Annotated in this window: 57 protein-coding genes (2 of these 57 only partly in view); 25 read left to right on the top strand and 32 right to left on the bottom strand. The window is 64.4% G+C overall.

Features of this window, described 5'->3' with window-relative positions:
- From cysC to I6F09_RS09205, 3 genes are all read left to right on the top strand, one after another.
- Positions 1-1,239, top strand: partial view of an adenylyl-sulfate kinase gene (gene cysC / locus I6F09_RS09215; protein WP_225187915.1) — the 3' portion only. The gene continues 678 nt to the left of window position 1, outside the view; only the last 1,239 of its 1,917 coding nucleotides appear in the window; its start codon lies beyond the left edge, outside the window; the stop codon is at positions 1,237-1,239.
- Between the two features lie 289 nt (positions 1,240-1,528).
- The gene (locus tag I6F09_RS09210; protein ID WP_225134634.1) at positions 1,529-3,694 is read left to right on the top strand and encodes a malate synthase G; all 2,166 of its coding nucleotides are present in this window, start codon (positions 1,529-1,531) and stop codon (positions 3,692-3,694) included.
- A 178-nt stretch (positions 3,695-3,872) separates the two neighbouring features.
- Entirely contained in the window at positions 3,873-4,073 is a 201-nt protein-coding gene (locus tag I6F09_RS09205) for a CsbD family protein (protein ID WP_008546815.1), read from the top strand.
- A 129-nt stretch (positions 4,074-4,202) separates the two neighbouring features.
- On the opposite strand, the gene I6F09_RS09200 is transcribed toward I6F09_RS09205, so the two are convergent.
- From I6F09_RS09200 to I6F09_RS09190, 3 genes are all read right to left on the bottom strand, one after another.
- Positions 4,203-4,358, bottom strand: coding sequence for a Thivi_2564 family membrane protein (locus I6F09_RS09200; protein WP_008546817.1), 156 nt, complete (start codon positions 4,356-4,358; stop codon positions 4,203-4,205).
- A 155-nt stretch (positions 4,359-4,513) separates the two neighbouring features.
- Positions 4,514-5,164 carry a DUF2865 domain-containing protein gene (locus tag I6F09_RS09195; RefSeq protein WP_225134632.1) on the bottom strand — a complete coding sequence of 217 codons (651 nt, stop codon included), beginning with the start codon at positions 5,162-5,164 and terminating at the stop codon, positions 4,514-4,516.
- 13 nt (positions 5,165-5,177) lie between these two features.
- Entirely contained in the window at positions 5,178-5,993 is an 816-nt protein-coding gene (locus I6F09_RS09190; protein WP_109142437.1) for a L,D-transpeptidase, read from the bottom strand.
- A gap of 208 nt (positions 5,994-6,201) precedes the next feature.
- Here I6F09_RS09190 and I6F09_RS09185 point away from each other — a divergent pair, with 208 nt between their 5' ends.
- The 5 genes from I6F09_RS09185 (at position 6,202) to I6F09_RS09165 (ending at position 10,324) form a co-directional block, all read left to right on the top strand.
- Positions 6,202-7,314: an AI-2E family transporter gene (locus I6F09_RS09185; protein WP_035998174.1), complete on the top strand. Its 1,113-nt coding sequence runs from the start codon at positions 6,202-6,204 to the stop codon at positions 7,312-7,314.
- Positions 7,315-7,392: 78 nt separating this feature from the next.
- Positions 7,393-7,764: a DUF883 family protein gene (locus I6F09_RS09180; RefSeq protein WP_225187914.1), complete on the top strand. Its 372-nt coding sequence runs from the start codon at positions 7,393-7,395 to the stop codon at positions 7,762-7,764.
- Positions 7,765-7,852: 88 nt separating this feature from the next.
- The gene (locus I6F09_RS09175; RefSeq protein ID WP_057028148.1) at positions 7,853-8,308 is read left to right on the top strand and encodes a hypothetical protein; all 456 of its coding nucleotides are present in this window, start codon (positions 7,853-7,855) and stop codon (positions 8,306-8,308) included.
- A 168-nt stretch (positions 8,309-8,476) separates the two neighbouring features.
- Complete coding sequence (locus I6F09_RS09170) at positions 8,477-9,625, top strand: OpgC domain-containing protein (protein ID WP_225187913.1); 1,149 nt, start codon at positions 8,477-8,479, stop codon at positions 9,623-9,625.
- A 90-nt stretch (positions 9,626-9,715) separates the two neighbouring features.
- The gene (locus tag I6F09_RS09165) at positions 9,716-10,324 is read left to right on the top strand and encodes a TetR/AcrR family transcriptional regulator (protein WP_198399745.1); all 609 of its coding nucleotides are present in this window, start codon (positions 9,716-9,718) and stop codon (positions 10,322-10,324) included.
- Here I6F09_RS09165 and I6F09_RS09160 read toward each other — a convergent pair.
- From I6F09_RS09160 to urtA, 15 genes are all read right to left on the bottom strand, one after another.
- A complete protein-coding gene (locus tag I6F09_RS09160; RefSeq protein ID WP_225126407.1) occupies positions 10,321-11,979 on the bottom strand; it encodes an HWE histidine kinase domain-containing protein in 1,659 nt (552 codons plus the stop codon). The two genes, I6F09_RS09165 and I6F09_RS09160, sit on opposite strands and share 4 nt — an antisense overlap.
- Positions 11,980-12,278: 299 nt before the next feature.
- On the bottom strand, positions 12,279-12,902 hold the full coding sequence (ureG, locus tag I6F09_RS09155; protein ID WP_025033975.1) for an urease accessory protein UreG: 624 nt from the start codon (positions 12,900-12,902) through the stop codon (positions 12,279-12,281).
- Between the two features lie 39 nt (positions 12,903-12,941).
- Positions 12,942-13,670, bottom strand: coding sequence for an urease accessory protein UreF (locus I6F09_RS09150; RefSeq protein WP_109142435.1), 729 nt, complete (start codon positions 13,668-13,670; stop codon positions 12,942-12,944).
- The gene (locus I6F09_RS09145) at positions 13,651-14,262 is read right to left on the bottom strand and encodes an urease accessory protein UreE (RefSeq protein WP_225187912.1); all 612 of its coding nucleotides are present in this window, start codon (positions 14,260-14,262) and stop codon (positions 13,651-13,653) included. The genes I6F09_RS09150 and I6F09_RS09145 overlap by 20 nt, the downstream gene beginning before the upstream one ends.
- 13 nt (positions 14,263-14,275) lie before the next feature.
- The gene (locus tag I6F09_RS09140; RefSeq protein WP_035998129.1) at positions 14,276-14,575 is read right to left on the bottom strand and encodes a putative quinol monooxygenase; all 300 of its coding nucleotides are present in this window, start codon (positions 14,573-14,575) and stop codon (positions 14,276-14,278) included.
- Between the two features lie 129 nt (positions 14,576-14,704).
- Positions 14,705-16,420, bottom strand: a complete 1,716-nt coding sequence (ureC, locus tag I6F09_RS09135) for an urease subunit alpha (RefSeq protein WP_225187911.1) — start codon at positions 16,418-16,420, stop codon at positions 14,705-14,707.
- Positions 16,421-16,454: 34 nt separating this feature from the next.
- A complete protein-coding gene (locus tag I6F09_RS09130) occupies positions 16,455-16,994 on the bottom strand; it encodes an HD domain-containing protein (protein WP_035998123.1) in 540 nt (179 codons plus the stop codon).
- Between the two features lie 56 nt (positions 16,995-17,050).
- Positions 17,051-17,356 carry an urease subunit beta gene (locus I6F09_RS09125; RefSeq protein WP_026202067.1) on the bottom strand — a complete coding sequence of 102 codons (306 nt, stop codon included), beginning with the start codon at positions 17,354-17,356 and terminating at the stop codon, positions 17,051-17,053.
- Positions 17,357-17,365: 9 nt separating this feature from the next.
- A complete protein-coding gene (locus I6F09_RS09120) occupies positions 17,366-17,668 on the bottom strand; it encodes an urease subunit gamma (RefSeq protein WP_007605424.1) in 303 nt (100 codons plus the stop codon).
- Between the two features lie 38 nt (positions 17,669-17,706).
- Positions 17,707-18,537, bottom strand: coding sequence for an urease accessory protein UreD (locus I6F09_RS09115; protein ID WP_225187910.1), 831 nt, complete (start codon positions 18,535-18,537; stop codon positions 17,707-17,709).
- 32 nt (positions 18,538-18,569) lie between these two features.
- Positions 18,570-19,265, bottom strand: a complete 696-nt coding sequence (gene urtE / locus I6F09_RS09110; protein ID WP_225187909.1) for an urea ABC transporter ATP-binding subunit UrtE — start codon at positions 19,263-19,265, stop codon at positions 18,570-18,572.
- Between the two features lie 88 nt (positions 19,266-19,353).
- Entirely contained in the window at positions 19,354-20,115 is a 762-nt protein-coding gene (gene urtD, locus I6F09_RS09105; RefSeq protein WP_036021617.1) for an urea ABC transporter ATP-binding protein UrtD, read from the bottom strand.
- Positions 20,116-20,121: 6 nt separating this feature from the next.
- On the bottom strand, positions 20,122-21,291 hold the full coding sequence (gene urtC / locus I6F09_RS09100) for an urea ABC transporter permease subunit UrtC (protein ID WP_225171540.1): 1,170 nt from the start codon (positions 21,289-21,291) through the stop codon (positions 20,122-20,124).
- The gene (gene urtB, locus I6F09_RS09095) at positions 21,288-22,895 is read right to left on the bottom strand and encodes an urea ABC transporter permease subunit UrtB (RefSeq protein ID WP_035998106.1); all 1,608 of its coding nucleotides are present in this window, start codon (positions 22,893-22,895) and stop codon (positions 21,288-21,290) included. The genes urtC and urtB overlap by 4 nt, the downstream gene beginning before the upstream one ends.
- 84 nt (positions 22,896-22,979) lie before the next feature.
- Positions 22,980-24,302: an urea ABC transporter substrate-binding protein gene (gene urtA, locus I6F09_RS09090; protein ID WP_035998103.1), complete on the bottom strand. Its 1,323-nt coding sequence runs from the start codon at positions 24,300-24,302 to the stop codon at positions 22,980-22,982.
- A 480-nt stretch (positions 24,303-24,782) separates the two neighbouring features.
- Here urtA and I6F09_RS09085 point away from each other — a divergent pair, with 480 nt between their 5' ends.
- The 3 genes from I6F09_RS09085 to I6F09_RS09075 all read left to right on the top strand — a co-directional run bounded on the left by I6F09_RS09085 (position 24,783) and on the right by I6F09_RS09075 (position 27,149).
- Entirely contained in the window at positions 24,783-26,366 is a 1,584-nt protein-coding gene (locus tag I6F09_RS09085; protein ID WP_109142430.1) for a DEAD/DEAH box helicase, read from the top strand.
- A gap of 23 nt (positions 26,367-26,389) precedes the next feature.
- Positions 26,390-26,677 carry a translation initiation factor IF-1 gene (infA, locus tag I6F09_RS09080; RefSeq protein ID WP_035998101.1) on the top strand — a complete coding sequence of 96 codons (288 nt, stop codon included), beginning with the start codon at positions 26,390-26,392 and terminating at the stop codon, positions 26,675-26,677.
- Positions 26,678-26,936: 259 nt separating this feature from the next.
- On the top strand, positions 26,937-27,149 hold the full coding sequence (locus I6F09_RS09075; RefSeq protein ID WP_035998097.1) for a cold-shock protein: 213 nt from the start codon (positions 26,937-26,939) through the stop codon (positions 27,147-27,149).
- 91 nt (positions 27,150-27,240) lie between these two features.
- Here I6F09_RS09075 and I6F09_RS09070 read toward each other — a convergent pair whose 3' ends face one another.
- From I6F09_RS09070 to I6F09_RS09055, 4 genes are all read right to left on the bottom strand, one after another.
- Complete coding sequence (locus I6F09_RS09070; RefSeq protein ID WP_081493699.1) at positions 27,241-27,873, bottom strand: TadE/TadG family type IV pilus assembly protein; 633 nt, start codon at positions 27,871-27,873, stop codon at positions 27,241-27,243.
- 5 nt (positions 27,874-27,878) lie between these two features.
- The gene (locus I6F09_RS09065) at positions 27,879-28,460 is read right to left on the bottom strand and encodes a TadE/TadG family type IV pilus assembly protein (RefSeq protein ID WP_035998094.1); all 582 of its coding nucleotides are present in this window, start codon (positions 28,458-28,460) and stop codon (positions 27,879-27,881) included.
- Between the two features lie 205 nt (positions 28,461-28,665).
- Entirely contained in the window at positions 28,666-29,169 is a 504-nt protein-coding gene (locus I6F09_RS09060; protein ID WP_035998084.1) for a pilus assembly protein N-terminal domain-containing protein, read from the bottom strand.
- A 150-nt stretch (positions 29,170-29,319) separates the two neighbouring features.
- Positions 29,320-30,147: a sterol desaturase family protein gene (locus I6F09_RS09055; RefSeq protein WP_225139312.1), complete on the bottom strand. Its 828-nt coding sequence runs from the start codon at positions 30,145-30,147 to the stop codon at positions 29,320-29,322.
- 272 nt (positions 30,148-30,419) lie between these two features.
- Between I6F09_RS09055 and I6F09_RS09050 the strand changes: the two genes are divergently transcribed.
- The 10 genes from I6F09_RS09050 to I6F09_RS09005 all read left to right on the top strand — a co-directional run bounded on the left by I6F09_RS09050 (position 30,420) and on the right by I6F09_RS09005 (position 39,352).
- Entirely contained in the window at positions 30,420-30,584 is a 165-nt protein-coding gene (locus I6F09_RS09050; protein WP_025033956.1) for a Flp family type IVb pilin, read from the top strand.
- A 77-nt stretch (positions 30,585-30,661) separates the two neighbouring features.
- Positions 30,662-30,802, top strand: coding sequence for a hypothetical protein (locus I6F09_RS09045; RefSeq protein ID WP_193760509.1), 141 nt, complete (start codon positions 30,662-30,664; stop codon positions 30,800-30,802).
- A 122-nt stretch (positions 30,803-30,924) separates the two neighbouring features.
- Positions 30,925-31,449: a prepilin peptidase gene (locus tag I6F09_RS09040; RefSeq protein WP_225141067.1), complete on the top strand. Its 525-nt coding sequence runs from the start codon at positions 30,925-30,927 to the stop codon at positions 31,447-31,449.
- A gap of 129 nt (positions 31,450-31,578) precedes the next feature.
- A complete protein-coding gene (gene cpaB / locus I6F09_RS09035; protein WP_035998075.1) occupies positions 31,579-32,376 on the top strand; it encodes a Flp pilus assembly protein CpaB in 798 nt (265 codons plus the stop codon).
- Positions 32,373-33,863: a type II and III secretion system protein family protein gene (locus I6F09_RS09030; RefSeq protein ID WP_225187908.1), complete on the top strand. Its 1,491-nt coding sequence runs from the start codon at positions 32,373-32,375 to the stop codon at positions 33,861-33,863. The genes cpaB and I6F09_RS09030 overlap by 4 nt, the downstream gene beginning before the upstream one ends.
- Before the next feature lie 20 nt (positions 33,864-33,883).
- Positions 33,884-34,618, top strand: a complete 735-nt coding sequence (locus I6F09_RS09025; RefSeq protein ID WP_035998073.1) for a CpaD family pilus assembly protein — start codon at positions 33,884-33,886, stop codon at positions 34,616-34,618.
- On the top strand, positions 34,615-35,883 hold the full coding sequence (locus I6F09_RS09020) for an AAA family ATPase (protein WP_035998070.1): 1,269 nt from the start codon (positions 34,615-34,617) through the stop codon (positions 35,881-35,883). Before I6F09_RS09025 ends, I6F09_RS09020 begins: the two co-directional genes overlap by 4 nt.
- A 21-nt stretch (positions 35,884-35,904) precedes the next feature.
- Entirely contained in the window at positions 35,905-37,374 is a 1,470-nt protein-coding gene (locus I6F09_RS09015) for a CpaF family protein (protein WP_035998067.1), read from the top strand.
- A gap of 16 nt (positions 37,375-37,390) precedes the next feature.
- Positions 37,391-38,368, top strand: a complete 978-nt coding sequence (locus tag I6F09_RS09010) for a type II secretion system F family protein (RefSeq protein ID WP_057028159.1) — start codon at positions 37,391-37,393, stop codon at positions 38,366-38,368.
- Positions 38,369-38,377: 9 nt separating this feature from the next.
- Positions 38,378-39,352, top strand: a complete 975-nt coding sequence (locus I6F09_RS09005; protein WP_036021591.1) for a type II secretion system F family protein — start codon at positions 38,378-38,380, stop codon at positions 39,350-39,352.
- 48 nt (positions 39,353-39,400) lie between these two features.
- Here the strand turns inward: I6F09_RS09005 and I6F09_RS09000 are convergent, their stop codons facing one another.
- The 3 genes from I6F09_RS09000 to I6F09_RS08990 all read right to left on the bottom strand — a co-directional run bounded on the left by I6F09_RS09000 (position 39,401) and on the right by I6F09_RS08990 (position 42,221).
- Positions 39,401-40,228: a tetratricopeptide repeat protein gene (locus I6F09_RS09000; RefSeq protein WP_036021589.1), complete on the bottom strand. Its 828-nt coding sequence runs from the start codon at positions 40,226-40,228 to the stop codon at positions 39,401-39,403.
- A 96-nt stretch (positions 40,229-40,324) separates the two neighbouring features.
- A complete protein-coding gene (locus tag I6F09_RS08995; RefSeq protein WP_225187907.1) occupies positions 40,325-41,830 on the bottom strand; it encodes a metallophosphoesterase in 1,506 nt (501 codons plus the stop codon).
- A 124-nt stretch (positions 41,831-41,954) separates the two neighbouring features.
- Complete coding sequence (locus tag I6F09_RS08990; protein ID WP_225187906.1) at positions 41,955-42,221, bottom strand: hypothetical protein; 267 nt, start codon at positions 42,219-42,221, stop codon at positions 41,955-41,957.
- 59 nt (positions 42,222-42,280) lie between these two features.
- Between I6F09_RS08990 and I6F09_RS08985 the strand changes: the two genes are divergently transcribed.
- Complete coding sequence (locus I6F09_RS08985) at positions 42,281-43,654, top strand: leucyl aminopeptidase family protein (protein ID WP_225187905.1); 1,374 nt, start codon at positions 42,281-42,283, stop codon at positions 43,652-43,654.
- Positions 43,647-44,501, top strand: a complete 855-nt coding sequence (locus I6F09_RS08980; RefSeq protein ID WP_225187904.1) for an NlpC/P60 family protein — start codon at positions 43,647-43,649, stop codon at positions 44,499-44,501. Before I6F09_RS08985 ends, I6F09_RS08980 begins: the two co-directional genes overlap by 8 nt.
- 7 nt (positions 44,502-44,508) lie before the next feature.
- Here I6F09_RS08980 and I6F09_RS08975 read toward each other — a convergent pair whose 3' ends face one another.
- The 6 genes from I6F09_RS08975 to I6F09_RS08950 form a co-directional block, all read right to left on the bottom strand.
- The gene (locus I6F09_RS08975; RefSeq protein ID WP_036021581.1) at positions 44,509-46,146 is read right to left on the bottom strand and encodes an ABC transporter ATP-binding protein; all 1,638 of its coding nucleotides are present in this window, start codon (positions 46,144-46,146) and stop codon (positions 44,509-44,511) included.
- Between the two features lie 4 nt (positions 46,147-46,150).
- Positions 46,151-47,329 (bottom strand): ABC transporter permease, encoded by a 1,179-nt coding sequence (locus I6F09_RS08970; protein WP_225139320.1) that lies wholly within the window; start codon positions 47,327-47,329, stop codon positions 46,151-46,153.
- Positions 47,329-48,438, bottom strand: a complete 1,110-nt coding sequence (locus tag I6F09_RS08965) for a microcin C ABC transporter permease YejB (protein WP_035998032.1) — start codon at positions 48,436-48,438, stop codon at positions 47,329-47,331. Before I6F09_RS08965 ends, I6F09_RS08970 begins: the two co-directional genes overlap by 1 nt.
- A gap of 2 nt (positions 48,439-48,440) precedes the next feature.
- Positions 48,441-50,327, bottom strand: coding sequence for an extracellular solute-binding protein (locus I6F09_RS08960; RefSeq protein WP_225187903.1), 1,887 nt, complete (start codon positions 50,325-50,327; stop codon positions 48,441-48,443).
- 14 nt (positions 50,328-50,341) lie between these two features.
- On the bottom strand, positions 50,342-52,255 hold the full coding sequence (locus I6F09_RS08955; protein WP_225156746.1) for an extracellular solute-binding protein: 1,914 nt from the start codon (positions 52,253-52,255) through the stop codon (positions 50,342-50,344).
- A gap of 209 nt (positions 52,256-52,464) precedes the next feature.
- Entirely contained in the window at positions 52,465-53,019 is a 555-nt protein-coding gene (locus I6F09_RS08950; RefSeq protein WP_225187902.1) for a cytochrome c family protein, read from the bottom strand.
- A 231-nt stretch (positions 53,020-53,250) separates the two neighbouring features.
- Here I6F09_RS08950 and I6F09_RS08945 point away from each other — a divergent pair, with 231 nt between their 5' ends.
- Together I6F09_RS08945 and I6F09_RS08940 are read left to right on the top strand one after the other, a co-directional pair.
- The gene (locus I6F09_RS08945; RefSeq protein WP_035998024.1) at positions 53,251-53,991 is read left to right on the top strand and encodes a 3-deoxy-manno-octulosonate cytidylyltransferase; all 741 of its coding nucleotides are present in this window, start codon (positions 53,251-53,253) and stop codon (positions 53,989-53,991) included.
- Positions 53,992-54,012: 21 nt separating this feature from the next.
- On the top strand, positions 54,013-54,870 hold the full coding sequence (locus I6F09_RS08940; RefSeq protein ID WP_225187901.1) for a prephenate dehydratase: 858 nt from the start codon (positions 54,013-54,015) through the stop codon (positions 54,868-54,870).
- A gap of 184 nt (positions 54,871-55,054) precedes the next feature.
- Here I6F09_RS08940 and I6F09_RS08935 read toward each other — a convergent pair whose 3' ends face one another.
- Positions 55,055-55,601 carry the 3' portion of an LLM class flavin-dependent oxidoreductase gene (locus tag I6F09_RS08935; RefSeq protein WP_036021573.1) on the bottom strand. Its footprint extends 467 nt past the window's final position, so 547 of the gene's 1,014 nt are visible here — the last part of the coding sequence; the start codon falls outside the window, past its right edge; it ends in the stop codon at positions 55,055-55,057.

Here is a 55,601-nt window from a genome sequence, read left to right as displayed (position 1 = left end):
GCGCGTCCGCTGGAAGCGCTGGCGCTGCGGCTGCCGGTGCAGGCGATCTACAAGTTCGACGACCGCCGCATCGTCGCCGGCCGCATCGAATCCGGCAGCCTGATTGCCGGCGACGAGATCGTGATCATGCCGGCCGGTAAGATCGCCAAGATCAAGACGGTCGAGAGCTGGCCGGCGACGCCGGTAGTGGGCCGTCAGGGCGCCGGCCGCTCGGTCGGCATCACGCTCGACCGCGAATTGTTCATCGAGCGCGGCGACATCATCGCGCATGCGGGCAGCGCCCCGCGCGAGACGCGGCGGCTGCGCGCGCGCATCTTCTGGCTGCACGACAAGCCGCTTGCCAAGGGCGACCAGCTTTTGGTGCGCTGCGGCCCCAAGGAAAGCCGCGCCACCGTGGTCGCCATCGAGAAGGCGGTCGATCCCGGCGAGCTCTCGAGCAGCGAGAACAAGGCGATCGGTCGCAACCATGTCGGCGAGATCGACATCTCCCTGTCCAATCCGATCGCGACCGATCCCTACACCGAAAATCCGCGCACCGGCCGCCTCGTGATCGAGGTGTCCGGGCGCATCGCCGGCGGTGGCCTGGTGCTGTCGGTCGATGCCGGCCAGCGTGCCGTGCCTGTCGACATCGTGCCGGTGGAATCGGCGCTGCGTAGCGACGAGCGCTCGGCCCGCTACCGCCACAATGGCGCCGTGGTCTGGCTTACCGGCCTGCCGGCTTCGGGCAAGTCGACGCTGGCGCGGGCGCTGGAGCGGCGTCTCTTCACCAATGGCGGCTCGCCGATCCTGCTCGATGGCGACACGCTGCGCGCCGGGCTCAACAGCGATCTCGGCTTCTCCGCCACTGATCGCAGCGAGAACATCCGCCGCCTCGCCGAGGTCGCGACGCATCTCGCCCGCAACGGCCACATCGCCATCGTCGCGGCGGTCTCGCCCGCGCGCGAAGATCGCGCCGCCGCGCGTCGCATCGCCGACACCGCGTTTCGCGAAATCCATGTCGCGACGCCCGCCGAGGTCTGCGAGGAGCGCGATCCCAAGGGCCATTACAAGAAAGCCCGCGCCGGCGCGCTCGCCTCGTTCACTGGCATTGGCAACGACTACGAGAAGCCTGAGGCCGCCGAGCTCGTGATCGATACGTCGAAGCGGACGGTTGCGGAAGCGGCCGACGAGATCGAGCAGATGCTGAAGGCATCAGGCGTGCTGTTCGACGAGCTCGTGGACCTCGCCGCGAACATTTGAGGCGGCCCTAGTCGTCGCCCGGCTCGGCCGGGCGACCCAGTATTCCAGAGACAGCGTTGGAATACGAAGAAGCCGCGGCGTACTGGATTCCCCGCTTTCGCGGGGAATGACACCGGTGCGTGGGACCGTCTCCCACCTCTCCTTGACATTTTGACAAGCTCCCGGGGGTCTTCTCACGGCCTCTTTTTTGGGGCTAATAGGCCCCCGAAAGCTGCCCCGCGCGGGCGCATTTTGCTGCTGTCGGGTCAAAAGCAGCCAAAAACAGCCATTTCCAACAAGAAAGCCCATCATGAAACGCGTCGACGCCCACGGATTGAAGATCGCACCCGTCCTGTTTGACTTCATCGCCAAGGAAGCGGCCCCGAAAACCGGGATCGCGCCGGATGCGTTCTGGGCCGGGCTTGCCGGCATCATCAAGGAGTTGGGACCGAAGAACCGCGAGCTGCTCGCATTTCGCGACAATCTGCAGGCCAAGATCGACGACTGGCACCGCGCCAATAAAGGCAAGGCGTTCGACCTCAATGCCTACACCGCCTTCCTAAAGGAGATCGGCTATCTCGTCCCGGAGCCGGCGACGCAGAAGGTCGAGACCGCCAATGTCGACGAGGAGATCGGCAAGATCTGCGGCCCGCAACTTGTCGTGCCGCTCACCAATGCGCGCTACGCGCTGAACGCGGCGAACGCACGCTGGGGTTCGCTCTATGACGCCTTCTACGGTACCGATGCGATTCCGCATGATCCGTCCGAGAGCGGCAAGGGCTACAACAAGGCACGCGGCGACAAGGTGATCGCCAAGGCCAAGGCGTTCCTCGATAACGCCGTGCCGCTCGCGACCGGCAGCCACACCGACGTGACCGGCTATAGCGTCGTCGCGAGCCAGCTCGCGGTGAAGCTGAAGAGCGGCAACGCCACCGCGCTGAAGAATGCCGCGCAGTTCGCGGGCTTCCAGGGCGATCCAGCCGCGCCGAGCGCCGTGCTGCTCGTCAACAACGGCCTGCATATCGAGGTCAAGATCGACCGCAGCAGCGCGATCGGCAAGGACGATCCGGCCGGCGTCGCCGATATGATCATGGAGGCTGCGGTCTCCACCATTCTGGACATGGAGGACTCGGTCGCCGCTGTCGATGCCGAGGACAAGGTGCTGGTCTACCGCAACACGCTCGGCCTGATGAACGGCACGTTGTCGGCCGATTTCGAGAAGGGCGGCAAGACGCTGACGCGTTCGCTCAATTCCGACCGCCTCTACAAGACGCCGGACGGCAAGGGCGAGCTCAAGCTGCATGGCCGCAGCCTGCTGTTGATGCGCAATTGCGGTCACCACATGTTCACGGACGCGGTGCTCGACGAGAAGGGCGAAGAGGTTCCGGAAGGCCTGCTGGACGCCGCGGTCTCTGGCCTGCTCGCGATCCACGACCTCAAGGGCAATTCCAAGGTCAAGAACAGCCGCACCGGTTCTGCCTACATCGTGAAGCCGAAGATGCACGGCCCGGACGAGGTCTCGCTGACCTGCGAGATTTTCGACCGCGTCGAGAAGATGCTCGGCCTGCCCGAGAACACGCTCAAGGTCGGCATCATGGACGAGGAGCGACGCACCACCGTCAACCTCAAGGCCTGCATCCAGCGCGCCTCCAAGCGCATCATGTTCATCAACACCGGCTTCCTCGACCGCACCGGCGACGAGATCCACACCTCGATGGAAGCGGGTCCGATGATCCGCAAGAACGAGATGAAGGCGCAGGCCTGGATCAAGGCCTATGAGGACTGGAACGTCGACATGGGCCTGATCGATGGCCTGCCCGGCCACGCCCAGATCGGCAAGGGCATGTGGGCCGCGCCCGACAAGATGGCGGACATGCTGGCCCAGAAGCTCGGCCATCCGCAGGCCGGCGCCACCACCGCCTGGGTGCCCTCGCCGACCGCGGCGACGCTGCACGCGCTGCACTACCACCAGGTCAACGTCATCGCGCGCCAGGAGGAACTCGCCAAGGGCGGACCGCGCGCAAAGCTGTCCGACATCCTCACCATTCCGGTGTCGAAGTCGAACTGGGCGCCCGATGACGTCAGGCAGGAGATCGACAATAATTGCCAGGGCATCCTGGGCTATGTCGTGCGCTGGATCGACCAGGGCGTCGGCTGCTCGAAGGTGCCCGACATCCACGACGTCGGCCTGATGGAAGACCGCGCCACCTTGCGCATTTCCAGCCAGCACCTTGCCAACTGGCTGCATCAGGGCGTCATCACCGAGGCGCAGGTGATGGAATCGCTTAAGCGCATGGCCGTCGTCGTCGACAAGCAGAACGCGGATGATCCCATCTACAAGCCGATGGCGCCCGCCTTCGACGGCGTCGCCTTCAAGGCCGCCTGCGACCTCATCTTCAAGGGGCGCGAGCAGCCGAACGGCTACACCGAATACATCCTCACCGCGCGCCGCCGCGAGGCCAAGGCTCTTGCATAAAGAGGCTCTTCGATAAAAGAGGCTCTTGGATAAAGAGGCGCTCGGCTGAGCAGAGTCACGGAACATTGAAAGCCCCGGCCGAACCCGGGGCTTTTTTGTTGGGGAAACGTCGCGCTGTGTCACGGAACAGGCTGCGTGCGCCTCGCGTTGTCGGGCCATCAACCAACGGGAGATGGTCATGGACTGGAATCGGATCGAAGGAAACTGGAAGCAGTTCAAGGGATCGGCCAAGGAGAAATGGGGCAAGCTCACTGACGACGACCTCCAACTGATCGAGGGCCGCCGCGAGCAGCTCGAGGGCCGGTTGCAGGAGCGTTACGGCAAGGCCAAGGACCAGGTTCGTCAGGACGTCGACGACTGGCTGAAGTCGCTGCACTGAAGCGGCACGAACGAAGCCCCGGCTCACGCCGGGGCTTTTTGATTTGAGGTGTAGCCCCGGATGGCGTGAGGTGCGATCGGGGCCTTCGTTGCGGCCCGGATACCGCTTCGCTTGTCCGGGCTGCGATTGCTAGAACACCGCCAGGTATTTCAGCAGCGAAACGATGCCGATGATGATGACAATCACGCGCGCGATCTGCTTGGCGCGGCCATCCATCGGCAGCATGTTGATGAGATAGAGCACGAGAATGACGACGAGAAAGGTGACGAGTACGCCGACCAGCATCGCGAGGCCCCCTTCAGGCAATTGCTACGCTGTTCTAACGCGCTGCACCCAAGCCGGTTCCATCTCGGAAACCCTGCCGCGCAACGTCCCGCGGCGGGCCTAGTCCAGCATTTGGCCGTCCGACAAGGTTCGGACGCCGTCCGATAGGGCGCTCCCTACTCCTTCGCCACCACCGGGACTTGACGGAATCTGGCACGCACCGATTCCGGCAGCGGCGAGAAATTCATCGCGACGCCACGGCGGTCATTGGCGTTGCGGCTGGCGACCACGAGGCCGCCGGCGCCCGCGACGATGTCGCCCTTGCGCAGGGTCGGGTCGTCCTCGACCTTGACTGATGCGAGCCCAACCGGGTCCTTGCCGTTGCAGGTACAGCCCGCGACGATCTCGTTGCGGTAGCGGTATGCATTTGGCAAGTCCGAATAGGATTTTCCCTTCTCAGTCGCGGCATCGTCGATGTTGCCGCCATAGACCAGCGAGGTCTCCGAGGCCGGGCAGAAGCTCTTGCAGGATTGCGCCTTGCTCTCGGCATCATTGCCTTGTGCCGGGAAGTAGCGACCGTCGCAGCTGCGCACGCAATAGGCGGTGCCGCCGCCGTAGGACGCGCGCTGGCGTGGCGCCTCATAGCGCGGCATATCGTCGGTGGGGAAAGGCATCCGGATTTCCGGCGGCGGCCGCATCCGAAAGCCGCCGAACAGGCCCGAGAAGAAATCCTGCGCATGCGCCGACGGCGCCATCGCCAGCCCGCTGGAGACGACGACGACAATCGCCGCTCCGCCCGCCAGTTTGTCAATCAGCCGTCTCGCCATAGGACCTCGCAGACTAATTCACGGCCGACGTGGTCATGTTCAGCGCCTGCCGACCCGAAGGCAGTGTCGTCACGGCCGGACGCTTGCGCACGGGATCACCTCCCTTCGCCATTAACGGCGCGTTCTTCGGCAGCACCACGACCTTGGCGCCGACATTGACGCGGCTATACAGGTCGACGACGTCCTCGTTGGTCATGCGGATGCAGCCGGACGAGACGAACTTGCCGATGGTGGAGGGATCATTGGTGCCGTGGATGCGGTATTGGCTCGAGCCGAGATACATCGCGCGCGCACCGAGCGGGTTGCCGGGCCCGCCGGCGACGAAGCGCGGCAGATAGGGCTGGCGCGCGATCATCTCGGCCGGCGGATGCCAGTCCGGCCACTCGGCCTTGCGGCTGACGCTTTGCACGCCCGACCAGGTAAAGCCCTCGCGGCCGACGCCGACGCCGTAGCGGATCGCGCGGCCGCCTCCGAGCACGTAATAGAGATAGGTGCTGTTGGTATCGATGACGATGGTACCGGCCGGCTCGCTCCGGTCGAAGCCGACGATCTGCCTGCGCAGCCGGTCGGGCAATTGGGTATCCTCATCGGCGACCTGCGGCGCCTCGTTGATGTCATCCTGCGAATAGCCTTGGTCCTGCAAGTGTTGGCCCTGCAAGTATTGGCCCTGCGAGTAAACGTCCTGCGGATACACCCGCTGCATCGGCGCATAGCCGAAGGTTTGGGCGCTTGCGGTGCCCACCGGCACTGCGAGAAGAGCGGTTGCGAAGGCGAACGCGCCGACGGCGCGCGGCGAGAAGCTGCGACGGACTGCAAACAACTTTGTCATGAGCTGCCCCGTTGGATGTGCATCAGGTGATGCGCTGCCTCAACAAACTCCGCCGCCTCGATCGAAGTTCCGGCGCAGCGTGCGGCAGCGACGTCACAGTCAAGCGAGCATCCGTTCACGAAGCCGCGATGGAACCAGCACGCCGCCCAAGCATTAGTCACGTCATCAATGGGCGCGCGGATCACGGATTCCGTGCGGGAGAGATATTGTGCGCGTCCTACCCAGTGAACGTTTGATTTCCGGCAACAGCGAAGGCGATCCGCTTCCCGAGAGCCATGTCGAGCTGCCGCCGGTGATCCGCCGCACTGAATTCGTCGCGTTCGCGCTGGCCGGGCTGTTGCTGATCGCCATCGTCGCCGTGCTCTATGTCGGCCGGGCGTTCTTCCTGCCGGTCGTGATGGCGTTCGTCATCGGGACCATGCTGTCTCCGGCGGCCACCTTCCTGGAGCGAAGCAAGGTCCCACGCAGCGTCGGCGCCGTGCTGATCGTGGTCGCAGTGAGCGCGGTGGTCGCTTTCGCCGTCGCGTTGATCGCTTCGCCGGTCATGGCGTGGAGCACGCGCCTGCCAGAGCTCGGCGCGCAATTGAAGGACAAGCTGCACGTGTTCGACCGGCCGCTTGCGCTCTGGCGGGAGCTGCAAGCCATGCTCGGCGGCTCGGAGGGATTGCCGAGCCTGCACATGCCCAAGATCGAGTGGGTGCAGCCGACGCTGGAATTCCTGTCACCGACCTTTACCGAATTCCTGCTGTTCTTCGTCACCCTGATCCTGTTCATCGCAAGCTGGCGCGACCTGCGGCGGGCCATGATCATGACGTTCAGCAATCACGACGCGCGGCTGCGCACTCTCCGGATCCTCAACGAGATCGAGGTCCATCTCGGCAATTATCTGCTGACCGTCACCCTCATCAATGTCGGCGTCGGCGTCGCCACCGGCCTGATCTGTGCGCTGACCGGAATGCCCAATCCGGCCGGGCTCGGCGCACTGGCGGCCACGCTCAACTTCATCCCGATCATCGGGCCCGTGGCGATGTTCGTGGTGCTGGTCGTGGTCGGGCTGATCGCCTTCCCGACCCTCGGCGGCGGCCTGATGGCCGCGCTCGCCTTCGGTGGCCTCACCTTTCTTGAGGGTCACTTCATCACGCCGACGATCATCGGGCGGCGGCTCGCCCTGAACGCGCTCGCCGTGCTGCTCGCGCTCGCGTTCTGGACCTGGCTGTGGGGGCCGATGGGCGCGTTCCTGTCCTCGCCGCTCCTGATCGTCGCGCTGATCCTGAAGGACCACCTGCTGCCGGAGAATTCGCCGCAGCTGCCGCAAGCCTGACCGGTTTCAGCGAACGGAACTTACCCGGCGACGAAACGTTCTCCGCCCATCTCAGCCGTCAACAGTTCGGAGCTCCCGATGTCCACGCCCAATGCCGAAGCCGGGATGAGAGACTGGATCGACAAAGCCACCCGAGACCGCCTCGAAAAGGATGTAGCAGCCGTGAAAAGCGATATCGCCGCCCTCACCGACCAGATCACCGACGCGCTCAATACTTTCGCCAACTCCACCAGCAAGCAGGCTCGCCGCGGCTATCGCCAGGCGCGCGAGAACATGGACTCCGCGATGGACGACATGTCCGAGCGCGGCAGCGCGATGATGGAAGCTGCACATGACGCCTACGGCTCGATCGAGGAGACGCTGGAAGAGGCGATCACGCAGCGGCCGCTGGCGACCGTCGGGCTGGCGCTCGGCATCGGCTTCCTGATCGGCGTCGCCTGGCGTCGCTAAGGATGTCGACGCCCATTTCATACGGCGGCGGCACGCCGCCGCTGTTGGCTCGTGACCATTCGGCTGGCGGGGATTGAGGAGCAAGGCCATGTTTCAGCGCATCATCGACGGCATCAGCGCATCAACCGGCACGACGGTTCGGCTGACCTCCCTTGCCGCGGGCGCTGCCTTCGCGCTGCTCGTGACCACAGGCTTCCTCTGTGCCGCCGTCTTCATTTGGGTGCTGCAGAAATATGGCCCGGTGCAGGCTTGTCTTGCCGGCGCCGGCATCTTCTTCCTGTTGACCCTGGCCGCGGCAGGTTCCTATTGGAGCTACAAGCGCGAGGTGCAGAAACGCGCCCAGATCGCGGCCGAGCGCGCCGCGAAATCGGCCGCGCAGAGCATGCTTGCAGATCCGATGCTCCTCGCCACCGGGCTCCAGATCGTTCGTGCCATCGGCGTCAAGCGGCTGCTGCCGATCCTGGCGATCGGGGGCGTCGCCCTGGGCATCCTGGCGAGCCGCGCCGGCGTGTCCGACGAGGTGTCGGCCGAACCTGCCGAGTAGAGGTCCGGCACTATAATTACTGCGCGCGCATCTATCTGCATTTCATAGAGCAAGCGGCACGTTTGACGCCGTTTGGCGCGGTTCTTCCCTGCTCACGCAAACGCTACTCGGACGAGCAGGCGGTTGCCGTTAAAAGCATCATCCTGATTCCCAAAGCTATTTTGCTCAATGAAACCGTCCGTCAAGGCGAACCTCGCCGCATTCCAGCATGACGCCAGGCTCTATCTGACGCTCGGCATCGCCAATTGGTCCATATTCGTCGACCATATTCCCAACAACGTCGTCAACCTGCTGACGCTGCGCAATTTCGGCTTCAGCGGCGCGGCGGACCTGTTCGTGTTCGTGGTGGGCTACGGGGTCGCCATCATCCATGGCAGGATGGCGCTGGAACGCGGCTACTTGGTCGCGGCGACGCGCATCTTTCGCCGGGTCTGGCGGCTCTATGCCGCCTATGTCGTACTGTTCGTGATCTATATCGATGCCATCGCCTATGTCGCCAGGCAATCGATGGCGCCGGAGATCATCCACCAATACAACATCTCCGGAATTCTCGAGCATCCACTGCGCATCCTGGTCCGCGGTCTCGTGCTCCAGGAAGAGCCGCTGAACCTCGACCTGCTGCAGCTGATGGTCCCGCTGATGGCGTTCTTTCCGTTCGCGCTGTGGGGCCTGCTGCGGGGGCCGAACCTGACGCTGGCGGCATCGGTCGCGCTGTATCTCGCCGCACGCTGGTTCGACTGGAATTTTCGGATCTATCCGGACGGGGAATGGACCTTCAATCCGCTGTGCTGGCAGATGTTGATGGTGCTGGGCGGCTGGTTCGCCGTGACGGGCGCTCCGGGACGTGCGCTGCACGGCATGTCCTGGCTGCGGATCCTCGCCGGCGCCTACCTGGTCTTCGCGATGGCCGTCACCTTGATGCGCCATTCGCCGGCGCTGTCGGCTTACCTGCCCGATCTGCTCCTCAACAGCATCGCTCCGACCGACAAGGAAAACCTCGCTCCCTATCGGGTGGTCCACTTCCTCGCCCTCGCATTCATTGCCACCCATCTCATTCCGGCGGATCACCCCGGCCTGAGATGGAAACCGCTGCAAGCGGTGATCGCATGTGGTGAGGAATGGCTCGCGGTATTCTGCGTCGCCGTGTTCCTATCCTTCGCTGGCCACCTCATCCTGATCACCGGGCCGAACCTGGCGGTGATGCAGGTGGCGGTGAGCATCACCGGCTTCGCGGCGATGACCGGGCTCGCCTACTACATCGCCTGGTCGAAACGGCAGGATCTGCCGGCAGCCCTGCGGCAGCAGGCCCGGAGCTGATCGCTTCGCGACGAAATCGTGCGATTCTGCTAGGCCGAATGCCGCCCCTGCGCTATGCCGGGACCCTGCGTGAGGAGACCGGGCGTGGCGATGGCGAAAGACGGGCGTGAAGAGGCGGAGCGCGCGCCCCGGCGCGGCCGGCCAAGGTCGATTGAGACCACCAACGCCATCCTCGAAAGTGCCTATGCGCTGATGGCGGCCACCGGCCTTGCCGCCACCACCATCGATGCGATCGCACGCCACTCCAGCGTGTCCAAGATGACGATCTACAAATGGTGGCCGTCGCGGGAAGCGCTGCTGATCGACGCCTTCCTCCACCATGCGTCGCAGATGCTGCCGCTGCCGCCCGCGAGCGCCGGCACGCCCGCGGCGCGCGCGCGGCGCCACGCCGCTGCCTATGCCGAGGCGCTGCAGGGCGAGTTCGGCAAGGTCCAGCTCGCCGTCGTCTCCGAATGCATCTCCAAGACCGGGTCGGCCGAGCTGTTCTACGCCCGGTACCTGCAATTCCGCCGCGACGCGCTGGTGGACATGATCGCCGCCGGCCAGAAGGACGGCAGCATTCAGGCCGAGGGTCCCCCCGAAAATCTATACGACGCGATCTATGGCAGCCTGTTCTACCGCTATATCTTCGGCATCGCGCCGATCACACCCGGCTACGCGCGCAGCCTCGTCGATCTGGTGTTACGGCCGAAGGGCTAGCTTCGCACCGGCCTGACCGGCGCCGAGATTTTGTCCGTGCGGTCGCGCTCGGTCATGTCGACCACCGTCTCCATCGGCGCGGTCAATTCATAGACGTAGGAGACGTCGGTGAAGAAGCGCTTGGCGGTCCCCCCCAGCGCCTCGGGCGCGACGCGGTCGAGCAGGATCAGGCCGAAATCGGAATCGGGCCGGCGCGTCGCCTCGCTGGTGTTGAACTCCTCCCAGCGGAAATGGAAGACCTCATCGCCCTCCTCGCCGGTCACCGTCCAGTTGGCGGTGATGTGCGGATGCTTGCCGACCAGCGACAGGCCCTCGTCGGAATGCGAGGCGAGCTCGAAGAACAGCAGCGACAGGCTTTGTGCGGCACGCGCGCTGACCGCGATGTCGGGGCCGGTGACGGCGATGCGATCGGCATGCGGAATCGCGCGCGCCTCGAACAGGCCCTTCAACTTGACGCCCTGCCACTGGCTCTCGCTGAGCAGCGAGACCACATTGGACATGGCGTGGATGCGCCCGATCAGGAGCTCGCGCGCGATGTCGATGTCCGAGCCGTGGCGCAAGGTGCGCGTCACGATCGACTGGATCACCGCCAGGATGTTCTTGACGCGGTGGTTGAGCTCGTCGATCACCGCGGTCAAACGCCGCTCGAATCCGATCCTGACCTGAATCTCCCGGCTGAGCCGCAGATTGTTGTAGGCGACGTAACCGAACAGGCCGCACACCATTGCGGTGATGGCAAAGCCGATCGCCGCCACGATGATGGCGGTCTGCTCGGCGCGGCGCACCGAATTGGTCTTCGCGTAATAGCCGAGCTGCCAATCGCGGCCACCGAAGCTCACCGTGCGCGTCGCCGACGGCGCCCCGTCCGCCGCCGCGATCCGCGTCGAGACCACGCCCTGATCGTTGGCGATCAGCTCGCCGCCGTCCTTGCGCGGATCCCTGAGCGCCACCGCGAACAGCGACATGTCGTCATTGGCCAGCATCAGCGAGGCGAGCTCGTAGGAAAATGTGACGAACCCGGCCGGCTCCGTCGCGCCCTCGGGAACGACGGGCGCGGCCACGATGATGCCGATCGGACCGTTTCCGCGGATCAACGGCACCGGGTCAGAGGCAACCGACCTCTTTTGGGCGCGCGCCCGCGTGAGCATCGCGCTGCGAACCGGATCCTGATCGTAGCTGCGGCCGGGCAAGGCCGTGGTCTCGTTGCTGCGCGGCTCGAGATCCAACAGCACGTCGATCGGCTGGGTGACATCGGCAGGATTGATCGGCTTGTCGTCAAACGAGCGGATCTGCGGATTCGGGAAGCCGGCGCTGGCGATGGCGGCTTGCGCGTCCGCAAGCTCGTTCGGCTTCAGCCGGGCGATCCAGCCGGCCACCACAAAGTCGGTCTTGAAGGCGTAGATCGCCGAGCGCAGCGGCTCCAGCATGTTCGGCTTGATCACCGACGGCGCGCGGAACAGGCCCGAGGCGACACGCGCGAGCAGCTCCCGCTCGGTCAGGCGGTCCTGAACCAGGCTCGCATGCACGTCGATCGCACGCGCCAGCGCGATCCGGTCCAGCGCCAGCTCCTGGTCGTGGACGCGATAAGCCGCAAGCCCGGAGAGCAAGGCCCCGAGCAGAGCGATGAAGCCGATGATGAAACCCAGCCTGACCACGCGATTACTCAGGCGAAAGCAGGAAGTCGGCAATGAACACGGAGCACATGAACGCCGCTCGAACGGCCAGAGGCCGAAGCAGGGTAAACCCCAGTGGCGGAGATAATGAAGGAGGAGGCATCAGTACGCAACTTGGGTCGCCTGAAAAGCTTAATCCGCCCGGCCGATGGTCTGGCCGGGATGAATTCGCCCCGGGCGCCGGAGGTAGTTAATCGCCGTGTCCGAAATTTGTTCCGCGGTTGCGGCATGGCCCCAAGCGTTAACGGCGAAAAACGCCTGCGCCAACTGGTCGCGTCCGGTCAGCCCGCCCGTTTCAGGCCGCCTTTGGCCTCGATGAAACCGACGATTCGGTCGAGCCCCTCGCTCTTCTTGAGGTTGGTCATGACGAAGGGCCGCTCGCCGCGCATGCGCCTGGCATCCGTCTCCATCTTCTCCAGGGAGGCGCCGACATGGGGCGCAAGGTCGGTCTTGTTGATGACCAGGAGGTCGGACCGGGTGATACCCGGGCCGCCCTTGGACGGGATCTTGTCGCCGGCGGCGACGTCGATGACATAGATGGTAAGGTCGGCCAGCTCCGGGGAAAAAGTGGCAGCGAGATTGTCGCCGCCGGATTCGATCAGCACGAGGTCAAGTCCGGGAAACTTGGCGCGCATGTCCGCGACCGCAGCGAGATTCATCGAGGCATCCTCGCGGATCGCCGTGTGCGGACAACCGCCGGTCTCGACGCCGGCGATGCGATCCGGCGTCAGCGATCCCGAACGCACCAGGAACTCCGCATCCCATTTGGTGTAGATGTCGTTGGTGATCGCCGCAATGTCATAGCGCTCGCGCATGGTCTTGCAGAGCAGGTCCATCAGCGCGGTCTTGCCCGATCCGACCGGACCGCCGACGCCGACACGCAAGGGACCGTGAGATTTCGCCATGTGACTCGTTCTCTCCTGATGACTTGACGGCCGCACCGCTCACGACCGAAACAAGCGGGTATATTGCGTCTCGTGCCGCAAGCTGGCGAGATCGGCCCGGAACGTCGCGCTGCCGAGATCATCCAAGGTTGCATTCAGCGCGCGATTGGCGGTGGCGGCGACGGCGGCTTCCAGCTTCACCAGCACACGCTGGCTATCGGTCTGGCCGAGCGGAATGAGCCGGCTGGCGGCGGAAATCCAGTTCGAGACCAGCGCATGCAGGAAGGCGTGCAGCGTCGGCGCCAACGGCACGGCGTGCATCGCGGCAACCACACCGACCGCGACCGGATAGACCAATGGCGCGCTGCATGCCGCGACCGTCGCGTCCAGTCCGTCGGCATCCCACGCGGCGCGCGAGATGTCGATGAAGGCGCGGCCCTGTGAGGTCGTCTCCAGCTGCCGCTCGCGCGACGGCACGAAGGCGCTCGCGAGCTCGGCGATCTCGTTCAATGCGGCCGTCTCGCCCGATTCCGTGGCGCGATAGGCGTGGACCAGAAACGTCGCGTCACAGAAGCCGGAGCCGTCGCCGAGCATCGCATCGAGCCAATCCGCCAGCGTCGTCGTGTCGGTGACGTCGCCCGCCTCGACCGCCCATTCGATGCCGCTGGAGTAGGAGAAGCCGCCGACGGGGAATGCCGGCGAAAGCCAGGTCATCAGCCGGTACAGCGCCGCCGCCTCGCCCTCGGCAAGATCACCGGCGCCGACCGGCTCATTTGTGGTCATGAGCATGCTTGTGGCCGTGGTGATGGTCGGGATGATCGCAATGCTCGTCGTGGTGATGGTGGTGCTCGGGGCTATGGTCGTGCGAGCCATGATCATGGTGGTGGCCATGGTCATGGTGATGATGGCCGTGATCGTGATGCGCATGGTCGTGTCCATGCGCATGCCCGGCATCGGCGTAGGCGCCGCCTTCGGGATCGAACGGCGCCTCGATCTCGATCACACGCGCGCCAAGGCCCTTCACCATCGCCGCGATGACGTGATCGCGGCGGATGCGCAGGGCCTTGGCCAAGATCTGGGTCGGCAGATGACGGTTGCCAAGATGCCAGCCGACGCGGACGAGGTGGTGCGGATCGCGGCCGCGGATTTCGAGCAGCGGCTCGGGCGCCGCGACCACCTCGATCAGCCTTCCGTCCTCCAGCACCAGCGCATCGCCGCCGCGCAGCGCGACGGCATGTTCCAGGTCGAGCAGGAATTCGAGACCACGCGTTCCGGTCATCGTCATGCGGCGGCGGTGCCGGTCGTCGAAATCGAGCACGACTGTGTCCGCCGGAGCTTCCGTGAAGCGGTGCTGTCCCCTGACCTGCGTCGCCCGGATCATGCGTCTTACCTCTTTACCGTGTCTCGACCTTCTCGGGCGTGATGTATTCGATCTTCGGCGGCGCCGTGAAACATTTCACCGCAACGCGGCCGAACGTCTTCATGTGCTCGGCAGCGCGATGCGGCCCCAGCGCTTCCATATTCTCCCACTGCTCGACGAACACCATCTTGGCAGGGTCGGTGACGCTCTCATGCAGGTCATAGGCGATATTGCCGGGCTCTTTCCGCGTCTCCTTGATGCAGGCGGTGGCGGCTGCAATGAATTCGGCGCGCGTCTCAGGCTTGATGGTCAAGGTTGCAACGACGTAGATCACGAGAAATCCTCCCGGCTTTTCTTCTGAGGGTTACGATACCGGGCGGGACATTAGACCAGGCGGGACCGAACGCAAAACCGCAAAAAGCCGTCCCCGGACACCGCCGGGGACATGCGTCGAGGCGCTATTTCAGTACATGAAATATCGCTGCGCCATCGGCAGCACCTCCGCCGGAGCACAGGTCAGGAGCTCGCCATCGGCGCGCACTTCATAGGTCTCCGGATCGACCTCGATATCGGGCGTGGCGTCGTTGTGGATCATGCTCTTCTTGGAGATTTTGCCGCGGGTGTTCTGGACGGCATAGAGCTTCTTCTCGATGCCGAGCTTTCGCGCGAGGCCACCGGTGACCGCGGCCTTGGAGGTGAACACCACCGAGGATGCCGTACGTGCCTTGCCGAACGCGCCGAACATCGGCTGGTAGTGCACCGGCTGCGGCGTCGGGATCGAGGCGTTGGGATCGCCCATGGGCGCCGCGACGATGGTGCCGCCCTTGACGATGCAGTCCGGCTTGACGCCGAAGAAGGCCGGCGACCACAGCACGAGATCGGCCATCTTGCCCTTCTCGACCGAGCCGATCAGCTTCGACACGCCATGCGCGATGGCGGGATTGATGGTGTACTTGGCGATGTAGCGCTTGACGCGGAAATTGTCGTTGTCCTTGCCCTTGTCCTGCGGCAGCGACCCGCGCTGCTTTTTCATCTTGTCCGCGGTCTGCCAGGTCCGGATGATGACTTCGCCGAGGCGGCCCATGGCCTGCGAGTCCGAGGACATCATCGAGAGCGCGCCGAGGTCGTGGAGGATGTCCTCGGCCGCGATCGTCTCCTTGCGGATGCGGCTTTCGGCGAACGCCAGATCTTCGGCGATGGACGGATCCAGATGGTGGCACACCATCAGCATGTCCAGATGCTCGTCGATGGTGTTGCGGGTGAACGGCCGCGTCGGGTTGGTCGACGAGGGCAGCACGTTCTTCAGGCCGGCGACCTTGATGATGTCAGGAGCATGGCCGCCGCCGGCGCCTTCGGTGTGGAAGGCGTGGATGGTGCGTCCCTTGAAGGCCTTGATCGTGTCCTCGACGAAGCCGGATTCGTTCAGCGTGTCGGTGTGGATCATCACCTGGATGTCGTGATCGTCGGCGACCGACAGGCAATTGTCGATCGCGGCCGGCGTGGTGCCCCAATCCTCGTGCAGCTTCAGCGCACAGGCGCCGCCCTTGATCATCTCGACCAGCGCGGCGGGCCGCGAGGCGTTGCCCTTGCCGGAAATGCCGAGATTGACCGGGAAGGCGTCGAACGACTGGATCATCCGCCCCATATGCCAGGGCCCCGGCGTACAGGTGGTCGCGAAGGTGCCGTGCGACGGGCCGGTGCCGCCCCCCAGCATCGAGGTGACCCCTGACATCAGCGCGTGCTCGATCTGCTGCGGACAGATGAAATGGATGTGGCTGTCGAAGCCGCCGGCGGTGAGGATCTTGCCCTCACCCGCGATCACGTCGGTGCCGGGGCCGATGATGATGGTAACGCCAGGCTGGATGTCGGGATTGCCGGCCTTGCCGATCGCCGAGATCATGCCGTCCTTGATGGCGACGTCGGCCTTCACGATGCCCCAATGGTCCACGATCAGCGCATTGGTGATGACGGTATCGGCCGCGCCCTGCCTGTTGGTGACCTGCGACTGCCCCATGCCATCGCGGATCACCTTGCCGCCGCCGAACTTCACCTCCTCGCCATAGGTGGTGAAATCCTTCTCGACCTCGATGATGAGGTCGGTGTCGGCCAGCCGCACCTTGTCGCCGGTGGTCGGGCCGAACATGTCGGCATAGACGGAACGCTTCATCTTGACGGACATCACAAGCCCCGTTTGCGATTGAATGTCTGGTTGGTCACAGCAAGGCCTTTGCTGCTTTCACGGCGTCATCGAATTTTTCGTCGAGCCACGCATTGCCGCCGCGGCACCCCGCCACGACCTGCGTGGCCCAGGCGATATAGTCGGCGAGATCTTCGCGCTCCCCAGCATTCGGATCGGTCTGAATGCGCGCGCCCGTATTGCTGATCTTGTCGGCGATCTTGATCAGCTTGGCGCCCGGCGATTTGTGGGGCGCGTCCTCGATCTGCTTCTGCCGCCGCTTCGCTTTCGGCAAGCTCATGTCGTCGGTGCACTCGGCAACGAGGGACGCGACCCGATCGGAAAATCTCTGCGCGAGCTCCTCGCGCGTGGTGTCGGTGTCCTCGATGGTGTCGTGCAGCCAGCCGGCCGCGACCAGCTCGGCATCGGCGCCGTCGGTCGCAGTCGCGAGCAGGTTCGCGACCTCTGCGAGATGATTGATATAGGGCTCATTGCCGCGGCCCTTGCGCGCCATGCCGTTATGGCGCTGCGCGGCGAGCTCGGCAGCTTCCGAGACGAGGCGGATTGGTGAGAGCATGGAAATACCTCCGTTTCCGCCTCAACCATGCCGCGCCGTGCTCGTTCCTGCGGAGGTCACAGCTTCCCCATCACATCGCCGCGGAAGCCGTAGATCGTCTTCTTCCCCGCCATGGCGACGAGCTGGACGTCGCGGGTCTGGCCGGGCTCGAAGCGGACGGCGGTGCCGGCGGCGATGTCGAGGCGCATGCCGCGCGCCTTCTTGCGGTCGAACTTCAGCGCGGGGTTGGTCTCGAAGAAATGGTAGTGCGAGCCAACCTGGATCGGGCGGTCGCCGGTATTGGCGACCGTCAGCGTCACGGTCTTGCGGCCGGCGTTGAGCTCGATCTCGCCGTCCTGGATGAAGAGTTCGCCGGGGATCATGCTCTGCTCCTACCTGATCGGCTCGTGCACGGTGACGAGCTTGGTGCCATCAGGAAAAGTTGCCTCGACCTGGATGTCGTGGATCATCTCGGGAATGCCCGGCATCACCTGGTCGCGGGTCAGAACTTGCGCGCCTGACTGCATCAGCTCGGCGACGGTGCGGCCGTCGCGCGCGCCTTCCAGAATGAAATCGGAAATGATCGCGATCGCCTCGGGATGGTTGAGCTTGACGCCGCGGTCCAGCCGGCGGCGGGCCACGATCGCCGCCATCGAGATCAGAAGCTTGTCCTTTTCGCGGGGAGACAGATTCATGCGACATCTCTTCCGTTCAACACGTCAATTCAACCAGTCTAGTTCAGCCAGAGCCGCGGCAGGGCCGCACCGGTGCGCGCCAGCACCGTCATCATATCGGCGCGCAAGCGCGCCGCATCTTGGGCACAGAACCGCGCCATTGCAAAGCCATTCCAGGCCGAGATTCCGACTTCGCCGGAGAACGATTCCGACGCCTCGCGGATGCGCTCGACCAGGGCTTCGTCGCCGGGCACGATCAGGGCTGTGCCGATCGCCGCGCCACCTTTGGCGACGGCGGACCGGCCGAGCTTGGCACCGATATCGCCGTCGAGCCGGACCGTCTCGGCGAACACCAGCCGCCCGCCGCGGCGTAGCCGCCAGCGGTCGACGAACTCGCCCTGCTCCATCCGCTCGCCCATGGCGGTGCGGCCGAACACCACGATCTCGCAGAGCAGGAGCGAGGCCGCCTCGTCGAGGTCGATGTCGAAGCGGCGCTGGACGCGGGCACGGTCGAACAGAATCGTCTCCTGGGGCAGCCAGGCAAGATGCGCGTCCGCGCCGACCTTCAGGGCGATGTTGAGCTGCGCTGCCGCTCCGGGCGTGCGATAGACCTTTTCGGCGGCCGCTGTGGTCAGCGTCAGCCGCGCTGCATCCGCCGCCGCTATCTCGATATCAAAGCGATCACCGCCGGCAACTCCGCCCGCCGTGTTGACGAACACGCCGGACAGGCCCTGATCTTCCGGCGAGGGAAAGCGGACGCGGAGCGAACCGGATTCATGCAAGGTGCCGCGCCGTGTCACCCCGTCGCGCGCATGCACGTCGAAGCGCACGGTGCCACGGGCACGGTTTGCCTCAAACACGGTGGACGTGACTGACAATTCGCTGCGCATCCGCCTCCCCCAGCCGGTCGCGGCAGAATGGCCTACAGCGCCATCTGGCGGCTGATCTCGGCCGAATCGAGATTGGAGCGGTCGCAGGTGAACTTCACTGCGCCGCGATCCATCACCGCGAAACTGTCGCCGAGTTCGCAGGCAAAGTCGAGATATTGTTCGACCAGCACGATGGCGATGTTGCCGAGGTTGCGCAGATACGAAATGGCGCGGCCGATGTCCTTGATGATCGAGGGCTGGATGCCTTCGGTGGGCTCGTCGAGCAAAAGTAGTTTCGGCCGCATCACCAGCGCGCGGCCGATCGCGAGCTGCTGCTGCTGGCCGCCGGAGAGGTCGCCGCCGCGCCGGCCCAGCATGGATTGCAGCACCGGAAACAGCGAGAACACGTCGTCCGGAATGTGCTTGTCCTCGCGCTTGAGCGGACCGAAGCCGGTCTTGAGGTTCTCCTCGACTGTCAGCAACGGGAAGATCTCGCGGCCCTGCGGCACGAAGCCGATGCCCTTGCGCGCCCGCTCGTACGGCTTGAGGCCGGTGATATCGCTGCCGTCGAACACGATTGCGCCCGACGAGATCGGATATTGCCCGACCATCGCGCGCAGGAGCGAGGTCTTGCCGACGCCGTTGCGTCCGAGCACGCACGTGACCTTGCCGGGCTCGGCCGAGATCGAGACGCCGCGCAGCGCCTGGGCAGCACCGTAAAACAGGTTGATGTCTTTCACTTCAAGCATCGGAAACACCTTTGCGGGCGAATAGCGAATGGCGAGTAGCGAATAGGAGAAGCGGCCAGTCCATTCGCCATTCCCTATTCGCCATTCGCTACCTTCCCAAATACACTTCGATGACCCTCTCGTTGGACGAGACCTGGTCGATGGTCCCTTCCGCGAGCACCGTGCCTTCGTGCAGGCAGGTGACCTTGACGCCGAGCTCGCGCACGAAGGTCATGTCGTGCTCGACCACCATGACGGTGTGGGTCTTGTTGATTTCCTTCAGCAGCTCGGCGGTGAGATGCGTCTCGACGTCGGTCATTCCCGCGACGGGCTCGTCGACCAGCAGCAGTTTCGGATCCTGCGCCAGCAGCATGCCGATCTCCAGCCATTGCTTCTGGCCGTGGCTGAGGCTGCCGGCGAGACGATTGCGAGCCTCGGTGAGGCGGATCGTCTCCAGCACCTTGTCGATGCGTTCGGCCTCCGCCTTGCTGCCGCGCCAGAACAGCGTGCCGCGGACCGAATGGTCGACATTGAGCGCCAGCAGGAGGTTGTCCTGCACGGTCTGGCTCTCGAACACGGTCGGCTTCTGGAACTTGCGGCCGATGCCGAGCTCGGCGATGCGGGTCTCGTCGAGGCGCGTCAGGTCGGTGACGCCGTCGAACAGCACGGTGCCTTCATCCGGCTTGGTCTTGCCGGTGATGATGTCCATCATCGTGGTCTTGCCGGCGCCGTTCGGGCCGATGATGGCGCGCATCTCGCCGGGCTCGAGCGTCAGCGACAGATTGTTGATGGCGTGGAAGCCGTCGAACGAGACGTGCACGCCGTCCAGATAAAGCATCGCGGAGGTCGCGCGGGTGTCCATGACGTTCATGACCGCTTACTCCGCCATCTTGGGTTCGGTGACGCCGTCTTCGGCCGCGGCACTCATGGAGGTGGCGGAGGTGCGTCTTTCCTTCGATTGATCCCACCAGGCATTGAAGGTGCCGACGATGCCCTTGGGCAGCAGCAGCGTCACCAGGATGAACAATGCGCCCAGCATGAACAGCCAGTACGGCGCGAGCACGCCCGAGGTGAAGAACGTCTTGGCGTAGTTGACGACGACGGCGCCGAGCGCCGCGCCGACCAGCGTGCCGCGGCCGCCGACCGCGACCCAGATCACCGCCTCGATCGAATTGCCGGGGGCGAATTCGCTCGGGTTGATGATGCCGACCTGCGGCACGTAGAGCGCGCCGGCAACGCCGGCCATGCAGGCCGACACCGTGAACACGAACAGCTTGTAGGATTCGACGCGGTAGCCGAGGAAGCGCGTGCGCGATTCCGCGTCGCGCACGGCAATCAAGACCTTGCCGAGCTTGGAGGAGACGATGGCGCGGCAGATCAGGAAGCCGATGATCAGCGCCAGACAGCTCAGCGCGAACAACGCGGCGCGCGTCCCCTCCGCCTGGACGTTGAAGCCCAGGATGTCCTTGAAGTCGGTCAGGCCGTTATTGCCGCCGAAACCAAAGTCGTTGCGGAAGAAGGCGAGCAGCAGCGCGTAGGTCATCGCCTGCGTGATGATCGACAGATAAACGCCGGTGACACGTGAGCGGAAGGCGAGCCAGCCGAAGCAGAAGGCGAGCAGGCCCGGTACGACCAGCACCATCAGCGCCGCGAACCAGAACATGTCGAAGCCGTACCAGTACCAGGGCAGCTTCTCCCAGTTCAGGAACACCATGAAGTCGGGCAGGATCGGATTGCCGTAGACGCCGCGGGTGCCGATCTGCCGCATCAGGTACATGCCCATGGCGTAGCCGCCGAGCGCGAAGAAGGCGCCGTGACCGAGCGAGAGGATGCCGCAATAGCCCCAGATCAGGTCGATCGACAGCGCCAGGATGGCGTAGCAGACATACTTGCCCCAGAGCGCGACGAGATAGGTCGGCACCTGCAGGAACGAGCCCGCGGGAAGCAGCAGGTTGGAGAGCGGAATGAGGATGCCGCAGGCCGCGACGACGGCAAGGAAGATCGTCGCGCTGCGGTCCAGCGATCGCGTCAGCATGTGAGGGGTCATGCTTCCACCGCACGGCCCTTGAGCGCGAACAGGCCGCGCGGCCGCTTTTGAATGAACAGGATGATGAGAACCAGGATCGCGATCTTGCCGAGCACGGCGCCGGCGACCGGCTCCAGGAACTTGTTGGCGATGCCGAGCGTGAAGGCGCCGACGAGCGTGCCCCAGAGATTGCCGACCCCGCCGAACACCACGACCATGAAACTGTCGATGATGTAACTCTGGCCGAGATTGGGGCTGACATTGTCGATCTGCGACAGCGCCACGCCAGCGATGCCGGCAATGCCCGAACCGAGGCCGAAGGTCAGCGCGTCGACGCGCGAGGTGGCGATGCCCATGGAAGCCGCCATGCGGCGGTTCTGCGTCACGGCGCGCATTTCGAGGCCCAGCGCGGTGTAGCGCAGCATCGCGAGCAGGATCGCGAACACGGCGAGCGTGAAGAGAAGGATCCAGAGCCGGTTATAGGTGATGGTGATCTGGCCGAGCTCGAACGCGCCGCTCATCCAGGAGGGGTTGCCGACCTCGCGATTGGTCGGGCCGAACATGGTGCGTACCGCCTGCTGCAGCACCAGCGATAGGCCCCAGGTCGCGAGCAGCGTCTCCAGCGGGCGGCCATAGAGGAAGCGGATGATGCTGCGCTCGATCAAGACGCCGATCGCGCCGGCGACGAGAAAGGCGAGCGGCACGGCGATCAAGAGCGAATAGTCGAACAGGCCGGGATAGCGGGTGCGGATCACCTCCTGCACCACGAAGGTGGTGTAGGCCCCGATCATCACCATCTCGCCATGCGCCATGTTGATGACGCCCATCACGCCGAAGGTGATGGCGAGCCCGATCGCGGCGAGCAGCAGCACCGAGCCGAGCGAGAGGCCGTACCAGGCATTCTGCACCATCGACCAGACTGCGAGCGAATTCTGGATCGAGCCGATCGCGCTCGCGGCGGCCTTGGTGACCGAGGCCGGCTGGTCGCCCATGCCGGTGAGCAGCGCCAGCGCATCCTGGTCGCCCCGCGCCTTGAGGGTTGCGACCGCTTCGAGCTTCTCGACCTCGGTGGCGTCGGACTTGAACAGCAGGATCGCGGCTCGGGCCTCAGTGAGCGCCGCCTTGACGGATTTGTTGGCTTCCTTGGCAAGCGCGGCATCGACCGCCTCGAGCGCGGTCTCCTCGTGCGACTTGAAGACGGACTGCGCGGCTTGCAGGCGCGTTCCCAGATCCGGAGACTGCAGCGTCAGGCTCCCGAGTGCGGCGTCGACGCTGCGGCGCAGGCGGTTGTTGAGGCGAACCGCGCTCGCACTGTCGGGAACGCTGGCAACGGCCTCGCCGGTCGCAGCGTCGATCGACTTGCCGTCCGCATCGGTGACGTAGACCTTCTTACTGTCGGGATCGGCCATGAGGCGACCGTCCTGAAGCGCATTGATGATCGGAAAAGCCAGCTTGCTGCCGCTGCCCGCGATCACACCGATCGCCTCTTCCGTGTCGGAAAAATCATCGTTGGCGAATTTGGCGACCGCATCCTCGAACGGACCGGCGAAGGCCGGCAGCGCGAACGCAATCAGGAACAACGAGAGTGCAAGCGAACAGAGACGAGCGGACAAATGGGCTGGCACTGTGAATGACCCCGGCAGAAATGAGTGGAGAAGGCGGCGGGATCGCCGCCCTCTCCGGTCTTGCAATGGAGCGTCAGATCGGGATCAGGAGCCCGAGCCGAGGCACTTGTTGGACTTGGTGTTGAAGTTACCGCACTTCTTGCCGACCCAGTCGCCGATCAGGTCCTTGGAGCCGTCGAGCTCCTTCGACCAGGCGTCGCCGGGGACGAGGCTCGGGGTCTTCCAGACCACGTCGAACTGGCCGTTGCCCTTGATCTCGCCGATGAACACCGGCTTGGTGATATGGTGGTTCGGGAGCATCTTGGAGGTGCCGCCGGTCAGGTTCTTGGCTTCGATGCCCGGGAGAGCGTCGATGACCTTGTCGGGATCGGTCGACTTCACCTTCTCGACCGCCTTGACCCACATGTCGAAGCCGATCACGTGCGCTTCCATCGGATCGTTGGTCACGCGCTTCGGATTCTTGGTGTAGGCCTGCCACGCCTTGATGAACTTCTCGTTCTCCGGCGACTTGATCGACTGGAAGTAGTTCCAGGCGGCGAGGTGGCCGACCAGCGGCTTGGTGTCGATGCCGGCGAGCTCTTCCTCACCCACCGAGAACGCCACCACCGGGATGTCCTTGGCCTTGATGCCCTGGTTGCCGAGCTCCTTGTAGAAGGGAACGTTGGCGTCGCCGTTGATGGTCGAGACCACCGCGGTCTTCTTGCCGGCCGAGCCGAACTTCTTGATGTCGGCCACGATCGTCTGCCAGTCGGAATGACCGAACGGCGTGTAGTTGATCATGATGTCTTCCTGGGCGACGCCCTTGGACTTCAGATAGGCCTCCAGGATCTTGTTGGTGGTGCGCGGATAGACGTAGTCGGTGCCCGCGAGCACCCAGCGCTTCACCTTCTCGTCCTTCATGAGGTAGTCGACGGCAGGGATCGCCTGCTGGTTCGGCGCAGCCCCCGTGTAGAACACGTTACGCTCGCTCTCCTCACCCTCGTATTGCACGGGGTAGAACAGGATGCTGTTGAGCTCCTTGAACACCGGGAGCACCGACTTACGCGACACCGAGGTCCAGCAGCCGAACACGACCGAGACCTTGTTCTTGGTGATCAGCTCGCGCGCCTTTTCGGCGAACAGCGGCCAGTTCGATGCGGGATCGACGACGACGGCCTCCAGCTTCTTGCCGAGCACGCCGCCCTTCTTGTTCTGCTCGTCGATCAGGAAGAGGATGGTGTCCTTCAGCGTGGTTTCGCTGATTGCCATGGTGCCGGACAGGGAGTGGAGTACACCCACCTTGATGGTGTCGTCGGCGGCCTTTGCGCCAGTCAATGAAGCCAGACCGAGCATCAGTCCGGCGGTCGCAGCGAGCACGCCGCGGCGGCTAAATGACGCCGCTATATCGTGAGTGGATTTGTTAAACATGAGTGCCTCATCTCCCTGACGCAGACGTGAAAAACGCTGCGAAACGGCCCCACGGCCGCCTGCGGTTAACGGAATCGCAAGAACCATGCCATGGGCTGGGCACCCATCAACTTATTGAATTTGCAAAACTAATTGGCAGAAATCGAAGTTTCTCCGCAGTCTTGCAGCCTAAATCATAGGCAACATAAATGTATGCGAAAGCGGCAGTCAGACTACTTTCTAAGCAAATCGCCAATTCTGGCTAAATTTCTGGCAGCAGTATTTTTGCATCGCACCCGCTGTTTCGGAGGCAAGTGCCTTGAAAGCGCCCCCTCGATGTTCCATATGAGCGTCCGAGACCTCTTGCGAATCAAGGGGTCGTAGCGAGCCGCGTGTTCTTAAGCCCTCTACGGGCCTCTGGCTTGCCCCATCTCTCCCAAGCCATCCGACACCCCAAACACGCAGGTGTCTTCTCGACACCCTTTTGCGCGCGCCGCGCTGATGCGCCGGGCGTTCGCTTTTGACATGGAAAGAACCCCTCTTTTGACTTCGTTTCAGGACTTCGGCCTCGCCGAACCCATCGCGCGCGCTCTTCGTGAAGAGAATTACGTCACCCCAACCCCGATCCAGGCCCAAACCATCCCGCTGGCATTGACCGGCCGCGACGTCGTCGGCATCGCCCAGACCGGTACCGGCAAGACCGCGTCCTTCGCGCTGCCGATCCTGCATCGTCTGCTCGAGAACCGCATCAAGCCGCAGCCCAAGACCGCCCGCGTGCTGGTGCTGTCGCCGACCCGCGAGCTGTCCGGGCAGATCCTCGACAGCTTCAACGCCTACGGCCGCCACATCCGCCTGTCCTCGACGCTCGCGATCGGCGGCGTGCCGATGGGCCGCCAGGTCCGCGCGCTGATGCAGGGCGTCGACGTGCTGGTCGCCACCCCCGGCCGCCTGCTCGACCTCGTGCAGAGCAACGGCTTGAAGCTTTCAAGCGTCGAGTTCCTCGTGCTCGACGAAGCCGACCGCATGCTCGACATGGGCTTCATCAACGACATTCGCAAAATCGTCGCCAAGCTGCCGATCAAGCGGCAGACCCTGTTCTTCTCGGCCACCATGCCGAAGGACATCGCCGAGCTCGCCGATTCCATGTTGCGCGACCCCGCCCGTGTCGCGGTGACCCCGGTGTCCTCGACCGCCGAGCGGATCAACCAGCGCATCCTGCAGGTCGACTTCGCGGCCAAGCCGGCCTTCCTGACCAAGCTGCTGCAGGACGAGGCGATCAACCGCGCGCTGGTCTTCACCCGCACCAAGCACGGCGCCGACAAGGTGGTGAAGACGCTGGCCAAGGCCGGGATCGCCGCCAACGCCATCCACGGCAACAAGTCGCAGAACCATCGCGAGCGCACGCTGGCCCAGTTCCGCTCGGGAGAGATCCGCACCCTGGTCGCCACCGACATCGCCGCTCGCGGCATCGACGTCGACGGCATCAGTCACGTCATCAACTTCGACCTGCCGAACGTGCCGGAGACCTACGTCCACCGCATCGGCCGCACCGCGCGCGCCGGAGCCGACGGCACCGCAATCTCGCTGGTCGCGGGCGGCGAGGAGCTCGGCTATCTGCGCGACATCGAGCGGCTGATTCGCGTCGCCCTGCCGCGGGAGGACCACCGCACCGACGCCGGCCGCCGCGATGCTGGTCCCGCCCCGTCGCAGCAACGACAGGGCCGGCCGGGCGGTCGTCCGGGCCAGCGCCCGCAAGGCGCACGCCACGGTGACGGACGTCGCGCCGACGAACGGCATGCCGACGGGCGCCACCATAGTGCCGGTAAGCAAGGCGACGGCAGGCACGGTGAAGGCCGGCACGCCGAGGCGAGGCATGCCGACGGACGGCCCGGCAGTGGCCCGAATGCTTCCAAGGGTTCTCGCCGCCGCCGCTCCGGTGGTAAGATGCATTCATCGCCTGTCGACCGTCCGGAACAGCGTTCCGCGCATAGCGCCGGGACCCCTGATGGGATACAAGGCGTTGCCTTTTTGCGCCGCCAGAGTCGGCCAAACAGCCAACCGAACCGCAAACCCTATTCGCACTAGCCGTCCACGACCTGGAGATATCAATGGCTAAGGAAGAGCTGATCCAGTTCGAAGGACTGGTCACCGAAATCCTCCCCGATGCCCGCTACCGCGTGCAGCTCGACGCCGGACACGAGATCGTTGCCTATACCGCCGGCAAGATGAAGAAGAACCGCATCAAGACGCTCGCGGGCGACCGCGTGACGGTGGAGATGTCGCCCTATGACCTCGAGAAGGGCCGGCTGATTTTCCGCCACAAGGACGAACGTCCCAGCACGCCGGGCGGACCGCCCCGTCCCGGACAGCGCGGCGGCCAATTCCGCCGCCGCTAGTCGGCTGCGGCGCGGGTTCGAATTCCGATCTGTTAGGTGATCCGCCGTTGACATCACGGCGGATCAAAAAATCGTGCGCGTCCGGATTGTTTCGAACCGCTGCTTCCGATAAAATGAATTAATCGATTTTCGGCCGGACGACATTGGCATCCACCGGTACAGCCGGTTCAGACACGCTGACGACCCTTCCAGAAATTCGATCTAACCCTGCCCGCGCGAGCGGGCTCCGACATAGTGTTATCTGAGAGGGACTACCCCCGTGAGCATGGGAACCGTGAAGTGGTTTAACGCAACCAAGGGCTATGGCTTCATTCAGCCCGACGATGGCGGCCAGGACGTGTTCGTTCACATCAGCGCCGTGGAGCGCGCCGGCCTCGGCTCGCTCCGCGAGGGCCAGAAGATCTCCTACGAGATCGTGGCCGACCGCCGTTCCGGCAAGTCTGCGGCGGACAACCTGCGCGCTGCGGGCTGAGCCCGCCGGGCGCCGGCCCGATCAGCGAGCCAAAGCAAAAAGGCCGTGCGCAACGCACGGCCTTTTTCATGTCACGGGCGGCTGACAGATCTCAACACGTCGACGGCACGTTGTTGTACGGCACGCAGGTGACCTGACGCGGCCGCGTGTAGGAGAGATCGCTCAGGGTTACGCTCGACTTCAACACGTAGCCGATGGTCGGCGTGTAAGTGTAGTTGGCTTCGCTCAGGATGAGATAGCTCGACGGAATCAAGAGTGCCGGGGGAATCATCGTGGTGACCGTGTCGCCGGCGTTCCGAGCCGAGGTCGCAAGCGTGGCTTGCGTCGCGCCGCTCGCAATCGTGCCGGCCCTGCTCCACTGGACCTTGGCGATGCTGTTGGCGTCGATGTAGATCTGGGAGATCGTGCCCTTCACGAGCGCAGCGTCGTAAGGCATGACGACGGAGATGCTTGCCGTGAACGTATCCTTCATGCCGGCATCGTTGAGCGTGGTCGACTGCGAGGTCAAATCGGACAATGTCCGCGCGATCAACGTGATTTTGCGGTCGATCGCCACGGCGGACGAAAATTCCACGGTGCCGAAGAACATCACCAGCATCAGCGGTACGATGATCGCGAATTCGGTCGCCGCCAGGGCGCGCTTGTCGGCGACGAAGCCGCGCACGGAGCCGCGTGCATTCCTCCAGATGTTCGCAATCGCCCGCATCGGTCCGCCCAGATCCATCTGCATCAGAAGGGTTCGTTCTTGAACGCCACCGTCGCCACCATCAGCCGCTTGTTGCTGCATCCCGCGTTGTAGCCGAGGCCGGTGACGATGAGCGGCCATTGATAGAACAGGCGCACCACGACGACCTGGCCGGAGGTTCCGGCACTGTACTGCATCCCGGAGGGATTGAAGGTGCAGGAATTGCCGAAATTGGTGAGGCTGAGCGTCCCGAACGAGCTGGTGCTGACGACGTCGACGTACAGCTTGCTGCAATCGAACAGCGCCGGAATCTTGCTGCAGACGAAGGTCTTGAACGTCGTCTGATCGCATGCAGCGACTGTGTTGGGCGCGGACTGGCAGGCCGCCACCGAGCCGCCCTGCGCCTGAGCCTGGCCGGTTAGAATCGCGCGCGCGGAGTCCTGCGCGATGGTCTCGAGCACCTGGCTGGAGAAGAACATGAGCGCCGTCTCGAGGATCGCGAACAGCAGCGCGAAGAACATCGGTGCGACCAGCGCAAATTCGACGGCTGCGGAGCCGCGGCGGTTGCCGCGAAACCGGAGCAGCGCTTTCCGGAGCGTGAACCTCGTAGGTGCAGGCGATGGCATCTCGTCAAATTCCCCAGCGGCCGGCGATCATCTGCCCGTTCAATAGCGGAAACTGATTGTCTAAGTGTTTCAGACGATCCGCTTCCGGCGGACCGCGCCGTTAACACCGCGTTAACCAGCGCCCGCAAGCGGGAGGAAGCACGGCATGCAACGAGGTGCCGCCCTCGAATCGAGCGGCTTGGCGGGATCGAGGCCCGCCCGTGGGCTAGTTTGGCTTGGCAGCCGCGCCGGCACCCGCACCTCCGCTGGCGCTGCTGCTCAGCGTACCGGCCTGGCTCATCGCGTTGTTGAAATAGGTGTCGCTGTCGCCGAGCGTCACGCGGCGCTGGCAAAGCGGCACGCAACTGTAGGACTCCCGCTCGACCCCGCGATAGACGGTGACGAGCCGGTCGCTCGGACCTTCGACCTGGATCTGGCGGTCCACCAGAATCTCGCCGCCGCGGTCGAGCGCGATGAAGTTGGTGGCCCCGTAGCCCTTTCCGGTCACGACGATCATGCCGCCGGGCTGGAGCGTGACGTCGGCGATCAGGGGATTGCCGACCACGATGGTCGCCACCTTGCCGGGCAGCCGCACCAGCTTGGCCTGGTCGACATTGACGGCGATGGTATCGGCGACGGGCTCGGCAAGGCTGGCGGCCGGCGAGGCCAGCACCGCAGCGGCAACCAGAACACAGACGCGCACATGACGGCGCAGCATTTCTTTACGCATACTCTTACCCCCGGGACGTCACAGACCGGCAGAAGCGACCGAATACAGCGGAGCCGGTGCCCGACCCGGCTAACCTGCCTTTAATTCGTGAACGTTCCGCAAACTCGCCGCGTATTGTTTGAACGGACGGACATTTGCGGGGCCCGCCCCCTAATGCCGGAACGGAAAGGCGAGCTGCCCGCCGATCTCCTTGGGCATGGCCGCTTCGTCCTTGCCGTAGTCCTGCGGCAGCCTGCCCTCCGGCATGCGGAAGGTGCCGAACAGCACGTCCCAGATCGGGAACGTTCCGGCAAAATTGGTGTCGCCGCCCTCTTCGAGGGAGGTGTGGTGCCAGCGATGGAAGACCGGCGTCGCCAGCACGTATTTGAACGGTCCGAAAGTCCAGTTCAGGTTGGCGTGCACAAAGGCCGAGTGGAAGGTGGTGAACGGGCCGACCCAGACCATGACGTTCGGGGAGATGCCTGCCATCAGCAGCACGACGTCGACGCTGATCGTCCCGAGCAAGAGATTGACCGGATGGAAGCGCGCCGCGGAGATCCAGCCGATCTCCTCCGACGAATGATGGATGGCGTGATATTTCCAGAAGCCGCCGTCGTGGAAAAGCCGATGCAGCCAGTACAGCATGAAATCGGACAGCACCAGGAACAGCACGGCCTGCAGCCACAGCGGCAGCTGCGCCAGCGGACCGTGGCCATTGTCGTAAAAGGCGATGAGCTCGTCGGCGTCGTGGATGTTGAAGACGACGCTGGCGCCGACAACCAGCAGCCCGATCCGCATGGTGCGGGCGAACACCGGAACGAAGAACCAGTAGCAGATGTCGGTGACGATCTCCCGCTTGCGCCACCACGGCGCGCCGGGATTGCAGGCCCAGAAATGCTCCAGCACGGTGAAGACCGCCGCGAGCACCAAGGTGACCGGGATCACCTTGACGATGGTCTCGCCGAGCATCAAGGCGACTTGCATGGGCAGGCTCGACATCGTCGCCTCTCTCCGCGAATTCCGCTGTAGCTCAAGGCCTACTCCGCGAAATTTAAGGGAGGGTGAAGCACGCGCCGCGTTGGCGGCGCATCCGGAACCGCAACGAATTTGCAGGTGCCGTCTTAAGGCGAAATTCACTCTGGGCAAAAGCATCGCGCCGGACGTGGGATTACCCGGTCGAATTAACTCTCCCGAAAGAGCTCGGCTCTCATGGTCGTCGCGTCAACGACAGCGCCGAACGAGGCGGTCCCCACCCAGACGGAGTTTTGTTCATGAAGAACTTGATTGCGCGTTTCGCGAAGGATGAATCCGGCGCCACCGCCATCGAATACGGCCTGATCGCCGCCGGCATCGCGCTGGCCATCATCACCGTCGTCAACAATCTCGGCACCACGCTGAACGCCAAGTTCAGCTCGATCAGCACCTCGCTGAAGTAAGCGGGTCCACGAACGACGGCAAAAGCCCCGGACCTCCGGGGCGTTTGTTTTTCTGAAGACGGCGAGTTCCAGTGGCGTTGCACGAGTTCAGAACCGATGCCGCGGTCGCGGCCCACGAGGCGGAAGCGGCGCAGGCCGGCTCGCCGGTCTATTGGATCTGCCTTGCGCTGCTGGTTGCGACGGTCGCGCTCGCCGCACGTATTGCCAGCTTCTGGTGAAAGCGCGTTCGTCGGCCGAGGCCCCGGCGCGCCCGTGCCTCCGTTGTCGGTTTGTTTAGCATCGCGCGCTAGCATCGCCCGAAGCAGCTCCCGCGACAAACCCAGGCCTCAAGACGCAGCCCATGATTCTCGACCTTGCGCGCCTTCTGCTCTTCCCGGCCCTGATGGCGTTCGCCGCCGCGAGCGATCTCTTCACGATGACGATCTCGAACCGCGTATCGCTGGCGCTGGTGGCGGGCTTCTGCGCGCTCGCCCTCGCCGGGGGCATGGCACCTTACGAGATGCTGAGTCATGTCGGCGCCGGTGCGCTCGTTCTGGTCGTGGCCTTCACCTGCTTCGCCATGGGCTGGGTGGGCGGCGGCGACGCCAAGGTCGCGGCCTCCGTCGCGCTCTGGTTCGGCTTCCCACATCTGATGAACTTCCTGCTCTACGCCTCGCTGTTCGGCGGCGCGCTGACGCTGCTCCTGCTGCAGTTCCGGCAGTGGCCGCTGCCTTACGGGCTGGCAGGACAGGCCTGGCTCGCACGGCTGCACGCCAAGGAGAGCGGCATTCCCTACGGCATCGCGCTCGCGCTGAGCGCGCTGATGGTCTACCCGGAGACCGAATGGGTGAAGGCGATCGACCTCGCTCGCCTCGCGCTGCGCTGAACGCCCCGGGTAAACCCGGCGTTAAGGCGATTTAGATACGCCTCATTAACCATGCTTTGACGAATAGCTGGTCAACTGCCGATCACGGCGGCGGCAGCGTCGCGGCGTATTGTTGGAAAGTTGAAGCGTATGAATAGGGCACGCATTGTCGTCCTGACGGTCGCCATCTGCGCCGGCGGCGTCGCCGCGTACCTGGCGAGCGGCTCCGACAATTCTGCGCCGCCTCCGGTTCCGGTCGCGCAGCTGCCGACCGTCGACGTCCTCGTGGCCAAGAACGACATCGGCCTCGGCCAGACCGTGAAGCCCGAAGACGTGCAATGGCAGACCTGGCCGACCGCGACCGCCAGCGCCACCTTCATCCGACGCAACGAGCGCCCCGACGGTGCGACCCAGGTGACCGGCTCGATCGCGCGCGCGCCCTTCATCCAGGGTGAGCCGATCCGCGACCAGAAGCTGGTTAAGGCCGAAGGTTCCGGCTTCATGGCGGCAATCCTGCCCACCGGCATGCGGGCGATCTCGACCGAGATCTCGCCGGAGACCGGCGCGGGCGGCTTCATCCTGCCCAACGACCGCGTCGACGTCCTGCTCACCCGCCGGCTCAAGAACCCGGATCAGAGCAGCGGCGCTCCCGACATCGTCACCTCCGAGATCATCCTGGCCAATATCCGGGTCCTGGCCATCGACCAGGCACCCAAGGAGAAGGACGGGCAGAACGCGGTGATCGGCAAGACCGTCACCCTCGAGCTCAATCCCGCGCAGACCGCAACGCTCTCCGCGGCTCGCCAGAGCGGCACGCTGTCGCTGGCGCTGCGCAGCATCGTCGACGTCAAGATGAGCGAGATCACGCTCGATGACTCCGCGCAGAAGCGCGACGGTGTCTCGATCATTCGCTACGGCATTCCAAGTCAGGCGGCTAAGGCACGATGAAGACAGTCGACATCAAATACAGGGCAGATTCGGCGACGATGCGGACCTCACTGGTCCGCGCCCTGTCGTTTTCGGCCGCCGTCGCGCTGGCGCTCAGCCCGACGATCGCCCCGGCAGTCGCCGCCGATTACCGCCCTGTGCCGCAGGCCGCGGCGGACGGCCAGATCAACGCGCGTTTCCTCTCGCTCGGCATCGGCAAGTCGGTCGTGATCGACCTGCCGCGCGACATCAAGGACGTGCTGGTCGCCGATCCCAAGATCGCCAATGCGGTGGTCCGCTCCGCACAGCGCGCCTATATCATCGGCGCCGCGGTCGGCCAGACCAATATCGTGTTCTTCGATTCCGCCGGGCAGCAGATCGCGGCCTACGACATCGCGGTGAAGCGCGACCTCAACGGCGTGCGGGCCGCACTGAAGCAGGTTCTGCCCAACTCAGACATCCAGATCGACGGCCTGGGCGACGGTATCGTCCTGTCCGGCACGGCCGCCAACCCTATGGAAGCGCAACAGGCCAACGAGCTCGCTGCGCGCCTAGCCGGCGGCGTCGACAAGGTGGTGAACTCGATCGTGGTGCGCGGCCGCGACCAAGTCATGCTCAAGGTGACCGTTGCCGAAGTCGCGCGTACGATCGTCAAGCAGCTCGGTATCGACCTCACCGCCAACCTCAACTACGGCACATCGGTGGTGAGCTTCAGCAACTCCAACCCGTTCACGGCCCTCGGCCGTAATCTGGTGGATGGCAACAATCTCACTGCGAGTTTCGGCGCGACGCCTTCGGTGCAGGCGACCCTGCGTGCGATGGAGAGCGCGGGCGTGATCAGGACGCTGGCCGAGCCGAACCTGACCGCGATCTCCGGAGAGTCCGCCACCTTTCTCGCCGGCGGCGAATTTCCGGTGCCTGCAGGTTATTCGTGCGATCCCGTCACGCGCGTCTGTACCACTCAGATCAGCTTCAAGAAGTTCGGCATCTCACTCAACTTTACGCCTGTGGTCCTGAGCGAAGGCAAGATCAGCTTGCGGGTGATGACCGAGGTCTCCGAACTGTCAAATGAGAATGCGATCACGCTGTCGCAGGCGGTGACCTCGAACACGGTCAACTCGCTGACGGTCCCCTCAATCAAGACACGCCGCGCAGAGACTTCGCTGGAAATTCCGTCCGGCGGCGCGATGGCGATGGCCGGCCTGATCCAGCAGCAGACCAAGCAAGCTGTCAACGGAATGCCGGGGCTAATGCAGCTCCCGATCCTCGGCACGCTGTTCCGCAGCCGCGACTTCGTCAACAATGCAACCGAGTTGGTCGTGATCGTGACGCCCTATGTGGTCCGCGCGGTGGCGCCGAAGGACCTGTCGCGGCCGGATGACGGCTTCGCCCCGCCTGCGGATCCGCAGGCGCAGCTGATCGGCAATATCAACCGGATCTACGGCGTGCCGGGCCGGACCGAAGCGGCCAAGAACTACCGCGGCACCTACGGCTTCATTACCGACTGAGGCGGAACGGGGATTTCACGATGATCACGAGACCACCCCAGCTTCGCAAGCGCGCCATCAGCCTCGGTGGCGCGCTCATCGGCCTCGCGCTCGCGGTCGGGGGCTGCCAGCACGACGAAGTCCTCACGGCGTCCATTCCCGACGACTACAAGCAGCGCCATCCGATCGCGGTCGAGGAGCAGAATCGCTCGATCGTCGTCTTCGTGGGTCATGCCCGCGGCGGATTAACCGCGGCCCAACGCGCTGACGTGATGGGCGTGGCATCGGCGTGGTTGCAAGAAGGCACCGGCGCGATTCGCATCGACGTGCCTTCCAATACGCCCAATGCTCGCCCGGTCGCCGATACGATGCGTGAGATCCAGGCGATGCTGGCGGCGGCAGGCGTTCCGCCGCGCGGCGTCAGCCTTCACCCCTACCAGCCGCAAGACAAGCGCTTCCTCCCCCCGATCCGGCTCACCTATTCCAGGATTGCCGCAGTCGCCGGTCCCTGCGGCCTGTGGCCGGAAGACATCGGACCCTCGATGAAGAACAAGCGCTGGTTCGAGAACAAGGACTATTACAATTACGGCTGCGCTTATCAGCGCAACCTCGCGGCCATGGTCGACAATCCGTCGGATCTTGAGCAGCCGCGGCCCGAAACTCCGTCATACACGCCGCGGCGCATCACCGGGTTCGAGAAGTATCGCAAGGGAACGACGACGGCGACCACCTATCCCGAGGCCGACAGGGCCAAACTCAGCGACACCGGCAAATGATCAGTTACGCGCGCCAGACACACGAAGAGCAGCCGGCAGCAGCTCCTCCGCCGGTCGAGGAGCATATTGCGCCCGCGCCGCGCGTCTCGGTTCAGGCCTTCTGCGAAACCGTGGAGACGGCCGCCGCGGTGCAGTCGGCCGGCGAGGATCGCCGTCTCGGCAAGGCTCACCTGAAGATCCAGATGGGCGGCATGGCGGCCGCGATCGAAGCCTACCGCTCGGCTCCCACGCCGAACGTGATCGTGCTCGAGAGCGACGGTCGCAACGACCTGCTGGGCGGACTCGACCAGCTCGCCACTGTCTGCGATGCCGGCACCCGCGTGGTGGTGATCGGCCGCATCAACGACGTCACGCTCTATCGCGAGCTGGTGCGCCGCGGCGTCAGCGATTACGTGCTCGCGCCGGTCGGCGCGATCGACGTCGTACGCTCGATCTGCAACCTGTTCTCGGCCCCCGAAGCCAAGGCAGTCGGCCGCATCATCGCCGTGGTCGGAGCCAAGGGTGGCGTCGGGGCTTCGACCATCTCGCACAACGTCGCGTGGGCGATCGCGCGAGACCTCGCGATGGACGCCGTCGTCGCCGATCTCGACCTCGCCTTCGGCACGGCCGGGCTCGACTACAACCAGGATCCGCCGCAGGGTATCGCCGACGCCGTGTTCTCGCCTGACCGCGTCGACACCGCGTTCATCGACCGCCTGCTGTCGAAATGCACCGACCATCTCAGCCTGCTGGCGGCGCCTGCGACGCTCGACCGGGTTTATGATTTCGGCACTGACGCTTTCGATGCCGTATTCGACACGCTGCGCTCCACCATGCCCTGCATCGTGCTCGACGTTCCGCATCAATGGTCGGGCTGGACCAAGCGCGCCTTGATCGGGGCGGACGACATCCTGATCGTGGCCGCCCCGGACCTCGCCAATCTGCGCAATACCAAGAACCTGTTCGATCTATTGAAGGCCGCCCGCCCCAATGACCGGCCGCCGCTCTACTGCCTGAACCAGGTCGGCGTGCCGAAACGGCCCGAGATCGCCGCCGCGGAGTTCGCCAAGGCAATCGAGAGCCAGCCGGTCGTCTCGATCCCGTTCGAACCGCAGATCTTCGGCTCGGCGGCCAACAACGGCCAGATGATCGCGGAGATCTCCGCCAACCACAAGTCGATCGAGATGTTCCTGCAGATCGCCCAGCGCCTGACCGGCCGCAGCGAGACCAAGAAGCAAAAGTCGTCCCTGCTTTCACCTCTGATTGAGAAGTTGCGGGGAAGATAAGCCGCCGCATGGAGTTGTTAAGTGTTCGGTAAGCGTAGCGGAACAGACACCGACCTTCGGGCACCCAAGCCCGGCGCCGTGTCGCTCGAGCCTGCCCCGGCTCAGGCGCCGACGGTTTCGCGCGCTCCGCCTCCGCCGGCCGTCGCCTCGCCGCCGCTTGCGCCCGCCAAGGCTCCGCCGCCTCCGGCCATGGAGAGCCGGCGTTCGGACAATTATTACGAGGTCAAGGCGACCATCTTCGGCGCGCTGATCGAGGCCATCGACCTCGCCCAGCTCGCCAAGCTCGATTCGGAGTCCGCGCGCGAGGAAATCCGCGACATCGTCAACGAGATCATCGCGATCAAGAACATCGTGATGTCGATCGCCGAGCAGGAGGAGCTGCTCGACGACATCTGCAACGACGTCCTCGGTTACGGCCCGCTCGAGCCGCTATTGTCGCGCGACGACATCGCCGACATCATGGTCAATGGCGCCAACACCGTCTACATTGAGGTCGGCGGCAAGATCCAGCGTACCGGCATCCGCTTCCGCGACAACCAGCAGCTTCTCAATATCTGCCAGCGCATCGTCAGCCAGGTCGGCCGGCGCGTCGACGAATCCTCGCCGATCTGCGACGCGCGCCTCGCCGACGGCTCCCGTGTCAACGCCATCGTGCCGCCGCTGTCGATCGACGGCCCCGCGCTCACCATCCGCAAATTCAAGAAAGACAAGCTGACGCTGGATCAGCTCGTCAAGTTCGGCGCGATCACGCCGGAAGGCGCCGAGATCCTTCAGATCATCGGCCGCGTCCGCTGCAACGTGCTGATTTCCGGCGGTACCGGCTCGGGCAAGACGACCCTGCTCAACTGCCTCACCAACTACATCGAGCACGACGAGCGCGTCATCACCTGCGAGGACGCCGCCGAGCTCCAGCTGCAGCAGCCTCACGTGGTGCGGCTGGAAACCCGTCCGCCCAACATCGAGGGCGAGGGCCAGGTCACGATGCGCGAATTGGTGCGCAACTGCCTGCGTATGCGTCCCGAACGCATCATCGTCGGCGAGGTCCGCGGACCCGAAGCCTTCGACCTGCTGCAGGCCATGAACACCGGCCATGACGGCTCGATGGGCACGCTGCACGCCAACAACCCGCGCGAGGCGCTGTCGCGCTGCGAATCCATGATCACGATGGGCGGCTTTTCCCTTCCGTCGCGAACAATTCGCGAGATGATCTGCGCCTCGATCGACGTCATCATCCAGGCCGCGCGCCTGCGCGACGGCTCCCGCCGCATCACCCACATCACCGAGGTGATGGGCATGGAAGGCGACACCATCATCACCCAGGACATCTTCCTCTACGACATGGTCGGCGAGGACGCCAACGGCAAGATCATCGGCCGGCACCGCTCAACCGGCATCGGCCGTCCGAAGTTCTGGGAACGCGCCCGTTATTACGGCGAGGAGAAGCGCCTCGCCGCGGCGCTCGACGCGGCGGAAGTCGCGCCGAAGACGTGAGCAGATTGGCAGCGCCATGAACATGCAGGTCCTCGCCCTCGCCTTCCTCGCCACCGCAGCAGTTGGTGGCATCGCCTGGGTATTCCTCTATCCGGTGCTGTCTGGGGAGCGAAAGGCGGAAAGCCGCCGTGCCTCGGTCGCGCGCGCCGAAGCGCCCACGGCCCGGCAGGCCGAGAAAACCCAGCGCTCTCGCCGCGAGCAGGTCGAGTCCACGCTGAAAGACCTCGAGGCGCGGCGCGCCCAGGAGAAGAGCGCTCCGCTCAGCGTCCGCCTGTCGCAGGCCGGGCTCGACTGGACGCCGCAGAAGTTCTGGACCGTGTCCGCCGTGGTGGCCGGCGTTTTTTTCGCGGCCGCTATGTTCGCGGGCGGGGGCCTGATCGGCGCCGCCGGTCTTGCCTTTGCCGGCGGCTTCGGCCTGCCGCGCTGGGCACTCGGCTTCCTCAAGAAGCGTCGCGAAACCAAGTTCCTGGCTGCACTGCCCGACGCGGTCGACGTGATCGTCCGCGGCATCAAGGCAGGCCTGCCCTTGTTCGAATCGATCAAGGTCGTAGCCGCCGATTCGCCCGAGCCGCTGCGCAGCGAGTTTCTGGCCATCATCGAGACGCAGGCGATCGGCATGCCGCTGGGCGAAGCCTGCGCGCGGCTCTACGAGCGCATGCCGCTGCCGGAAGCCAATTTCTTCGGAATCGTGGTGTCGATCCAGCAGAAATCGGGCGGCAACCTCTCCGAAGCGCTCGGTAACCTCTCCAAGGTGCTGCGCGACCGCAAGAAGATGAAGGAAAAGATCCAGGCGATGTCGATGGAAGCCAAGGCCTCGGCCGGCATCATCGGCTCGCTGCCGCCGATCGTGATGTTCCTTGTCTATCTCACGACGCCGCAATACATCTCGGTGCTTTGGACTCATCCCACCGGCCAGCTGATGCTGGTCGGCTGCGTCGTCTGGATGTCGATCGGCATCCTGGTGATGAAGAAGATGATCAACTTCGATTTCTGACGGTGTCGCATGGTCGAATTCCTCGTCTCGAAACTGCACGACGTCCGTTTCATGACCATGCTGCTCGCGGCCATCGCCGCGAGCGCCACCGTCTATACGCTGGTGATGCCGTTGTTCGCCGGCGAGGGCCTCTCCAAGCGCATGAAGGCGGTGGCGAGCGAGCGTGAACGCATCCGGCAGCGCGAGCGTGAGCGTCTCAACAAGAGCGAGAAGGTTTCGCTGCGCCAGACGCCGAAGCAACTCGTCTCCAAGGTGGTTGAGGACTTCAACCTGACCAAATGGCTCGCGCAGGAGGCTGCGCGGGACAAGCTCATCATGGCGGGTTACCGCGGCCAGGCGCCCTACATCACCTTCCTGTTTGCCCGCATGGTCGCCCCGATCGTGTTCTTGATCGGCTCGGCCCTCTACGTGTTCGTGATCGGAAACATGCAACAGGCGATGCCGATCAAGATCGGCATCTGTATCGGCGCCGCCTATCTCGGCCTCCAGGCGCCGATGCTGTTCCTCAGGAATGCGATCTCCAAGCGCCAGCTCTCGATCAAGCGTGCGTTTCCCGACGCGCTCGATTTGCTCCTGATCTGCATCGAATCGGGCATGTCGGTCGAGATGGCATTCCGGAAAGTTGCGACCGAAATCGTGGGCCAGTCGATCGCGCTGTCGGAGGAGTTCACCCTGACCACGGCCGAGCTGTCCTACCTGCAGGATCGCAAGGTCGCCTATGAGAACCTGGCACGGCGCACCGGGCTCGAGGGCGTCAAGTCGGTGTGTCTGGCGCTGCAACAGGCGGAACGATACGGCACTCCGCTCGGCCATTCCCTGCGCGTCATGGCGCAGGAAAATCGCGACATGCGCATGAACGAGGCCGAGAAGAAGGCGGCCGCGCTGCCGCCGAAGCTCACGGTGCCGATGATCCTGTTTTTCCTGCCTGTGCTGTTCGTGGTCATTCTCGGACCCACCGCCATCAAGGTCACCGAGATGCAATGAGCCGGGCTGGACCGTACGGTCCGCCACCAAGGCCAGGAAGTCAGATGATCAGCCGGGCTGGCTCAGCGAAGCGACCGGCGTCCGCTTCGGCGCGCCGCGCGGGGCCTCGCTACGGCTCAGCATCTCCTTGAGATAGGCGACATTGGCCGCAGCTTGGTCCGGCGGCAGGTCCGCCTTGACGATGGTCTCCGCCTCCGCGAAGCGGCCCTGCAGGCCGACGACCAGGCCGAGATTCTGCCGGACCCGGGCGCTGGCACGCGGCGAGGCATGCGCCTGCCGCAGCGCCTCTTCCGCCTTCGGCAGCTCTTTCGACAGCATGTAGGACAGGCCGAGGTTGGAGAGCACGCCGGGATCACCCGGTGCGATCTTGAGCGCGCTCGCGTAATAGGATCGCGCCTCCTCATGACGGCCCATCTGGTCGAGCGCGGTGCCCTGCACCGAGAGCAGGCGCCAGTCCGGATTGTCGGGCGAATGCGCCTTCGACAGCACGTCGAAGGCCTGCTGGAAATTGCCGTTGTCGGCGAGTGCGCGGCCGTACTGGGCAAGCAGCGCCTTGTTGCCGGGGTTGGCGATCGTCGCCTGCTCGAGCACGGCGGCGGCCTGGGCGCGCTGGCCGTTGGCACGCAAGGCCTGTCCATAGGCGAGCGCGGCGTCGGCATCTTTGGGATTGGCGCGGTAGCGCTCGCCATAGGCTTCGACCGCACGCGCCGGATCGGTGGGCGCGCGATCGGCGGAGGCCGCGTCCGCCCGGGGGCCGACCGAGCCCGTCACCTCCGAGAGCTTCGACATCGCCGTGCAGCCGCCGAGGCTCATCGCCACCGTCGCGACCAGCGACGTCGAAGCAAGTAGCCGGGTAAGCCTGATCCGTTGACGCATGACGCTTTGACTCTCGAGCTGCTCGATCGAGCCGAACGTGTCAGCAGTAGAATGTTAACCCTAACGGCCGGTTAACAGCGCTCAGACGCGCTTCTCTCACGCCGGCGATGGTTGCGGCGGCGCTTTGCCGCCGAGGCCGAGATCGGGGCCGAGCGCCTGCACCTGCTGATCCAGCTCCAGCAGCAGTTGCAGCCTCTGCCGCCCCCGCCGCTGAACGTCGACACCTTCAGAAGGCAGCCGCGGCACCTGACGCAGGAAGTCGTTACAATTGATCAGGCCTCTCCCGTAGAGCTCATCGAGCTGAGCGCGATCGATGCCGAGCACGTCAGCGGATTGCTCGATCAATCGGCCGAGCAACGTCTTCACCGCGGCGAGCGCGTCGCTGTCGAATCCCGGCCGGGATCTCGCGGCCTTACGCTCGAGCTCCGCCCAGGCATGGGCCGAGACCATGTAGGTGTAGAGCGCTATCGCCCAGTTCGGCTCCGCCCCATCGTAAAAGCTGCCACGCATGAACAGCCGGCGGACGATCGCCGCGACCTGGTCGCGTTTCAGTGTGCGGGACGAGGCCGCCTCGATCGCCGACTGGACGGCCGGATCGCGGGAAAAGTCCCGCCCCGCCGGCAGCCTGATGACGCCGCCCGGCAGGTTGGAATCGAGCGGCCTGAAGGCCGCATCGTTGCGGAGCCTCGTATAGCGGGTGATCGCGAAGCGGTGCTCGTTGCGGCCGGCATGGGACGCGGGGCCGAAATGGACGAGGTTGAAACCGGCATCGTCGCCGGCTTGCCCGGTCGAGGACGGACAGGAGAGCACGTAGATCGTGCGCCAGAACGCCTCACCGCTCTCGCTCGACGTCGCACGCGGATCGGGGATGGAATAGCGGGTCAGCCCCTCGACATGGCGATGACCGTGCAGAACCAGATCGACGTTGAGCGAGGTGGCGGCCTCGAGGAAGGTCGCGGGTGCGGCGAGATACATCAGCGGCTCGTCCGGCATGCCTAGAAAGCGCTTTCCTTCGCCGGTGGCCTGCGGCAGTGGGTGATGGTGCAGGGCCAGCACACGAACCAGATTTTCCGCCGGCTCGGCGTAGTCGGCGCGCCCGGCCGAACCGATGCTTCCCGCGACCTCGGCGCTCAGCCGGGCGGAATCGGCGACCATCGCCTTATAAGCGCTCTCGTCGATCTTGCCGCTCGCGAGCGCCTTCAAGTTGGCGCGATTGGAATCGAGCAGCACCAGGTCGAGGCCTGCCTGACGGTAATAGACATTCTTCGCCGTCCGCGGCAGGTGCAGGTAATCGTAGGCGTCGTGACGGCCCGCACGCTGGCTCGGCCGCTTGACGTCGTGATTGCCTGCCACGGCTTGGATGTCGGTGAACAGCCCCGTCTGCCGGAAGCATGCGATGACGGCGAGCGCCTCGTCGAGCGCGCGCGGCGTTGGGTCGTCCACCAGATCGCCCGTGATCAGCAGGATGCGATCGGGAACATTCGCGGCAGCCGCCATCTTCTCGCAAATCGCGGCCCTGAGCGTCTCGATGGCCGGAAGCAGCCGGCCCGACCCGTCCAGATGCAGGTCGGAAATCTGCGCAACAACGAACGATCTATCCATTTTGCGCCGCTCATCTGCATATGCTGCGTCGCCCAAACAATGAGAAAAATGCTTCGACGAGCAGATTCAGCCGTATCGACCCAACCTGGGCAGGCACCATGCCGCCGCGTGTCTGCGTTCGGGTTCATGCAGAACAAGCGACACAATCTAAAATGTTCGTCGATAATGCCACAACCGAAGCGCTAGTAAAGCCCTGCGGCCGTGGCGTTGCGAACGGCAGCTCTCGGCGTGAGATACGAGATTTGTCCGCGGACGGTTTCGTCGCGCCCGTTCGATACTCGATGGCAAGCCGCTCGCGGATCTCGTCGAGCGCATCGAACCGCATGCCCACCTTGCGGCGAGTAGCGGCTCGCTGAACGGTGACGGCAAAGCCGATTGCAGCGGCGGCCAAACTCTGCGAAGTCTCGTCCGTTCGCATGACTCGCCTGAACTGACGATCCGGACCCGCCAATGCCTTCTATCTTCGAGACGTCATCCACCGCCACCCCGATCACCTTCGTCACCAAATCGAGCTGGGATCAGGTCGCCGAAACGCTGCCGCCGGCGCAACGCCAGTTCGCGCGTGCCAGCGCCTTCGCCGCCAAGCCGGGCAGCTATCTGGCGCTGCCCGCGACCGACGGCACCATTGCGCAGGTGCTGTTCGGGCTCGAGGAAGAGGATGCAAGATCGCGCGACCTGTTTCGGCCCGGCGCCCTGCCCGGCCTCTTGCCGCCCGGCACCTATCGGTTTGCCAATGCACCGCACGATGCGCGGCTGGCCGCGCTCGCCTTCGCATTGGGTTGCTACCGCTTTGCCCGCTACCGCAAGGCAGATCGCCCCGAGATCCGGCTGGTGCCGCCTGACAGTGTCGACGCGGCCGAGATCGAGCGGATTGCCGATGCGGCAATGCTCGCGCGCGACCTCATCAACACGCCGTCCAACGACATGGGCCCGGATGAGCTCGCCGCAGCCGCGCAAGCGCTCGCCGCCGAGTTCGGCGCGAGCTTTTCCTGCACCGTCGGCGAGGAGCTGGCGAAGAACTTTCCGCTGATCCACGCCGTCGGCATGGCCTCCAGCCGCGCGCCACGGCTGATCGACATCGTCTGGGGCGATCCTGATCATCCCAAGGTGACGCTGGTCGGCAAGGGCGTCTGTTTCGACACCGGCGGGCTCGACCTGAAGCCGTCGAGCGGCATGCTGATCATGAAGAAGGACATGGGCGGCGCCGCCAACGTGCTGGCGCTGGCGCGCATGGTGATGGATGCGAAGCTGAAGGTGCGGCTGCGCGTGCTGATCCCGGCGGTGGAAAACGCCGTCGCGGGCAATGCCTTCCGTCCGCTCGATATCTTCACCTCGCGCAAAGGGATCACCGTCGAGATCGGCAACACCGACGCCGAAGGCCGCCTCGTGCTCGCCGACGCGCTGGCTCTGGCCGACGAGGAGGAGCCCGATCTGCTGATCGACCTGGGCACGCTGACCGGCGCGGCCCGCGTCGCACTGGGGCCGGATCTGCCGCCCTTCTACACCCATGATGAGACGCTGGCTGCCGACCTCGCGCGCAGCGCGATGAGGGAGAACGATCCGTTGTGGCGCATGCCGCTGTGGCCGCCTTACGATGCCTGGCTGGACTCCAAGACCGCCACCATCACCAATGCACCCTCGGGCGGTTTCGCCGGCTCGATCACCTGCGCGCTGTTCCTGCAACGCTTCGTCGAGCACGCCAAGAGCTGGCTCCATGTCGACATCTATGGCTGGACGCCGTCGGCGAAGCCGGCGCGGCCCGAGGGCGGCGAATGCCAGGCCGCACGCGCCATCTACGCACTGCTGAGCGAGCGCTATGCCTGATCCAGGACACGACCCGAGGCTGACGCCGGCGCGGGGCGACCTTGCCGCCAAATATCTCGAAGGCAAGGTCGAGGCGCAGCGCTTCGTCGAGGGTGACGAGTTCGAGGTCGTCGAGCCGATCGCGCCCATACGCGAGCAGCCGTCCTCGAACGCGACGTTGATGACCGAAGCGCTGCGCGGCGAACGCGTCACCATCTACGACCGCAACGGCGAGGGTTGGGCCTGGGGCCAGCTCAGTAGCGATGGCTATGTCGGCTGGCTCCCGGATGCGGCGCTCGCAAAACCGTCGGCTGCCGCAACGCACTTGGTCGGCGCACTGCGGACGTTTGCGTTCCCCGGCCCCTCGATCAAGCTGCCGCCGGCCGACACGCTCGTGATGGGATCGAAGCTTGCCGTGGCGCGCGAGGACGGCAGCTTCGCCGTGACGCACGACGGCAGATATCTGCCGAGAACGCATCTCATCCCGCTCGATCATCGCGAGCCGGATTTCGTCGCGGTGGCCGAGCGCTTCGTCGGCACGCCCTATCTCTGGGGCGGCAAGAGCAGCTTTGGCATCGATTGCTCCGGCCTCGTCCAGGTCTCGCTGACATCAGCCGGGATCGGCTGCCCGCGCGACAGCGACATGCAGCTCGCCGGTCTCGGCCGCACGCTGGAGCCGCATGAGCGGAGCAGCTCGCAGCGCGGCGATCTGATCTTCTGGAAAGGTCATGTCGCCATCGTGCGCGACGCCACCACCATGGTTCACGCCAATGCGCATCACATGGCAACGGTGATCGAGCCGATCGAGCCGGCGATCGCGCGGATCAAGGCGGCTGGCCGCGAGGTCGTCGCGATCAAGCGGCTCTGACGGAGCGCTACGTCGCCACCGCCCCGTTTCCGGCCGTCTCCAGCCGAAACGCGGCCGCGAACAGCGCTCGGGTGTAATCCGTCTTCGGATTCCTGAACAATTCGGCCGCCTGCCCCTCCTCGACCACCTTGCCGCCGCGCATCACGATGAGGTGGCTGGCGAGCGAGGCGACGACACGCAAATCGTGCGAAATGAACATGTAGGTGAGCTCGCGCTTGCGCTGGAGCTCGCGCAACAGATCGACCATCTGCGCCTGGAACAGCATGTCGAGCGCGCTGGTCGGCTCGTCCAGCACGACGAAATCAGGCTCCAGCACGATCGCGCGCGCGATCGAGATGCGCTGACGCTGGCCGCCGGAGAATTCGTGCGGATAGCGGAAGCGCGTCTCCGGATTGAGTCCGACATCCTCGAGTGCCTTGACCACGCGCGCCTCGCGTTCCTCGCGCGAGAGCGCCGGCTGATGCACGGACAGGCCCTCGGCGATGATGTCGGCGACCGACATGCGCGGTGAGAGCGAGCCGAACGGATCCTGAAACACGATCTGCATGTCGCGCCGGAAGGGACGCATCTCCTTGAAGCGCAGGCCCTGGATGTCGTTCCCTAAGAACACGATGCGTCCGTTCGAGGAGATCAGCCGCAGCAGCGCCAGCCCCAGCGTGGTCTTGCCCGAGCCGGATTCGCCGACCACGCCGAGCGTCTCGCCCTTGCGTACGGCGACACTGACCCCATCGACCGCCTTGATGTGACCGACCGTTTTGCGCATCAGGCCGCGCTTGATCGGGAACCAGACTTTTAGGTCATTGGCCGACATCACCACCGGCGCATTCGGCTGCGGCGGCGCCGGATCGGGCTTGGGCTCCGCCGCGAGCAGGTCGCGTGTATAGGGATGTTTCGGGGTCTTGAAGACCTGCTCGACCGGACCCTGCTCGACGATCACGCCCCCCTTCATGACACAGACGGTGTCGGCAATGCGGCGCACGATGCCGAGATCGTGGGTGATGAACAGCAGGCTCATGCCGAGCCGCGCGCGGATCTCGGCGAGCAGCGCCAGGATCTGCGCCTGCACGGTGACGTCGAGCGCCGTGGTCGGCTCGTCCGCGATCAGAAGGTCCGGCTCGTTGGCGAGCGCCATCGCGATCATCACACGCTGGCGCTGGCCGCCGGAGAGCTGGTGCGGATAGCTGTTCAGCCGCGTCTCTGGATCGGGAATGCCGACCTGGGTCAAGAGCTCCAGCGTCCGCTTGCGGGCCTGCGCATTGCTGGTCGGATTGTGCAGCTGGATGATCTCGCCGATCTGCGCCTCGATCGTGTGCAGCGGATTGAGCGAGGTCATCGGCTCCTGGAAGATGATGGAGATGTCGCTGCCCCTGATCTCCCGCATCTGCTGCTCGGACTGGTCGATCAACTCCTGGCCCTTGAAGCGGATGCTGCCGGAGGGATGGGAGGCATTCGGATACGGCAGCAGCTTCAGGATCGAGAGTGCGCTGACCGACTTGCCGGAGCCGGACTCGCCGACCAGCGCGACGCATTCGCCGCGCTTGATCTGGAACGAGACCTTGTCGACCGCAAGCGTGGTGGCGCCGCCCTGGTGAAAGGCCACCGAGAGGTCGCGAACGGCGAGCAGGGGCTGGTTGATCGCATCCATGGCCTTACCTGAACGTCTTGCGCGGGTCGAAGGCGTCGCGCACGGCTTCACCGATGAAGATCAACAGCGAGAGCATGATCGCGACCGAGAAGAAGCCGGAGAAGCCGAGCCACGGTGCCTGCACATTGGCCTTGGCCTGCGAGAGCAATTCGCCGAGCGAGGGCGATCCCGGTGGCAGGCCGAAGCCGAGGAAATCGAGCGCCGTCAGCGTCATCACCGAGCTCGAAACGATGAACGGCAGGAACGTCATGGTCGCGACCATCGCGTTAGGGAGCAGGTGGCGGAACATGATCAGAGGATTGGAGACGCCGAGCGCACGTGCCGCCTGGACGTATTCGAAATTGCGCCCGCGCAGGAATTCGGCCCGCACGAGGCCAACCAGCGAGACCCAGGAGAACAGCAGCAAGATGCCGAGTAGCACGAAGAAACCGGGCACCAGCACCGAGGACAGGATCAGGAGAAGATACAGCGATGGAATCGCGGTCCAGATCTCGATGAAACGCTGGAAGATCAGATCGACCCAACCGCCGAAATAGCCCTGCACCGCACCCGCCGCGATGCCGATGACCGACGAAACGATGGTGAGGCAAAGGCCGAACAGCACCGAGATGCGGAAGCCGTAGATCAGCCGCGCCACCACGTCGCGGCCCTGATCGTCGGTGCCGAGCCAATTGTATTCGAGATCGCGGCAGCTCTTCAGTCCCTTCTTCTCCACCACCGGCTTGCACTGCTTCTCCGTCAGCATCCAGGTCGGCGGCGACGGCGCCGGCGTCGGCAGATCGAGATTGTGGGTATCGTAGGAGTAACGGATCAGCGGCCAGACGATGCTGCCGCCCTTCTCCTTGATCAGCTTCTGCAAGTAGGGGTCACGATAGTCGGCCGCCGTCTCGAAATCGCCGCCGAACGTCGTCTCCGAATAGGTGACGAAAGCCGGCCAATAGAGACGGCCATCGAACTTGATCAGGAAGGGCCGATCGTTCGCGATCAGCTCGGCGAACAGCGAGATCACGAACAGGCCGATGAAGATCCAGAAGGACCAGTAGCCGCGGTGGTTCGCCTTGAAGTTCTGCCACCGCCGCCGGTTAAGCGGCGATGGAGCGAACGGCTTGCCCGTGATCGGAACGGCATCGCCGAGCGGCGACTTCGCTGTGGTCTCGATCGGCGTCGGCGCGGTGATCGTCATCAGACCTCCCGCGCTTCGAAATCGATCCGGGGGTCGATCCACATATAGGTCAGGTCGGAGATCAGGTTGATCACGAGGCCGACCAGCGAGAAGATGTAGAGCGTGCCGAACACCACGGGATAGTCGCGATTGAGAACGCTCTCGAAGCTGAGCAGTCCGAGCCCGTCCAGCGAGAAGATGGTCTCGATCAGCAGCGAGCCGGAAAAGAAGGCGTGGATGAAAGTGCCGGGGAAGCCGGCGATCACGATCAGCATCGCGTTGCGGAAGACGTGGCCATAGAGCACCCGGTTCTCGCTGCAGCCCTTGGCGCGGGCGGTCATGACGTATTGCTTGCGGATCTCATCCAGGAACGAATTCTTGGTCAGGAACGTCATGGTGGTGAAGGCACCTAGCCCCATGGCGATAAGTGGCAACGTCAGATGCCAGAAATAATCGATGATCTTCCAATACCAGGGAAACTGCGACCAGCCGTCCGAGGTCAGTCCGCGCAGCGGGAACCAGTTGAAGAAGGAGCCGCCGGCAAACAGGATGATGAGGAGAATGGCGAACAGAAAACCGGGGATGGCATAGCCGAGCACGAGCACCGTCGAGGTCCAGGTGTCGAACCGCGCCCCGTCGTTCACGGCCTTGCGAATGCCGAGCGGGATCGAGATCAGGTAGGTCAGAAGTGTTAGCCAGAGGCCAAGCGAGATCGAGACCGGCAGCTTTTCCTTGATGAGCTGCAGAACGCTGACGTCGCGAAAATAGCTCTTGCCGAAATCGAAGCGGGCGAAGTTCCACACCATCAGCAGGAAGCGTTCCGGCGCGGGCTTGTCGAAGCCGAACTGCACTTCCAGCTTCTTGATGAAATCGGGGTCGAGGCCCTGCGCGCCGCGATATTTCGAGTTGACGGAATCGCCGCCCGCACCGACCTGCCCCGGCGCGCGCTGCGCAAAATCGCTGCCGCCCGATATGCGCGAGGTGCCGCCGGTGTCGGCGCCCGAGAGCTGCGCGATCACGCGTTCAACCGGGCCGCCCGGCGCGAATTGCACCACGACGAAGGACACGAAGAGGATCCCAAGCAGGGTCGGAATCATTAGCAGGAGGCGGCGGGCGATATAGGCGCTCATGGCTATTTTGCCTGCTCGAGCTTGGCCGCCTTGGCGGGCTCATACCACCAGATGTCGGGCGCGCCGACGCCGTTGGCATAGCGCGGCAGCTTCGGCGGATGTCCGAACTGATCCCAATAAGCCAGCCGGTGCGTCTTGTTGTACCATTGCGGCACCCAATACCGGCCGGCGCGGAACAGGCGATCGAAGGCGCGGCAGGCGACGGTCAGGTCTTCGCGGCTGCCGGCCGCCATGATCTTCTCGATCATGGCGTCGATCGCCGGACTGGCGACGCCAGCCAGATTGTACGAGCCCTTGGTGTTTGCGACCTGCGAGGAGAAGAACGCGCGCATGGCATCGCCTGGCGTCGCCGACATGCTGAAGCGCTGGATGGTCATGTCGAAATCGAAATCTTCCTGCCGGGCTTTGTGCTGTACGGCATCGACGAGGCGCACGCTCGCTTCGATGCCGAGCGTCGCGAGATTCTTGATGTAAGGCGCGTGGTGCGGCTGGAACGAGGGCTCATCCAGCAGGAACTCGATCTTGAACAATTCGCCGTTCGGCAGCACCCGCTTGCCGTCCTTGATGGGCACGCCGGCCTCGGTCAGCAATTGCTGCGCCTTGCGGAGCAGGCTGCGGTCCTGTCCGGAGCCGTCGGAGGCCGGCGGCGTGAACGGCGCCGCGAACACCTCGTCAGGAACCTGGCCGCGAAACGGCTCCAGCAGCTTCAGCTCTTCCGGCGAAGGCGGCGCATTGCCGGCCATCAGGTCCGAGTTCTGGAACGGCGACACCGTACGAGTGTAAGCGCCGTACATGATTGTCTTGTTGGTCCATTCGAAATCGAAAGCGTTGATCAGGGCCTCGCGCACGCGGGGGTCTTTGAATTTGTCGCGCCGCGTATTGATGAACCAGCCTTGCGCACCGGAGGGCGTATCGTCGGGCACGACCTCCATCTTGACTCGGCCTTCCTTCACCGCGGGGAAGTCATAGCGCGTCGCCCAGATGCGCGAAGTGAACTCCTCGCGATAAAGATAGCTCTTGCCGGTAAAGCCCTCGAAGGCGACGTCGCGGTCGCGATAGAATTCATAGCGGACGACATCGAAATTATAGCTGCCGCGGCAGGGCGGCAGATCAGCGGCCCACCAGTCCTTCACGCGCTCGAACTCGATGTAGCGATTGACCTCGAACCTGCCGACCCTGTACGGGCCCGAGCCGAGCGGAATCTCCAGCGACGATTCATCGAACGGGCGGGAGGCGTAGTACGCCTTCGAGAAGATCGGCAGGCTGGCGACATAGAGCGGCACGTCGCGTGCACGCCCCTTGGCGAAGGTGACGACGAGCGTCGCATCGTCGAGGGCTTCGGCACTGACCATGTCGCGCATCTGCACGGTGATCAGCGGATGCCCCTTGGTCTTCAGAGTCGTCAGCGAATAGGCTGCATCGTGGGCAGTGAGCCTGGTCCCGTCGTGGAATTTCGCCTCGGGTCGCATCGCGAAGCGGTAGACCAGCTTGTCCGGCGATATCTGCACGGATTTGGCCGCCAACCCGTACATTGCGTCGGGCTCGTCAGCTGCGCGGATCATCAGCGGCGAGAACGTCATACCCATACCTTGTGCGCCGTCGCCTTTCAGGATGAACGCGTTGAGCGAGTTGAAGGTCTGGTAGGACTGATTGTAGGCCCGCACCGACGGGATCAGCGAGAACGTGCCGCCTTTCGGCGCGTCGACATTGACGTAATCGAAATGACGGAAGTCGGCGGGATATTTGAGATCGCCGAATGCCGACATGCCGTGCGCCTCGGTCGCCGCTTCCGATGCTCGCGCGCTGCGCAGCAGCGGCGCGCCGACGGACGCCCCGAGGGCGCCGCCAACACCCAGGACCAGCACATGGCGGCGTGACATCTGCGTCATGCGGGGATTGTCCTTCACGATTTCTTTGCGATCCGTGCCGCCTTGTCTGCGTCGTACCACCAGATGAACGGGAAGCCGGACAGACCATACCTGGGCAATTCCGTCGGCCGGCCGAAGCGATCCCAGCGCGCGGTGCGCACCTTGTTGTAGGTCCATTGCGGCACGACGTAGTGATTCCACAGCAACACGCGGTCGAGGGCCTTGGTGGCCGCGACGAGATCGTCGCGATCAGTGGCGTAGATCACCCGCTCGATCAGCTTGTCCACGGCCGGATTCTTGATACCGGCGATGTTGCGCGACCCGGCGATGTCGGCCGATTTGGAGGACCAGAACTCGCGCTGCTCGTTGCCCGGCGATTGCGACTCGCCCCAGGAGTTCGTCACGATGTCGAAGTCCCACTCGCGCGTCCTGTTCTCATACTGGGTCGGATCGACCGTCCGAACGCTCACCGCAATGCCGAGCCGCTCCAGCGACGGCTTGTAGAACAGCGTAATTCGTTCGAAGCTGGGATCCGAGTTGAGCAATTCCAGCGAGAACTGCGCACCGGTCTTGACGTCGACCAGCTTGCGATCTCGCACCTCGTAGCCGGCTTCCTTGAACAGGCGCAGCGCCTCACGCAAATTGTCGCGCACCGCCTCCGGACTACCCCCGACCGGATTGGTGTAGGGCGTCGTGAAGACCTCGGGCGGTACCTGGGCGCGGACGGTCTCGAGAATTTCGAGCTCCTTACCCTGCGGCAATCCCGTTGCCATCAGCTCCTCGATGCCGTCGAAATAGCTGCTGATGCGCTTGTACTGACCGTAGAAGATCTGCTTGTTCATCTCCTCGAAGTCGAACGCGTAGTTGAGCGCACGACGCACGCGCGGATCGCTGAACTTGGCGCGGCGCAGGTTCGGCACGAAGGCCTGCATCACGCCCGAGCTGCGATTGACGAATTCCTCGAGGATCACCCGCTTTTCGGTCACGGCTGGGAAATCATAGGCGGTCGCCCAACTCTTCGCGCTGTTCTCGGTGCGCCAATCGACCTGGTCGGCCTTGAAGGCCTCGATCGCAACGGTGCCGTCGCGAAAATATTCGTAGCGCAGCTCATCGAAATTATTGCGGCCCACATTGATGGGAAGATCGCGGCCCCAATAGTCCTTGACGCGCTCCAGTGCGATCGAGCGTCCTGCGACGAATTCCTTGACCTTGTAAGGGCCCGAGCCGAGCGGCACTTCCAGCGTGGTGGTGGCGATATCGCGCTTGCGGCCCTGCGCGTCCGTCCCCTCCCACCAATGTTTCGGAAGGACGATCAGCTGTCCCACGATCAGCGGCAGCTCGCGGTTGCCGGGTGCGTCGAACACGAACTTCACGTCACGCTCGCCGACCTTCTCGGCCTTCACCACATGGCTGTAATAGGCCGAGTACATCGGATGGTTCTTCTTGAAGGAATCGAGCGAGAAGATCACGTCCTCCGGCGTAACAGGCTTGCCGTCATGCCATTTCGCCTGCGGGCGCAGGCGATAGGTGACGAAGGAAAAATCGTCGGGATGGCTGACCGCTTCGGCCAGCGCGCCGTATTCGGTCGAGACCTCGTCGAGCGACTGCGTCAGGAGCGATTCATAGATGAACGCGACGGCACCGGCGACCTGGCCCTTCACACCGGAGACGACGATGTTGAAATTGTCGAACGTGCCGACGGCGATCTGGCGCGCGACACCGCCTTTGGGGGCGTCCGGATTGACGTAGTCGAAGCGCTTGAAGTCGGCGGGGTACTTGACCTTTCCGAACAGCGACAGCGCGTGGCGCCAAGGCAACCCGCCGGAAGGCAGCTCAGTTGCTGATTGCGCATGCGCCACGCCGACGGGAACGCCCGCGACGGAGCCAAGGGCTGGAAGCGCTGCGGCTGCAGTGCCGGTGAGCAGGAGATCGCGTCGGGTAATGGCCAAATCAACATCCCTGTCTTGAAGGAGGCTACTCCTTTAAGTTCCCAATATAGGCGAGGTTTCGACCGAATATGTTGCTTTTTCCTCATCTTGGAAGCCCGGCCGGCCTATCGGATGCGGCCAAACGCCCCGATAACGTCGCCGCGAGGCCCGGATAAGGAAACGGCCAGACTTTTCAGCCTGGCCGTATTCGAGCGCCGGTTCTTGAGACCTTATTTTGACGCCGTCGGCAGCGGCTGAGGTTTCTCCGACTGCGAATTCAGATAGGCGATGATATCGGCACGCTCGGAATCCTTGGCAACACCGGCAAAGCCCATCGCGGTGCCCGGAATGAAGCCCTTCGGATTGGCGAGGAACTTGTTGAGGTCGTCGAAGCTCCAGTTGCCACCCTTGGCCTTTATGGCGGCCGAGAAGTTGAAGCCACCACGGCCCTGGCCCTTGGGCTCGCCAACGACGCCATAGAGGTTCGGACCGACTCGGTTCGGGCCGCCCTTCTCGAAGGTGTGGCAGGCGCCACACTTCTTGGCGGCCGCGGCGCCCTTCTCGACGGAGGCGGTTTGGAGCAGCTTTTCGATCGGTTCGGACGATGCGGCGGCAGCGGCGCCCTCCTTGCCGGAGCCGGCATCTTGCTTGACCGCGATCTCGAAGCCCGGCTTTTCCGGCATCTTGGGAGAGAACAGCGCGCTCGCGGTGAAGCTCGTCACCAGCAGGAAGAGACAGGTGCCGAACACGGCGCCGAGAATCTTGTTGAGTTCGAAAGAGTCCATTTCCGGCCAGGCCCCACCGCAAGAAGGAAACAGCGGCCCGGATGGCCGCAGGACGAGCCTCGGAGAATCAAACGTTCCTTATTGTTTCCCCGAGTTTTGCCATTGAGATATCGGTTTGCCCGGGGTCTGGCAACCCGTATAAGCGATCCGGCTTCAGGCCCGTCCCCACCCCATGTCCCGGTGCGGAAAACGCTCCGTTTTCAGGCTCTTGACCTCAGACCTTTGAACCCGATGATCGATCCCCGCATCCTGGTGCTGATCCCGGCTCGCATGGCCGCCACCCGTCTGCCCGGCAAGCCGCTCGCCGATATCGCGGGATTGCCGATGATCGTGCATGTGCTGCGCCGTGCCGAGGCCGCCGCAATCGGCAGGGTCGCGGTGGCCACCGACACCGACGAGATCGCCTCGGTCGTGACCGCCCATGGCGGCGAGGCCGTCATGACGCGCGGCGACCACCCCTCCGGCTCCGACCGCATCCACGAGGCCATGCAGAAGCTCGATCCCGAGGGCAAGGCCGAGATCGTGGTCAATGTCCAAGGGGATTTCCCGACCATTACGATCGACAACATCCGCGAGGTGCTGCCGCCGCTGCAAGACCCGGCCGTGGACATCGCGACGCTGGCCTCGCGGATCCACACCGAGGAAGAGGATCTCGCCCCAAGCGTGGTGAAGGCGATCGGAACCTCGGTTGGCGGCAGGCGGATGCGCGCACTTTATTTCACCCGCGCGACCGCCCCGACCGGCGACGGACCGCGTTATCACCATATCGGCCTCTATGCCTTTCGCCGCGCCGCGCTGGAGCGCTACGTCTCTCTTCCGCCGTCTCCGCTGGAATTGCAGGAGAAGCTCGAGCAGCTCCGGGCGCTTGAGGCCGGAATGCGCATCGATTTCACCATCGTCGACACCGTGCCCCGCGGGGTCGATACGCCGGCGGACCTCGAGACCGCGCGCAGCATCCTTTCCAAATCCTGAGCCGCTGCTACAAGGCCGAGCATGAGCAAGATGAAGATCGCATTCCAGGGCGAGCCTGGCGCCAATTCCCACATCGCCATCGTCGGGGCCTATCCCGACGCCGAACCGATGCCCTGCGCCACATTCGAAGACGCGCTGTCGGCGATCTCGTCGGGCGAGGCCGATCTCGGCATGATCCCGATCGAGAATTCGGTCGCCGGCCGCGTCGCCGACATCCATCACCTCCTGCCGGCGTCCGGCCTCTTCATCGTCGGCGAATGGTTTCTGCCGGTCCGGCATCAGCTGATGGCCGTGAAGGGCACCAAACTCGAAGACATCAAGAGCGTCGAGAGCCATGTGCATGCGCTCGGCCAGTGCCGGCGCATCATCCGCAAGCTCGGCATCAAGCCGATCGTGCATGCCGATACCGCCGGCAGCGCCCGCGACATCTCAGAGCGCAAGGACAAGACGGTGGCCGCGATCGCCTCGCGCCTTGCTGCAAAGATCTACGGTCTCGACATCCTCGCCGAGGACATCGAGGACGAGGCCCACAACACCACTCGCTTCGTGGTGCTGGCGCGCGAGCCGAAATGGGCGCCCCAAGGCACCGGGCCGCTCGTCACGACTTTTGTTTTCCGGGTGCGCAATTTGCCGGCGGCGCTCTACAAGGCGCTCGGCGGCTTCGCCACCAACGGCGTCAACATGACCAAGCTCGAGAGCTACATGGTCGACGGCAATTTCTTCGCCACGCAGTTCTATGCCGACGTCGACGGCCATCCCGATGACAAGGGCCTCGCCTTCGCCATCGAGGAGCTGAAATTCTTCTCGCGCGAATTCCGCATCGTCGGCGTATATCCGGGCCATCCGTTCCGCGCCACGTTCAGCGAAGTGCAGGATTGATCCCTCACCCTCCCCTGGAGGGGTCCGGGAGAGCGCAGCTCGCCCGTGGGTCGCTACGCATGGAGCGCAGCGCAATGCGTAGCGGGGTGGGTGACGGTCTCTCCACGTCGAATACTGCCCGAGTGGAGAGATCACCCCGCTCGCGCTGCGCGCAATCGACCCGCCCCCTCCAGGGGAGGGTAAGCTACCCCGCCGCTCTGAGCCCGAATGCCTCCGCCAGCAGCGAATACGACTTCTTTCGCGCCGCGTGGTCATACACCGCCGTGATCACCATCAGCTCGTCCGGCTTGCTTGCGTAGATCAGCGGCTGCAGCTTCTTCTGCACCGTCGCGGGACTGCCGACGAACAGGCGCGAGCGGTTGCGCAGGATCGAGGTGCGCTCGGCGTCCGTATACGGATAGGCCATCGCCTCCTCGACGCTCGGCAGCGGCAGATATTGACCGCGGTCGCGGCGAAGACGGTTGAGGTCGAAGGACGAGGCGAGCCTTTCGGCCTCCTCGTCGGTATCGGCCGCAATGACGGCGACCGCGAGAATGGCATGTGGGCTCGCACGCCAGGCCGAGGGTTGAAAGCGATTGCGGTAATGCACCATCGCATCGATCGCGTCGTGGGACGCGAAATGATGGGCGAAGGCGAAGCCCATGCCGACCTGGGCGGCCAGTTCCGAGGAATAATCGCTGGAGCCGAGCAGCCAGATAGGCGGCAGTCTGGTGTCGTCGGGCATTGCGACG

The sequence above is a fragment of the Bradyrhizobium sp. IC3195 genome, from assembly GCF_020193585.1.
In the GTDB taxonomy this organism is placed as follows: Bacteria; Pseudomonadota; Alphaproteobacteria; order Rhizobiales; family Xanthobacteraceae; genus Bradyrhizobium; species Bradyrhizobium yuanmingense.
Note: the sequence above shows the minus strand (reverse complement) of the source record. Positions and strands in the feature narration are given on the sequence as shown.

What these genes read in the sequence shown, in the direction of transcription:
- I6F09_RS09210 (WP_225134634.1), top strand. Translation starts at nt 1,529, where the DNA reads ATGAAACGCGTCGACGCCCACGGATTGAAGATCGCACCCGTCCTGTTT.
- I6F09_RS09205 (WP_008546815.1), top strand. Translation starts at nt 3,873, where the DNA reads ATGGACTGGAATCGGATCGAAGGAAACTGGAAGCAGTTCAAGGGATCG.
- I6F09_RS09200 (WP_008546817.1), bottom strand. Translation starts at nt 4,358, where the DNA reads ATGCTGGTCGGCGTACTCGTCACCTTTCTCGTCGTCATTCTCGTGCTC.
- I6F09_RS09195 (WP_225134632.1), bottom strand. Translation starts at nt 5,164, where the DNA reads ATGGCGAGACGGCTGATTGACAAACTGGCGGGCGGAGCGGCGATTGTC.
- I6F09_RS09190 (WP_109142437.1), bottom strand. Translation starts at nt 5,993, where the DNA reads ATGACAAAGTTGTTTGCAGTCCGTCGCAGCTTCTCGCCGCGCGCCGTC.
- I6F09_RS09180 (WP_225187914.1), top strand. Translation starts at nt 7,393, where the DNA reads ATGTCCACGCCCAATGCCGAAGCCGGGATGAGAGACTGGATCGACAAA.
- I6F09_RS09175 (WP_057028148.1), top strand. Translation starts at nt 7,853, where the DNA reads ATGTTTCAGCGCATCATCGACGGCATCAGCGCATCAACCGGCACGACG.
- I6F09_RS09170 (WP_225187913.1), top strand. Translation starts at nt 8,477, where the DNA reads ATGAAACCGTCCGTCAAGGCGAACCTCGCCGCATTCCAGCATGACGCC.
- I6F09_RS09165 (WP_198399745.1), top strand. Translation starts at nt 9,716, where the DNA reads ATGGCGAAAGACGGGCGTGAAGAGGCGGAGCGCGCGCCCCGGCGCGGC.
- ureG (WP_025033975.1), bottom strand. Translation starts at nt 12,902, where the DNA reads ATGGCGAAATCTCACGGTCCCTTGCGTGTCGGCGTCGGCGGTCCGGTC.
- I6F09_RS09150 (WP_109142435.1), bottom strand. Translation starts at nt 13,670, where the DNA reads ATGCTCATGACCACAAATGAGCCGGTCGGCGCCGGTGATCTTGCCGAG.
- I6F09_RS09145 (WP_225187912.1), bottom strand. Translation starts at nt 14,262, where the DNA reads ATGATCCGGGCGACGCAGGTCAGGGGACAGCACCGCTTCACGGAAGCT.
- ureC (WP_225187911.1), bottom strand. Translation starts at nt 16,420, where the DNA reads ATGTCCGTCAAGATGAAGCGTTCCGTCTATGCCGACATGTTCGGCCCG.
- I6F09_RS09130 (WP_035998123.1), bottom strand. Translation starts at nt 16,994, where the DNA reads ATGCTCTCACCAATCCGCCTCGTCTCGGAAGCTGCCGAGCTCGCCGCG.
- I6F09_RS09125 (WP_026202067.1), bottom strand. Translation starts at nt 17,356, where the DNA reads ATGATCCCCGGCGAACTCTTCATCCAGGACGGCGAGATCGAGCTCAAC.
- I6F09_RS09120 (WP_007605424.1), bottom strand. Translation starts at nt 17,668, where the DNA reads ATGAATCTGTCTCCCCGCGAAAAGGACAAGCTTCTGATCTCGATGGCG.
- I6F09_RS09115 (WP_225187910.1), bottom strand. Translation starts at nt 18,537, where the DNA reads ATGCGCAGCGAATTGTCAGTCACGTCCACCGTGTTTGAGGCAAACCGT.
- urtE (WP_225187909.1), bottom strand. Translation starts at nt 19,265, where the DNA reads ATGCTTGAAGTGAAAGACATCAACCTGTTTTACGGTGCTGCCCAGGCG.
- urtD (WP_036021617.1), bottom strand. Translation starts at nt 20,115, where the DNA reads ATGAACGTCATGGACACCCGCGCGACCTCCGCGATGCTTTATCTGGAC.
- urtC (WP_225171540.1), bottom strand. Translation starts at nt 21,291, where the DNA reads ATGACCCCTCACATGCTGACGCGATCGCTGGACCGCAGCGCGACGATC.
- urtA (WP_035998103.1), bottom strand. Translation starts at nt 24,302, where the DNA reads ATGTTTAACAAATCCACTCACGATATAGCGGCGTCATTTAGCCGCCGC.
- I6F09_RS09085 (WP_109142430.1), top strand. Translation starts at nt 24,783, where the DNA reads ATGCGCCGGGCGTTCGCTTTTGACATGGAAAGAACCCCTCTTTTGACT.
- infA (WP_035998101.1), top strand. Translation starts at nt 26,390, where the DNA reads ATGGCTAAGGAAGAGCTGATCCAGTTCGAAGGACTGGTCACCGAAATC.
- I6F09_RS09070 (WP_081493699.1), bottom strand. Translation starts at nt 27,873, where the DNA reads ATGGATCTGGGCGGACCGATGCGGGCGATTGCGAACATCTGGAGGAAT.
- I6F09_RS09065 (WP_035998094.1), bottom strand. Translation starts at nt 28,460, where the DNA reads ATGCCATCGCCTGCACCTACGAGGTTCACGCTCCGGAAAGCGCTGCTC.
- I6F09_RS09060 (WP_035998084.1), bottom strand. Translation starts at nt 29,169, where the DNA reads ATGCGTAAAGAAATGCTGCGCCGTCATGTGCGCGTCTGTGTTCTGGTT.
- I6F09_RS09055 (WP_225139312.1), bottom strand. Translation starts at nt 30,147, where the DNA reads ATGTCGAGCCTGCCCATGCAAGTCGCCTTGATGCTCGGCGAGACCATC.
- I6F09_RS09050 (WP_025033956.1), top strand. Translation starts at nt 30,420, where the DNA reads ATGAAGAACTTGATTGCGCGTTTCGCGAAGGATGAATCCGGCGCCACC.
- I6F09_RS09040 (WP_225141067.1), top strand. Translation starts at nt 30,925, where the DNA reads ATGATTCTCGACCTTGCGCGCCTTCTGCTCTTCCCGGCCCTGATGGCG.
- cpaB (WP_035998075.1), top strand. Translation starts at nt 31,579, where the DNA reads ATGAATAGGGCACGCATTGTCGTCCTGACGGTCGCCATCTGCGCCGGC.
- I6F09_RS09030 (WP_225187908.1), top strand. Translation starts at nt 32,373, where the DNA reads ATGAAGACAGTCGACATCAAATACAGGGCAGATTCGGCGACGATGCGG.
- I6F09_RS09025 (WP_035998073.1), top strand. Translation starts at nt 33,884, where the DNA reads ATGATCACGAGACCACCCCAGCTTCGCAAGCGCGCCATCAGCCTCGGT.
- I6F09_RS09020 (WP_035998070.1), top strand. Translation starts at nt 34,615, where the DNA reads ATGATCAGTTACGCGCGCCAGACACACGAAGAGCAGCCGGCAGCAGCT.
- I6F09_RS09010 (WP_057028159.1), top strand. Translation starts at nt 37,391, where the DNA reads ATGAACATGCAGGTCCTCGCCCTCGCCTTCCTCGCCACCGCAGCAGTT.
- I6F09_RS09005 (WP_036021591.1), top strand. Translation starts at nt 38,378, where the DNA reads ATGGTCGAATTCCTCGTCTCGAAACTGCACGACGTCCGTTTCATGACC.
- I6F09_RS09000 (WP_036021589.1), bottom strand. Translation starts at nt 40,228, where the DNA reads ATGCGTCAACGGATCAGGCTTACCCGGCTACTTGCTTCGACGTCGCTG.
- I6F09_RS08995 (WP_225187907.1), bottom strand. Translation starts at nt 41,830, where the DNA reads ATGGATAGATCGTTCGTTGTTGCGCAGATTTCCGACCTGCATCTGGAC.
- I6F09_RS08985 (WP_225187905.1), top strand. Translation starts at nt 42,281, where the DNA reads ATGCCTTCTATCTTCGAGACGTCATCCACCGCCACCCCGATCACCTTC.
- I6F09_RS08980 (WP_225187904.1), top strand. Translation starts at nt 43,647, where the DNA reads ATGCCTGATCCAGGACACGACCCGAGGCTGACGCCGGCGCGGGGCGAC.
- I6F09_RS08975 (WP_036021581.1), bottom strand. Translation starts at nt 46,146, where the DNA reads ATGGATGCGATCAACCAGCCCCTGCTCGCCGTTCGCGACCTCTCGGTG.
- I6F09_RS08970 (WP_225139320.1), bottom strand. Translation starts at nt 47,329, where the DNA reads ATGACGATCACCGCGCCGACGCCGATCGAGACCACAGCGAAGTCGCCG.
- I6F09_RS08965 (WP_035998032.1), bottom strand. Translation starts at nt 48,438, where the DNA reads ATGAGCGCCTATATCGCCCGCCGCCTCCTGCTAATGATTCCGACCCTG.
- I6F09_RS08960 (WP_225187903.1), bottom strand. Translation starts at nt 50,327, where the DNA reads ATGACGCAGATGTCACGCCGCCATGTGCTGGTCCTGGGTGTTGGCGGC.
- I6F09_RS08950 (WP_225187902.1), bottom strand. Translation starts at nt 53,019, where the DNA reads ATGGACTCTTTCGAACTCAACAAGATTCTCGGCGCCGTGTTCGGCACC.
- I6F09_RS08945 (WP_035998024.1), top strand. Translation starts at nt 53,251, where the DNA reads ATGATCGATCCCCGCATCCTGGTGCTGATCCCGGCTCGCATGGCCGCC.
- I6F09_RS08940 (WP_225187901.1), top strand. Translation starts at nt 54,013, where the DNA reads ATGAGCAAGATGAAGATCGCATTCCAGGGCGAGCCTGGCGCCAATTCC.